This window comes from Pseudomonas sp. NPDC090592 (assembly GCF_044769185.1).
Taxonomy (GTDB): domain Bacteria; phylum Pseudomonadota; class Gammaproteobacteria; order Pseudomonadales; family Pseudomonadaceae; genus Aquipseudomonas.
Window position 1 is genome coordinate 154,982 of sequence record NZ_JBIVXJ010000009.1, and the last position, 54,600, is coordinate 209,581.

General features: G+C 63.1%; 55 protein-coding genes (2 of these 55 only partly in view). 26 read left to right on the forward strand and 29 right to left on the reverse strand.

Features of this window, described 5'->3' with window-relative positions; all coding sequences use genetic code 11:
• Together ACIQUI_RS10550 and ACIQUI_RS10555 are read left to right on the forward strand one after the other, a co-directional pair.
• A protein-coding gene (locus ACIQUI_RS10550) for a TadE/TadG family type IV pilus assembly protein (RefSeq protein ID WP_403197932.1) crosses the window boundary here: on the forward strand, positions 1-154 show its final stretch. 290 nt of this gene lie to the left of the window's left edge; the window shows 154 of its 444 coding nt (coding positions 291-444); its start codon lies beyond the left edge, outside the window; it ends in the stop codon at positions 152-154.
• A complete protein-coding gene (locus ACIQUI_RS10555) occupies positions 151-2,796 on the forward strand; it encodes an ATP-binding protein (protein ID WP_403197935.1) in 2,646 nt (881 codons plus the stop codon). Before ACIQUI_RS10550 ends, ACIQUI_RS10555 begins: the two co-directional genes overlap by 4 nt.
• Here the strand turns inward: ACIQUI_RS10555 and ACIQUI_RS10560 are convergent.
• The gene (locus ACIQUI_RS10560; RefSeq protein WP_403197937.1) at positions 2,781-4,733 is read right to left on the reverse strand and encodes a pilus assembly protein TadG-related protein; all 1,953 of its coding nucleotides are present in this window, start codon (positions 4,731-4,733) and stop codon (positions 2,781-2,783) included. The two genes, ACIQUI_RS10555 and ACIQUI_RS10560, sit on opposite strands and share 16 nt — an antisense overlap.
• Before the next feature lie 143 nt (positions 4,734-4,876).
• On the opposite strand from ACIQUI_RS10560, the gene ACIQUI_RS10565 reads away from it, so the two are divergent.
• Positions 4,877-5,167, forward strand: coding sequence for a DUF3509 domain-containing protein (locus tag ACIQUI_RS10565; protein ID WP_403197940.1), 291 nt, complete (start codon positions 4,877-4,879; stop codon positions 5,165-5,167).
• A 3-nt stretch (positions 5,168-5,170) separates the two neighbouring features.
• Here ACIQUI_RS10565 and ACIQUI_RS10570 read toward each other — a convergent pair whose 3' ends face one another.
• On the reverse strand, positions 5,171-5,641 hold the full coding sequence (locus ACIQUI_RS10570) for a phosphate-starvation-inducible protein PsiE (protein ID WP_403197942.1): 471 nt from the start codon (positions 5,639-5,641) through the stop codon (positions 5,171-5,173).
• Between the two features lie 564 nt (positions 5,642-6,205).
• Here ACIQUI_RS10570 and ACIQUI_RS10575 point away from each other — a divergent pair.
• Both ACIQUI_RS10575 and ACIQUI_RS10580 read left to right on the forward strand, forming a co-directional pair.
• Entirely contained in the window at positions 6,206-6,469 is a 264-nt protein-coding gene (locus tag ACIQUI_RS10575) for a DUF3077 domain-containing protein (protein ID WP_403197945.1), read from the forward strand.
• Positions 6,470-6,927: 458 nt separating this feature from the next.
• On the forward strand, positions 6,928-7,191 hold the full coding sequence (locus ACIQUI_RS10580) for a YebG family protein (RefSeq protein WP_016489064.1): 264 nt from the start codon (positions 6,928-6,930) through the stop codon (positions 7,189-7,191).
• A 97-nt stretch (positions 7,192-7,288) separates the two neighbouring features.
• On the opposite strand, the gene ACIQUI_RS10585 is transcribed toward ACIQUI_RS10580, so the two are convergent.
• Positions 7,289-8,308: a Leu/Phe/Val dehydrogenase gene (locus tag ACIQUI_RS10585; RefSeq protein ID WP_403197948.1), complete on the reverse strand. Its 1,020-nt coding sequence runs from the start codon at positions 8,306-8,308 to the stop codon at positions 7,289-7,291.
• A 124-nt stretch (positions 8,309-8,432) separates the two neighbouring features.
• On the opposite strand from ACIQUI_RS10585, the gene ACIQUI_RS10590 reads away from it, so the two are divergent.
• Positions 8,433-9,239 carry a SirB1 family protein gene (locus ACIQUI_RS10590; RefSeq protein WP_403197949.1) on the forward strand — a complete coding sequence of 269 codons (807 nt, stop codon included), beginning with the start codon at positions 8,433-8,435 and terminating at the stop codon, positions 9,237-9,239.
• Here the strand turns inward: ACIQUI_RS10590 and maiA are convergent.
• Genes maiA through hmgA form a run of 3 tightly spaced genes read right to left on the reverse strand, consistent with a single transcriptional unit; the run spans position 9,233 to position 12,475 of the window.
• Complete coding sequence (maiA, locus tag ACIQUI_RS10595) at positions 9,233-9,865, reverse strand: maleylacetoacetate isomerase (RefSeq protein ID WP_403197952.1); 633 nt, start codon at positions 9,863-9,865, stop codon at positions 9,233-9,235. The genes ACIQUI_RS10590 and maiA overlap by 7 nt on opposite strands.
• Positions 9,866-9,877: 12 nt before the next feature.
• Positions 9,878-11,170: a fumarylacetoacetase gene (fahA, locus tag ACIQUI_RS10600; protein WP_403197955.1), complete on the reverse strand. Its 1,293-nt coding sequence runs from the start codon at positions 11,168-11,170 to the stop codon at positions 9,878-9,880.
• Between the two features lie 3 nt (positions 11,171-11,173).
• Complete coding sequence (gene hmgA, locus ACIQUI_RS10605; RefSeq protein ID WP_403197957.1) at positions 11,174-12,475, reverse strand: homogentisate 1,2-dioxygenase; 1,302 nt, start codon at positions 12,473-12,475, stop codon at positions 11,174-11,176.
• A gap of 174 nt (positions 12,476-12,649) precedes the next feature.
• Here hmgA and ACIQUI_RS10610 point away from each other — a divergent pair, with 174 nt between their 5' ends.
• The gene (locus ACIQUI_RS10610) at positions 12,650-13,432 is read left to right on the forward strand and encodes an IclR family transcriptional regulator (protein WP_403197960.1); all 783 of its coding nucleotides are present in this window, start codon (positions 12,650-12,652) and stop codon (positions 13,430-13,432) included.
• A 351-nt stretch (positions 13,433-13,783) separates the two neighbouring features.
• On the opposite strand, the gene ACIQUI_RS10615 is transcribed toward ACIQUI_RS10610, so the two are convergent.
• The 4 genes from ACIQUI_RS10615 to ACIQUI_RS10630 form a co-directional block, all read right to left on the reverse strand.
• A complete protein-coding gene (locus ACIQUI_RS10615; protein ID WP_403197963.1) occupies positions 13,784-14,698 on the reverse strand; it encodes an SDR family oxidoreductase in 915 nt (304 codons plus the stop codon).
• Between the two features lie 114 nt (positions 14,699-14,812).
• Positions 14,813-15,718, reverse strand: coding sequence for an alpha/beta fold hydrolase (locus ACIQUI_RS10620; protein ID WP_403197966.1), 906 nt, complete (start codon positions 15,716-15,718; stop codon positions 14,813-14,815).
• Positions 15,719-15,894: 176 nt separating this feature from the next.
• On the reverse strand, positions 15,895-16,581 hold the full coding sequence (locus tag ACIQUI_RS10625) for an LrgB family protein (protein WP_391127404.1): 687 nt from the start codon (positions 16,579-16,581) through the stop codon (positions 15,895-15,897).
• A complete protein-coding gene (locus tag ACIQUI_RS10630; protein WP_403197970.1) occupies positions 16,571-16,957 on the reverse strand; it encodes a CidA/LrgA family protein in 387 nt (128 codons plus the stop codon). Before ACIQUI_RS10630 ends, ACIQUI_RS10625 begins: the two co-directional genes overlap by 11 nt.
• A gap of 97 nt (positions 16,958-17,054) precedes the next feature.
• Between ACIQUI_RS10630 and ACIQUI_RS10635 the strand changes: the two genes are divergently transcribed.
• Complete coding sequence (locus ACIQUI_RS10635; RefSeq protein WP_403197971.1) at positions 17,055-17,951, forward strand: LysR family transcriptional regulator; 897 nt, start codon at positions 17,055-17,057, stop codon at positions 17,949-17,951.
• Positions 17,952-18,079: 128 nt separating this feature from the next.
• Here ACIQUI_RS10635 and ACIQUI_RS10640 read toward each other — a convergent pair whose 3' ends face one another.
• The gene (locus ACIQUI_RS10640) at positions 18,080-18,535 is read right to left on the reverse strand and encodes a flavodoxin (RefSeq protein WP_403197973.1); all 456 of its coding nucleotides are present in this window, start codon (positions 18,533-18,535) and stop codon (positions 18,080-18,082) included.
• 116 nt (positions 18,536-18,651) lie between these two features.
• Between ACIQUI_RS10640 and ACIQUI_RS10645 the strand changes: the two genes are divergently transcribed.
• A complete protein-coding gene (locus ACIQUI_RS10645; protein ID WP_403197976.1) occupies positions 18,652-19,080 on the forward strand; it encodes a PAS domain S-box protein in 429 nt (142 codons plus the stop codon).
• Between the two features lie 59 nt (positions 19,081-19,139).
• On the forward strand, positions 19,140-19,757 hold the full coding sequence (locus tag ACIQUI_RS10650) for a hypothetical protein (protein ID WP_403197978.1): 618 nt from the start codon (positions 19,140-19,142) through the stop codon (positions 19,755-19,757).
• On the opposite strand, the gene ACIQUI_RS10655 is transcribed toward ACIQUI_RS10650, so the two are convergent.
• On the reverse strand, positions 19,742-20,677 hold the full coding sequence (locus ACIQUI_RS10655; RefSeq protein ID WP_403197979.1) for a MerR family transcriptional regulator: 936 nt from the start codon (positions 20,675-20,677) through the stop codon (positions 19,742-19,744). The two genes, ACIQUI_RS10650 and ACIQUI_RS10655, sit on opposite strands and share 16 nt — an antisense overlap.
• A 218-nt stretch (positions 20,678-20,895) precedes the next feature.
• Here ACIQUI_RS10655 and ACIQUI_RS10660 point away from each other — a divergent pair, with 218 nt between their 5' ends.
• The 4 genes from ACIQUI_RS10660 to ACIQUI_RS10675 all read left to right on the forward strand — a co-directional run bounded on the left by ACIQUI_RS10660 (position 20,896) and on the right by ACIQUI_RS10675 (position 22,866).
• On the forward strand, positions 20,896-21,456 hold the full coding sequence (locus ACIQUI_RS10660) for an antibiotic biosynthesis monooxygenase (RefSeq protein WP_403197982.1): 561 nt from the start codon (positions 20,896-20,898) through the stop codon (positions 21,454-21,456).
• A 77-nt stretch (positions 21,457-21,533) separates the two neighbouring features.
• Positions 21,534-22,226 (forward strand): dihydromonapterin reductase, encoded by a 693-nt coding sequence (gene folM / locus ACIQUI_RS10665; protein WP_403198102.1) that lies wholly within the window; start codon positions 21,534-21,536, stop codon positions 22,224-22,226.
• Positions 22,227-22,235: 9 nt separating this feature from the next.
• Positions 22,236-22,532 carry a DUF1244 domain-containing protein gene (locus ACIQUI_RS10670; RefSeq protein WP_003260708.1) on the forward strand — a complete coding sequence of 99 codons (297 nt, stop codon included), beginning with the start codon at positions 22,236-22,238 and terminating at the stop codon, positions 22,530-22,532.
• Positions 22,525-22,866 carry a HopJ type III effector protein gene (locus tag ACIQUI_RS10675; protein WP_403197984.1) on the forward strand — a complete coding sequence of 114 codons (342 nt, stop codon included), beginning with the start codon at positions 22,525-22,527 and terminating at the stop codon, positions 22,864-22,866. The genes ACIQUI_RS10670 and ACIQUI_RS10675 overlap by 8 nt, the downstream gene beginning before the upstream one ends.
• Before the next feature lie 127 nt (positions 22,867-22,993).
• Here ACIQUI_RS10675 and ACIQUI_RS10680 read toward each other — a convergent pair whose 3' ends face one another.
• From ACIQUI_RS10680 to ACIQUI_RS10695, 4 genes are all read right to left on the reverse strand, one after another.
• Entirely contained in the window at positions 22,994-23,896 is a 903-nt protein-coding gene (locus ACIQUI_RS10680) for an alpha/beta fold hydrolase (RefSeq protein WP_403197986.1), read from the reverse strand.
• A 167-nt stretch (positions 23,897-24,063) separates the two neighbouring features.
• Positions 24,064-25,275, reverse strand: coding sequence for an enoyl-ACP reductase FabV (fabV, locus tag ACIQUI_RS10685; protein WP_403197987.1), 1,212 nt, complete (start codon positions 25,273-25,275; stop codon positions 24,064-24,066).
• 249 nt (positions 25,276-25,524) lie between these two features.
• Entirely contained in the window at positions 25,525-26,058 is a 534-nt protein-coding gene (locus tag ACIQUI_RS10690; RefSeq protein ID WP_403197990.1) for a cytochrome b/b6 domain-containing protein, read from the reverse strand.
• A complete protein-coding gene (locus tag ACIQUI_RS10695; RefSeq protein WP_105947006.1) occupies positions 26,055-26,321 on the reverse strand; it encodes a PepSY domain-containing protein in 267 nt (88 codons plus the stop codon). The genes ACIQUI_RS10690 and ACIQUI_RS10695 overlap by 4 nt, the downstream gene beginning before the upstream one ends.
• Before the next feature lie 175 nt (positions 26,322-26,496).
• Between ACIQUI_RS10695 and ACIQUI_RS10700 the strand changes: the two genes are divergently transcribed.
• Positions 26,497-27,675 (forward strand): acetyl-CoA C-acetyltransferase, encoded by a 1,179-nt coding sequence (locus ACIQUI_RS10700; protein ID WP_403197992.1) that lies wholly within the window; start codon positions 26,497-26,499, stop codon positions 27,673-27,675.
• Positions 27,676-27,812: 137 nt separating this feature from the next.
• Here the strand turns inward: ACIQUI_RS10700 and ACIQUI_RS10705 are convergent, their stop codons facing one another.
• Together ACIQUI_RS10705 and ACIQUI_RS10710 are read right to left on the reverse strand one after the other, a co-directional pair.
• Positions 27,813-28,532: an SDR family NAD(P)-dependent oxidoreductase gene (locus tag ACIQUI_RS10705; RefSeq protein ID WP_403197994.1), complete on the reverse strand. Its 720-nt coding sequence runs from the start codon at positions 28,530-28,532 to the stop codon at positions 27,813-27,815.
• 131 nt (positions 28,533-28,663) lie between these two features.
• A complete protein-coding gene (locus ACIQUI_RS10710) occupies positions 28,664-29,488 on the reverse strand; it encodes a 5-methyltetrahydropteroyltriglutamate--homocysteine methyltransferase (protein WP_403197997.1) in 825 nt (274 codons plus the stop codon).
• 225 nt (positions 29,489-29,713) lie between these two features.
• On the opposite strand from ACIQUI_RS10710, the gene ACIQUI_RS10715 reads away from it, so the two are divergent.
• Positions 29,714-31,201 (forward strand): methylenetetrahydrofolate reductase C-terminal domain-containing protein, encoded by a 1,488-nt coding sequence (locus ACIQUI_RS10715; RefSeq protein ID WP_403198000.1) that lies wholly within the window; start codon positions 29,714-29,716, stop codon positions 31,199-31,201.
• Here ACIQUI_RS10715 and yjiA read toward each other — a convergent pair.
• From yjiA to ACIQUI_RS10730, 3 genes are all read right to left on the reverse strand, one after another.
• Positions 31,161-32,138 (reverse strand): GTPase, encoded by a 978-nt coding sequence (gene yjiA, locus ACIQUI_RS10720; protein WP_403198003.1) that lies wholly within the window; start codon positions 32,136-32,138, stop codon positions 31,161-31,163. The genes ACIQUI_RS10715 and yjiA overlap by 41 nt on opposite strands.
• 145 nt (positions 32,139-32,283) lie before the next feature.
• Complete coding sequence (locus ACIQUI_RS10725; protein WP_016713459.1) at positions 32,284-32,481, reverse strand: YbdD/YjiX family protein; 198 nt, start codon at positions 32,479-32,481, stop codon at positions 32,284-32,286.
• A gap of 17 nt (positions 32,482-32,498) precedes the next feature.
• Positions 32,499-34,565, reverse strand: coding sequence for a carbon starvation CstA family protein (locus ACIQUI_RS10730; RefSeq protein ID WP_201207211.1), 2,067 nt, complete (start codon positions 34,563-34,565; stop codon positions 32,499-32,501).
• 164 nt (positions 34,566-34,729) lie between these two features.
• Between ACIQUI_RS10730 and ACIQUI_RS10735 the strand changes: the two genes are divergently transcribed.
• Together ACIQUI_RS10735 and ACIQUI_RS10740 are read left to right on the forward strand one after the other, a co-directional pair.
• Positions 34,730-35,095, forward strand: coding sequence for a PilZ domain-containing protein (locus ACIQUI_RS10735; RefSeq protein ID WP_403198006.1), 366 nt, complete (start codon positions 34,730-34,732; stop codon positions 35,093-35,095).
• 260 nt (positions 35,096-35,355) lie between these two features.
• Positions 35,356-36,873, forward strand: a complete 1,518-nt coding sequence (locus ACIQUI_RS10740) for a nucleobase:cation symporter-2 family protein (RefSeq protein ID WP_403198008.1) — start codon at positions 35,356-35,358, stop codon at positions 36,871-36,873.
• Positions 36,874-37,052: 179 nt separating this feature from the next.
• On the opposite strand, the gene radA is transcribed toward ACIQUI_RS10740, so the two are convergent.
• On the reverse strand, positions 37,053-38,423 hold the full coding sequence (gene radA, locus ACIQUI_RS10745; protein ID WP_019472669.1) for a DNA repair protein RadA: 1,371 nt from the start codon (positions 38,421-38,423) through the stop codon (positions 37,053-37,055).
• Positions 38,424-38,599: 176 nt separating this feature from the next.
• On the opposite strand from radA, the gene mscL reads away from it, so the two are divergent.
• Entirely contained in the window at positions 38,600-39,019 is a 420-nt protein-coding gene (mscL, locus tag ACIQUI_RS10750) for a large-conductance mechanosensitive channel protein MscL (RefSeq protein ID WP_403198010.1), read from the forward strand.
• A 115-nt stretch (positions 39,020-39,134) separates the two neighbouring features.
• Here mscL and ACIQUI_RS10755 read toward each other — a convergent pair whose 3' ends face one another.
• On the reverse strand, positions 39,135-39,911 hold the full coding sequence (locus ACIQUI_RS10755) for a ferredoxin--NADP reductase (protein WP_403198013.1): 777 nt from the start codon (positions 39,909-39,911) through the stop codon (positions 39,135-39,137).
• A gap of 214 nt (positions 39,912-40,125) precedes the next feature.
• On the opposite strand from ACIQUI_RS10755, the gene ACIQUI_RS10760 reads away from it, so the two are divergent.
• Positions 40,126-40,833: an autoinducer binding domain-containing protein gene (locus ACIQUI_RS10760; protein ID WP_403198015.1), complete on the forward strand. Its 708-nt coding sequence runs from the start codon at positions 40,126-40,128 to the stop codon at positions 40,831-40,833.
• Positions 40,834-40,929: 96 nt separating this feature from the next.
• Positions 40,930-42,054: a methyltransferase gene (locus tag ACIQUI_RS10765; RefSeq protein ID WP_403198018.1), complete on the forward strand. Its 1,125-nt coding sequence runs from the start codon at positions 40,930-40,932 to the stop codon at positions 42,052-42,054.
• Between the two features lie 117 nt (positions 42,055-42,171).
• Here the strand turns inward: ACIQUI_RS10765 and ACIQUI_RS10770 are convergent, their stop codons facing one another.
• Genes ACIQUI_RS10770 through ACIQUI_RS10780 form a run of 3 tightly spaced genes read right to left on the reverse strand, consistent with a single transcriptional unit; the run spans position 42,172 to position 44,784 of the window.
• Positions 42,172-42,327: a DUF2474 domain-containing protein gene (locus tag ACIQUI_RS10770; protein WP_403198021.1), complete on the reverse strand. Its 156-nt coding sequence runs from the start codon at positions 42,325-42,327 to the stop codon at positions 42,172-42,174.
• Positions 42,328-42,336: 9 nt separating this feature from the next.
• Entirely contained in the window at positions 42,337-43,344 is a 1,008-nt protein-coding gene (gene cydB / locus ACIQUI_RS10775; RefSeq protein ID WP_403198023.1) for a cytochrome d ubiquinol oxidase subunit II, read from the reverse strand.
• A 3-nt stretch (positions 43,345-43,347) separates the two neighbouring features.
• On the reverse strand, positions 43,348-44,784 hold the full coding sequence (locus tag ACIQUI_RS10780) for a cytochrome ubiquinol oxidase subunit I (protein ID WP_403198026.1): 1,437 nt from the start codon (positions 44,782-44,784) through the stop codon (positions 43,348-43,350).
• A gap of 346 nt (positions 44,785-45,130) precedes the next feature.
• Here ACIQUI_RS10780 and ACIQUI_RS10785 point away from each other — a divergent pair, with 346 nt between their 5' ends.
• From ACIQUI_RS10785 to trmA, 3 genes are all read left to right on the forward strand, one after another.
• Complete coding sequence (locus ACIQUI_RS10785; RefSeq protein WP_391127306.1) at positions 45,131-46,351, forward strand: MFS transporter; 1,221 nt, start codon at positions 45,131-45,133, stop codon at positions 46,349-46,351.
• 281 nt (positions 46,352-46,632) lie between these two features.
• Positions 46,633-47,928 carry an NCS2 family permease gene (locus tag ACIQUI_RS10790; RefSeq protein ID WP_403198030.1) on the forward strand — a complete coding sequence of 432 codons (1,296 nt, stop codon included), beginning with the start codon at positions 46,633-46,635 and terminating at the stop codon, positions 47,926-47,928.
• The gene (gene trmA, locus ACIQUI_RS10795; RefSeq protein WP_403198031.1) at positions 47,925-49,010 is read left to right on the forward strand and encodes a tRNA (uridine(54)-C5)-methyltransferase TrmA; all 1,086 of its coding nucleotides are present in this window, start codon (positions 47,925-47,927) and stop codon (positions 49,008-49,010) included. Before ACIQUI_RS10790 ends, trmA begins: the two co-directional genes overlap by 4 nt.
• Before the next feature lie 135 nt (positions 49,011-49,145).
• Here the strand turns inward: trmA and pcaG are convergent, their stop codons facing one another.
• Together pcaG and pcaH are read right to left on the reverse strand one after the other, a co-directional pair.
• Positions 49,146-49,751 (reverse strand): protocatechuate 3,4-dioxygenase subunit alpha, encoded by a 606-nt coding sequence (pcaG, locus tag ACIQUI_RS10800; protein WP_403198034.1) that lies wholly within the window; start codon positions 49,749-49,751, stop codon positions 49,146-49,148.
• Between the two features lie 10 nt (positions 49,752-49,761).
• Complete coding sequence (gene pcaH, locus ACIQUI_RS10805; RefSeq protein ID WP_016489110.1) at positions 49,762-50,481, reverse strand: protocatechuate 3,4-dioxygenase subunit beta; 720 nt, start codon at positions 50,479-50,481, stop codon at positions 49,762-49,764.
• Between the two features lie 200 nt (positions 50,482-50,681).
• Here pcaH and ACIQUI_RS10810 point away from each other — a divergent pair, with 200 nt between their 5' ends.
• Positions 50,682-51,575, forward strand: a complete 894-nt coding sequence (locus ACIQUI_RS10810; RefSeq protein WP_391127293.1) for a neutral zinc metallopeptidase — start codon at positions 50,682-50,684, stop codon at positions 51,573-51,575.
• A gap of 260 nt (positions 51,576-51,835) precedes the next feature.
• On the forward strand, positions 51,836-53,755 hold the full coding sequence (locus tag ACIQUI_RS10815) for a methyl-accepting chemotaxis protein (RefSeq protein ID WP_403198037.1): 1,920 nt from the start codon (positions 51,836-51,838) through the stop codon (positions 53,753-53,755).
• Between the two features lie 134 nt (positions 53,756-53,889).
• On the opposite strand, the gene ggt is transcribed toward ACIQUI_RS10815, so the two are convergent.
• Positions 53,890-54,600, reverse strand: the end of a protein-coding gene (gene ggt / locus ACIQUI_RS10820; RefSeq protein ID WP_403198039.1) for a gamma-glutamyltransferase. 957 nt of this gene lie beyond the right edge of the window; 711 of the gene's 1,668 nt are visible here — the last part of the coding sequence; its start codon lies beyond the right edge, outside the window; it ends in the stop codon at positions 53,890-53,892.

Sequence of the window (54,600 nt, forward strand, 5' to 3'; positions counted from 1 at the left end):
GGTGACCCTGGGCGCCGACAAGTTGCTGACCGTGACCATCAACTACCCCAAGAGCAAATTGACCAACGTGCTGCCGATGCTGGTACTGCCGCTGATCGGTGAAGTGCCGCAACTGCCCGACCGCCTGCGGGCCGAAGCGAGCTTGCAGCTATGAGCGGCATGTTCGATCGTTGGTTGGGCGGCCAGCCTAGCGAACAGACAGCGCCCGCCCCGCCAGCGCTGGGGCTGCAACTGTGGCTGGATGATCAGGGGCAGGTACAGCGCCTGGCCGGGCCTTTGCGCACGGTGCTACCGGCTTGTGCGCACAATGCTCCCCGCGTGCATGACTACCTGCAACGTCACAGCTGGCTAGTGCTTGAAGGGCCACCTGCCGACTGGCAGGGGCAGCCGCTGGACCTGGATTTTGCCACCGTACACGGCGCCGCCCTGCACACCCGGGGCTGGCTGCTGCGGCAGGCCGATGGTTGGCTGCTGCAACTGTTCGACATCGGTGACCTGCTGGGCGAGCGCGAACAACAAGGCCAGCACCTGGCACAGCAACAATTGGCAACGCAGCTTGGCCGTGCCCTGCGTGACTGCGACCTGGAACGCCTTAAGCCGACTGCGGCCGAACAGTTGCAGCAGATGGCGCAGCACTGGCATGCCGGCTCGCTGCGCCTGATGCTGCCGGGCGATGGCGGTTGGTACACCTACGCTTGCAGCAACAGCGAATGGCCCTGGGCAGACGACGACCGCTTGCGCCCTTGGCTGCAAACGCTGTCACCGCGGGCCCGGCAAGTGGCGGCTGACAACCCGCTGCTGCAGCCATCGTGCGCCGGCTTGCCCTTGCTGGTGCTGCCCTACCTGCACGGCCATGCCGTGCAGGCCTGGTTGCTGTGCGCGGGCGCGCAACAGCCACCGGCCAGCGAAACAGTCAGCACCCTGCTGCAAGCATTGATCGAGCCCCTGCTCAGCCGCCTGCGCCAGCACCAGCTGCAGCAACGCTCACATCACCTGGATGAACTGCAACAGCAGTTGGGGGCAGGCTGCTGGTCATGGCCCCTGCAGGGGCCGCTGCAGTTCGACCCGGCCCTGGCCTTGCGCCTGGGGGTCCCTCGTGAAGCCACTGCCGAACAGTGGCTGGACCGCTTGCACCCTGCCGACCGTGAAGCCGCACGCATGGCGCTGGAGCAATTGCGCGAAGGCACCGCCTTGAACCTGAATGTGCGCCTACTGCCGGCCGACAACCCGGCAAGCCCGCGCTGGTTGCAATGGGCAGGCCAGTTGCAAGGCCGTCAGGTACAGGGCTTCATGCTCGACATCACCGCACTGAAGGCCCAGGAACAACAGGCTGCGGCCGCTCGCGCCCGGCTCGAAAACCTGATCGCCAGTTCGCCCGCCGTCATCTACGTCCAGCGCTACAGCGAGGGCGCCCTGCACAGTGAATTTTTCAGCGCCAGCCTGACACCGCTGCTGGGCTGGGCGCCAGACAGCGAACAGGCCCGCCAACCCAGCCAGATGCTGCACCCCGAAGACCGCTGGTTGTGGCTGGAACGCACCCGCACGTTGTTGCGCGACGGCCAGGTGCGCAGCCGCTACCGCCTGCGCGATCACCTTGGCGGCTACCACTGGGTACTGGACGAAGCCCGCCTGTTGCGTGACGACCTTGGCCAGCCTGTGGAGGCCGTGGGCCTGTGGCTGGATGTGAGCGAAGCGACCGAGGCGGCCGAGCGGGTACGTCAAAGCGAGGAGCGCTACCGGGTGCTGGTAGAAGACTCACCCGCCATCATCTGCCGCTATCGCCCAGACCTTGAACTGCTGTTCGGCAACCACCCGCTTGCCCAACAGCTGGAGTGCACAGCGCAACAACTGACGGGTATGAACCTTGGTCAGTGGCTGTCCGACACCCAGCGTACGGCCTTTCTCCAGCGCCTGGCGCGGTTGACGCCGGAGCAGCCGTTGGCCAGCGCCGAAATCTGCCTGCAATTGCCTGGCCGTAGAACAGCCTGGTGGGTGTGGGCCGAGCGTGGCCTGTTCGATGAGCACGGCCAGTTGCAGGAAGTGCAAGCGGTGGGGCGCGACAATAGCGAAGTACGCCACAGCCAGCGGCAACTGCTGCAAGGGGCCAAGATGGCCACGCTGGGCGAACTGGCGACAGGCCTGGTGCATGAAATCAACCAGCCTTTGAGCACCATGCGCCTGGCGCTGGTGAACACCCTCAAGCGCCTGGAAAGCGGCGTGGTCGATGCCGAGTATGTGACAGGCAAGCTGCAACGCATCGATACCCAGGTCGAACGTGTTGCACGCCTGGTCGAGCACCTGCGCAGCTACGGGCGCCGCTCGGAAGTGGAGCAACAGGTTTTTGCGGCCTGGGTAGCGGTGCACGGTGCGCAGGGGTTGCTGGCGGAAGGGTTGAGCGGTAAAGGCGTGGCCTTGCACATCGAAGAACCCGACCTGTACCCGGAAGTGCTGGGCCATGAGGACCAACTCGAACAGGTACTGATCAACCTGATGGTCAACGCCCGGGATGCGTTGCTCGAACGGCAGGTTGACAGGCCGCGGATCCGCGTGAGCCAACGCGTCGAGGCGGGGCAGTTATGCCTGTTGGTGGAGGACAACGGTGGCGGTATCGACCCGCGCCTGCTGGAGCGCATCTTCGAACCCTTCTTCACCACCAAGCCCGCCGGCCTGGGCACCGGCCTCGGTTTGTCGGTCAGCCACAGTATTGTCGGCGCCATGGGCGGCAGGCTGGAGGCGCACAACAGCGACGAAGGTGCGTGCTTGCGGGTGTGGTTGCCGCTTTACAGCGCCAGCTGAGCGCGGCTGGAACAGGTGAGGTTGGCGCCGACTTCGGCGTTGACTAGGTCAATGCCCAGGGCTTTGAGCAAAACGTTGACCAAAGGGTCGAGCAAGGGGCTGAGCAGGTTCTTGATCAAGGGCTCGACGATGCCTTTGACGCCGCTGAGCACGTTGCCGACGATCACCAGCACATCGCCAAGGCCGCTATTGACGGTGGGTTTGTAGGCCTCCACCTGTATGCCTTGCAACGTGTCGGTGAGGCTGCCGACCACATTGTTGTTGGCGGTTTGCATGCTTTGGTAAGCAGGGGCAAGGCCAATGTTTGGCGGTGTGCTGTTGGGCGCCTGGAAGATCAGCGGGCGTTCGACCGCACCGCTGCCCAGTACCTTGCTGTTGACCCGCAGGCCGAGGCCGCCTGCGGCGAAAGGTATACGAGCCTGACAAGTACCGATGCCCAGGATTTGGCTACAACGCTTGGTACCGATATCCACAAGCGGCAAGGCTTTTACCACAGTGCTGCCACTGGTGAAAAACGCATCCGCAGAGTCAAAACGACCGACCGCTATTTTGGCCGCAGAACTCTGGGTCTGGGTGGTCAGACGCTTGGGCGAGCAACTGAACGTGTCGGGCGATAACGGGTTAAGCCTTGTAGTCGCTTCTGCAACCTCAATACCAATGTCCAACGACAACTTGTCCGGGACCAGGATTATATCCGTAACGGTGCACGGCACCCCGACCAGACACAGCACGGATTCCAATGTACTTGCGAGATTCAGGCTGAGCAGATTGTTAAGCACATTGGTAATTGGCCCGACGAGGTTCAACACCGCATTAAGCAAACCGAGAACCGTATTCAGTAGAGGCAAGTCGAGCGAAATCATCGCCCGCACCTGCGCCGTATGCACCCGCAACTCATCCGTACGCGGGTCGCCCACCGCCGAAATCTGCTGCGGCTCGATTACCTTCAGGCGCACCCGCCCATTGACCAGCCCCAACACGCTTATCGGCAAATCCACCGTTGCCGCACTTTCGCTGACCGCCAGCTGTATCACCCCCTGCACCAGTTGCAGCAACTGGATGCTGGCATCCAGCCCGGCCTGCGCGGTGCCGTTCTGGATATCGAGCAAATCCCCCAACTGCAGCAGCGTACTGTTGCTGGCGCCCAATGCCAGCTTGCCCAGGTTGGTCACCACGCTGGCGGCCGCGCCGCTCTGCTGCAGCACTTTCACCGCCGCTTGCAGCAATTGCGTCGCAGTGGCGTTGGCCGTGAGCAGTTGCTGGTAGTCACCGACCTTGAGGTTAAGGTCTACAGCCAACTGGTCGAGGTACTTGAGCAAGTTGAGCTGGGTGCTGGCAATGCCCTGCCAGCCGGCCACATCGAGCTGAACGGCACCGCCCAAGGCACTCAGCAGTGCATTGAGCAACACCGACTGCCGCGAATCCACGGTCGCCAGCGTAGTACGAATACTCAGCATCGCCTGCGGCGGGATCGGCGACGAGGCCACCGCATGCGCCTGCAAGGTCGTGGTCAGCGGCACCCCGCCACCCTGCACCAGGCCATAGACCCCTGCCGCAACACTGGTCGCCACCGTGTTGCTCACATCCACCCGGATGGCTTCATTGCGATTGTTGTCACTGGTGAAGGTACGCAGGCTGTTGGCGCCGGTCTGCAAGTACCCGCAACTGGCGGTCAGCGGGTTGCCAGGGGCATGGCCGTTGCGTGTGGCGGCGGCTCGGGCGATAGCCGTGGCCTGCGGCCCGCTGCCGGTGCACACGGCAAACTGGCCTGCAGCCTCCAGCGCCGACATGTCGGCAATGCGCTGCAGCTTGCGCTGCTCAAGGTAAAGGCGGCCGCTGTCGAGCACCACCAGCATGAACAACAGGGCAAGGCCCAAAGTAACCACCGCCATGAGGCCAATTGCGCCTCGCTGACGGGCAGCAGATGAGGGAACCACGGGCACTCCTTTGCCGGCCATTGGCCATGCATCGCGGCTGCGATTCAAGGAGTGTAGTCGCGATAGTGGCTAATTGCCCGTCAGGAACAAAGCTGGCAGAGGCCGGTCAACTTCTGCACACAAACTTTGCAGGCCCTCCAGGCATGAACAACCCTTTCGACCGAATCAGCGCTGCATTCGCCCCGGAATATCGGGTCAACCTGAGCATTGCCAACCTCGACGGCAGCATCATGCTTACCCTTTCCGACGACGCCGGTGTAGTCGCCAAGCGCCTCATCACCCAGGCCCAGCGCAACGACCCGGTGCGCTTGCAACGGGTGATCGACAGCATTCGCCTGGGGCTTGCCATCGAACTCAGCCAGAACCCCATGCAGGTGCTGGCGGCGCTGACCCGTGACGCCCGTCACGAGCCGCGCCTGTTCCTGGCCAACTAAGGGCTACTTGCCGTCCTCCACTTCCTTGCCGTTGGCATCCAGCACCTTGGTCGACGGGTAGCGGTACGAGGCGTAGCGCACCACCAGGATCGAGAACGCCAGCAGCAGGATGCCCCCGCACAGGTACAACAGCCCTTCGTCCGGCGCCTTGTGGTGCGAGACATCGCCGATCAGCAGGCGGGTCAGCGCGGTGATGGCCACGTACAGCAGGAAGCGGATCGGCATGTGGTTGGTCTTGAAGTAGATGCCGACCATGGCCCCCAGCTCCAGGTAGATGAACAGCAGCAGGATGTCATCGACACTGATCCCGCCCTTGCCAAGCATGTCCAGGAAGGTGACCACCGCTGCATAGGCGGTGATTGCGCCGATGCCGAACAGCGCCAGGTAATGGAAGGCCTCGACGCACAGGTTGCCCAGCGAGTCGGCCGAACCATGCAGGCCCTTGCGTAGCTTGTCTGCCCATTTGATGTTCACGATGTTCCATTCCCCGATACGTCTTTAAGGATGATGCGTCACCGGTGTGACGCTTGTGCCATGCAGTTAAAGGGCCAGGCCCTTGGCTTGGAAGGCGGCCGATTGCCGCAGGGCACTTTGAGGCGGGGTGGAGTGTGTGGAGGCTGCTGGGTGTTCGGCGTGACGGTTTTGGCGCCTGTGAGATCGAGCGCCGCCCGCGCGGCGCATCGCGGGCAAGCCCGCTCCTACATTTGTTTCGGGCCAGTTACTCCTGCTTCCTGCGCACTCGCCGCCTGGGTGCATGGCTGGAGAGTGCAGAAAAGCACGGGCGACACCTTCGATATCGAAGGGAAAAATCAGATTAAACCCCTTTTCTGTAGGGCATTTCCCAAAGACACACCCTGCCATTGTGGTGTTAGGCAATGCCGACTAGTCTTGGGTGGTCGTTGCCAATCAACGATCGGCTTTGACAGGCCGCCCTGAACTAACCACATGGCTTTGCCTTTATGGCAGCTGTCATGGGGCACCTCGTGTGCGCCGGCTTTTTTTAGCCAGACCAGACACCAATTTTCAGGGGAATGAACAATGGCAACAGAAGACACCCAATTCACCGTCGGCAAAACCACTTTCTACCAGGGCGAAAACGGCACCCACCCACTGTTTCGCATCGAACCCGGCATCCCGTGCCGCGACGCCCGCGAGCAATCATCCGAACTGATGGGCTATGTACGCGAACTGACCATCACCGGCCTGATGGACGAGAAACCGATGATGATCTGGGCTGCCCACTACCTGAGTGCGATGGCCAAGGCACTGATGGATGATGCCGAATTGGGGATGACGCAGTGAGGGGTTGGCTTGAGGTTGCATGAAGGCCTCAGTGTGTTCGCCATCACAGTTTCAGCGCCTGTGAGATCGAGCGCCGCCCGCGCGGCGCTTCGCGGGGCAAGCCCGCTCCCACATTTGTTGCAACGTGCCAAACCTGTCAGGCCATGGTTGCCTGCCTTGTGGGGCCGACTCAATTTCCCCACGGCGCTGCTGCCGCCCCACCTGTCTCAAGACATGCACCAAGGCTGACAACGCCCCTCCCACAGGCATGGCCACGTTGCAACAAATGTGGGAGCGGGCTTGCCCCGCGAAGCGCCGCGCGGGCGGCGCTCGATCTCACAGGCGCAAAAAATGTTGCGCCCGACACCCGCCAATCCCCGCTACTACAATTTCTGCTTGCGAACCAACCAACATTGCCATTACTGTACACCCATACAGTAAACCGCAACACAACCAGCAAAAAGGCATAGAGGTGATGAATGGCCGTCGAAGTGGTGTACCGCAGCAGCCGCGACCCGGAGCGCTTGTTCATGGATAAGGCCGAAGCAGACCGTCACGACAAAATGCTCGAACTGGCCGAGCGACTGGCCGAAGTGCTGCACAAGGCAGTGCCATCGCTGACTGAGCAGCAGGTTGAGGAAGCCGGTATCTACATGGCCAAGAACCGCGATGTGTTCGCCCGGGCGTTCAAGAGCCAGCCGGATGCACTGGCCGAATTGCTCGAGGGTGGTGCAGCCGAGTGACATCGGCGCCGCTTGCTTCGCGGGCATGCCCGCTCCCACAGGAGATCGCGATTTCATGTGGGAGCGGGCGAGCCCGCGAAGAGGCCAACATAGAACTTCAACCGTAAAGCAACCGCTCCGCCAACAGCTGCGCCACCCGCGCCGGCGAACGCTTTTCCGCCTGCGCATGGCCAAACACTTCGGTCAGCCGTGAAGGTATCCGCGCCAGGTGCGCGGTGATGGTGCTCGGGTCTGCGCCACGATGTGTCAGCGCCACGTATATCAGCCCTCCGGCATTGATCACGTAGTCGGGCGCATACAATATCCCCCGCGACTCCAGCTGGTCGGCCACCTGCAAGGTGGTCAGCTGGTTGTTTGCCGCGCCTGCCACTGCCGCACAACGCAGTTGCATCACACTCTGCCCGTTCAGCACCGGCCCGACGCCGCAGGGTGCAAAGATGTCGCATGGGGTGCTGATCAACGCATCGTTGGTCACAGGTTTTGCATCGAACTGGTCCACCGCCAGCCGCACCCGCCCAGGGTCCAGGTCGCTGACCAGCAGTTCCGCCCCCGCTGCATGCAGTTGCTCGGCCAGGGCATAGCCCACATTGCCCAGCCCTTGCACCGCCACCCGTAAGCCTTCGAGGTTGTAGCTGCCCAACCGCGCGTAGGATGTGGCGCGAATACCGGCAAATACCCCCATCGCCGCATGCGGCGAGGGATCACCCGAGGCCGTGGTGCTGGTCACATGCGGAGTGCTCTGGGCAATGCAGTCCATGTCCAGGGTCGAGGTGCCGCTGTCGACGGCAATGATGAAACGCCCATCCAGGGTATCGATGAAGCGGCCGAATACCTCGAACAGCGCGGCGCGGTTTTCCACATGCGGGTTGCGCATGATCACCGCCTTGCCGCCACCCAGCGGCAAGCCCGCCAGTGCAGCCTTGTAGCTCATGCCCTGGGCCAGGCGAATGGCGTCGGTCATGGCGCTTTCGTCATCGGCATAGGGCAGGTAGCGGCAACCGCCCATGGCCGGGCCCAGTTGCTCACTGTGAATCGCCACAACCGCTTTCAGGCCCGTAGCCGGGTCGTTGAACAGGTGCAGGGACTGGGTACGGGTGCTTTGCATCAGTGCGAACATCGACAGGCCCCCCATGAGGTGCTTTCTCCAGTATAGGCACGGCCCCGGCGCTGGCGCCGCCGCCGGACCACTGGACGAAACCACGCACCACGGCTAATACTCAAGCGTGTGTGGAGAAGCCCCCATGAAGCCACGTCAAGCCTGCCTGGCCTGCCTGGAACGCGAGCCTGTCGCCCTGCTGGAAGCCGCATTGTGGATTGCCGCCGAGCACGACCGGAGTGTCGACCCCGCGGCCAGCCTTGCCACGTTGCACGCCCTGCAACGGGAAATAAGTACCAACCTGCCGATGCTACCGCTGTGCGAACTGGCCCAGCCGCTGCTGCGCCAGCTCAATGCGCTGGGCTTCCAGCAGGATGAATACCACCCCCTGCGCCCGCAGGCGGCGATGATGGACAAGGTGCTGCAACGCCGCCGTGGCCAACCGCTTACCCTGGCCATCCTTGCCCTGGAGCTGGCCGCGCGCCTGGCCATTCCGCTGGAGGGGGTGGGCTTTCCTGGCCATTTCCTGCTGCGCGTGCCGGGTGCCGACCACCTGCTCGACCCCTGCGGTGGCCGGCGCCTGTACCCCAACGATTGCCGTGAGCTGCTGGCCCGCCAGTTCGGCCCACACGTTGCGCTGACGGCAGAGCACATGCGCACTGCCAGCCCGCTGCAAATGCTGCAACGCCTGTCACGCAACCTGCGCCAGTTGCACATCAGCAACGACGACCACCTGGCCGCCTTGATCGATGCCGAGCGGATCATGCAGTTGGGCCCGGTACAGGTCAGCGACTACGTAACCCGCGCCTCGCTGTACCAGCATCTGGATTGCCCGCAGGCTGAGCGCTTCGACCTGGAGCATGCGTTACTGCTGACCGAAGACCCGGTCCAGCGCCTGAAGCTGTCCGAACGTATCGGCAAGCTTCCGACGGCGAACCGGTCGCTTCACTGAGCCGGGCTGTCCGGCTGCTGTGCAGGGTGTGCCTTGGCGAACGCCGGGTGAGCGGCCGCCAGTGCGGCAACCCGAAGGATACGCGGGAAGCCGCCCAGGTCGATGTTGAAACGTTCGGCGGCATACAGCTGCGGAATCAGGTACACATCCGCCAGCCCCGGTTGCTCACCGAAACAATAGCCATCATCACCAATCAATTGCTCCACCGCCGCCAGACCCTGGCTGATCCAATGGCCGATCCACTGGTTGACCTGGCCCTCGTCCTGCCCCGCCTGGCGCAGCCGGTTGAGCACACTGACGTTGTGCAACGGATGAATGTCGCAACCGATGATTGCTGCCACGCCACGGACCTTGGCGCGGTCCTCTGGCGCGGCCGGCAGCAGTGCCGGCTGTGGATAAACCTCTTCCAGGTACTCGATGATCGCGGGTGACTGCACCAGCAATTCACCGCCGTCGGTGCGCAAGGCCGGTACGCGGCCCTGCGGGTTGACGGCAACATAGCCCGCCCCGCGCTGCTCACCCTGCAACAGGTTGACCGGCAGGGACTGGTAGGCCAGCCCCTTCAGTGCCAGGGCAATGCGCACCCGGTAGGACGAGGTGGAACGGTAGTAGGTGTACAGCTCCATGCCCGCCCCTCCTCAGTTGGCCGCGATGACCGTGCCGCGGCATTCGCCGAAGCCGATGCTGGCCACGCCATCACGCGTGCAGCGGGCACGCAGGATGATTTCGTCGCCGTCTTCAAGGAACTTGCGCACCTCGCCGCTGGCCAGCTCCACCGGCAGCTTGCCGCCTTCGGTTATCTCCAGCAGGCTGCCGAACGAACCCGGCGTGGCGCCCGACAAGGTGCCCGAGCCGAACAGGTCGCCCGATTGCAGCTGGCAGCCGTTGACACTGTGGTGCGCCACCAGCTGGGCCACGGTCCAGTACATGCTGCGGGTGTTGCTCAGGGTCAGGCGGTGCGGGGCAACGCCCTGTTCGCGCATGCGCTGGGTCAGTAGCAGCACTTCAAGTTCGATATCGTAAGCACCGGCGGCCTGGTCGCGCTTGTCCAGCAGGTACGACAGTGGCTGCGGGTCGCCCTCCGGGCGTGCCGGCTGGGCGCAGCGGAACGGCTCCAGCGCTTCGGCGGTAACCACCCAGGGCGAAATGGTGGTGATGAAGCTTTTGGACAGGAACGGCCCCAACGGCTGGTATTCCCACGCCTGGATGTCGCGTGCCGACCAGTCATTGAGCAGGCACAGGCCAGCCACGTGCTCGGCGGCGTCACCTACCGCAATCGCCTGGCCCATGTCATTGCCCTGGCCAATCCAGATGCCCAGCTCCAGTTCGTAGTCCAGCCGGGCGCAAGGGCCGAAGCTTGGCTCGCTGTGGCCGGCCGGCAGGGTCTGGCCCTTGGGGCGGCGCACATCGGTGCCAGACGGGCGAATGGTGGAGGCGCGGCCGTGGTAACCGATCGGCACGTACTTGTAGTTGGGCAGCAGCGGGTTGTCGGGGCGGAACAGCTTGCCCACGTTCTTGGCGTGCTCGATGCCTACGTAGAAGTCGGTGTAGTCACCGATCTGCGCTGGCACATGCAGCTGGCAGGCGCTGGCAGGGTACAGGGCCGCGCTCAAGGCCGGCTGGTGTTCGCTGTGCTCGCCCAGCAGCACCTGCAGGCGCTCGCGAAGCGCCACACGGGCACTGCGGCCCAATGCGAAGAATGCGTTCAGCGCCCCGCCACGGGTGGCCTCGACGGCAGCCTTGGCGGCACCGTCAAACAGGTCGGCGGCCAGCACCGCCTCCAGGTCCAGGATCGCGTCACCGATGGCCACGCCACAGCGCCTGGCTTCACCCGGCCGGCTGAAGATGCCCAACGGCAGGTTCTGCAGCGGGAAGTCGCTGTGCCCGTTGGCGTGCTCGACCCAGCTACGGGCATTGGCAGTGTGGTTCATGGGTTATCTCCGGTTCGGGTTGAAGGTGCTCGGCAAGGTGGCCCAGCAACTATCGTAGTCGGCCTGCAATTGCGGGCATTCGAGGGCTTGCAGGCTCGGGCGCAGCACTTGGCTGGTCTCGAACATGAAGGCCATGGTGTTGTCGATCTTGTGCGGCGCCAGGTCGGCGGCTATGGCTTTTTCGCAGGTTTCGGCATCGGGGCCATGGGCGCTCATCACTCCGTGCAGCGAGGCGCCACCGGGCAGGAAGCCTTCGGCCTTGGCGTCGTAGGCACCGTTGATCAGGCCCATGAACTCGTTCATCAGGTTGCGGTGGAACCATGGCGGACGGAAGGTGTTCTCCGCCACCATCCAGCGCGGCGGGAAGATCACGAAGTCCATGTTGGCCAGGCCATGCACGCTGGTGGGCGACGTCAGCACAGTGAAGATGGACGGGTCAGGGTGGTCGAAGCTGACGGTGCCGATGGTGTTGAAGCGGCGCAGGTCGTATTTGTACGGTACGTTGCTGCCGTGCCACGCAACCACATCCAGCGGCGAGTGCTGCAGTTCGCAGGCCCAATGCTCGCCGAGGAATTTTTGCACCAGTTGCACCGGCCCTTCGGCCTCTTCGTAGTGCGCTACCGGGGTAAGGAAGTCGCGCGGGTTGGCCAGGCCGTTGCTGCCAATCGGGCCCAGGTCCGGAATGCGCAGCGGCGCGCCGTGGTTTTCAGCGATATAGCCGCGGGCCTGGCTGTCGAGCAGTTCAACGCGGAACTTCATGCCGCGTGGGATCACCGCGATTTCCAGCGGCTCGACCTCCATCACGCCCAGTTCCGTGGCAATGCGCAGGCGCCCCTGTTCCGGCACCAGCAGCAGCTCACCATCGGCGTTGAAAAACACCCGCTCCATCGAGCGGTTGGCGCGGTAGATGTAGATGCTCACGCCAGCCGGTTTTTCCGCTGCGGCGTTAGCCACCATCGGCAGCCAGCCTTCGATGAAATCGGTTGGCTCTGCAGGAATCGGCTGGGGGCTCCAGCGCAGGCGGTTCGGGTTGATGCCACCCAGCGGCCCGGTCAGCGGTTGACGCGCCAGGCGCTCGAAGCGCGGGTGCAACGCCGACGGGCGGATGCGGTACAGCCAGGTACGGCGCAGCTCGCTGCGGGCCATGGTGAACGCCGTGCCCGAAAGCAGCTCGGCATACAGCCCATAAGGCGCCTTCTGTGGCGAGTTCTGCCCGACCGGCAGGGCCCCTGGCAGTGCTTCGCTGGCAAATTCGTTGCCAAAGCCGCTGAGGTAGGAAAGGTCGGGTGAGGTGTCGCGATTCATCGATGCCTCCGGGCTCTGGCCGAGCCGTTGCTGGCAGCTGGCTGCTGGCCCGGTGTGGGGTGACAGCGCGTCTGCATTGTTTTTATCGTAATCGGATTACGAATAACGTAATTTGCTACGCGCCTGGCGTCAAGCTATAAAGGCGCGACTCGAAGAATCCGGAAGAAGATGTCCATGGCCAAAGCCAGCTCCCCCGCCGACAACGGCAAGCAGAAAGTTCGCTCGGCGGAGGTCGGCACCGACATCCTCAAGGCCCTTGCCGAACTCTCCCCTTCCACCTCGCTGTCACGCCTGGCCGAGCATGTGCAAATGCCAGCGAGCAAGGTGCACCGTTACTTGCAGGCGCTGATTGCCAGCGGCTTTGCCGAACAGGATGCGGCCACCAACCATTACGGCCTTGGCCGCGAAGCATTGCGGGTGGGGCTGGCGGCGCTGGGCAGCATCGATGTATTGAAGATTGCCGCGCTGCCGTTGTCGCAACTGCGCGACGAGCTCAACGAGAGCTGCTTCATTGCGGTGTGGGGCAACCAGGGTGCGACCGTGGTCAGCATTGAGCCGGCGGTGCGTGCAGTGACCGTGGTTACGCAGATGGGCTCGGTGCTGCCGCTGCTCACCTCCTCCACAGGCCTGGTGTTTGCCGCCTACCTTCCCGAGCGCGAGACCGTGGAATTGCGTGACCGGGAGCTGGCCACCTTGCAGCAAGGTGCCGACGATTACCGGGCGGTACTGGCGGGCATTCGCGAACGTGGCCTGCACCATGTGCACGGGCTGCTGATGCCGGGCGTGGATGCGCTTTCGGCGCCCGTGTTCAATGCCATGGGGCAGATCGCTGCGGTGATGACCGTGGTCGGGCCGACGTCGATTTTTCACGCCGACGAACATGGCCCGGCGGCGCAACGGCTGCTGGCGGCAGCGCGGGAAACCAGCTGGCGCATGGGCTATTCGCCGGCGGCCTGAGCGCCTGCGGCACTATTGCCCGATACGTAAAGGTGAATGTCATAAGCGGCTATTTTTCCTCCGGGATCAAGCGCTTATTCTTACCTCACTGGCACGGCATGAAGGGCTCTTCCCCCCGCTCTTCAGGCCTGCGAGGTTCACCGACGTAGATTTTGAAGCTCCTTGATCTGACGTCTCGATTGGCCGCTGCGGCTTGCAGCGGCCTTTTTTTTGCCCTGAATGATCTTCTGCCTGCGCTGGCCTCTTCGCGGGCTTGCCCGCTCCCACAGGGATATCACCAGGCCTGAGGGCAGTGATATCCCTGTGGGAGCGGGCAAGCCCGCGAAGAGGCCAGCACAGGCAGTACAGGATTCAACCCAGCGGGTACTTCTGCAAGTTGGCCATCATCTGCTGCAACGCCTGCAAACTGTCCTGCGGGTGCACCGCCCCCTCAAAATCACCAATCCGCGCCAAGTTCTGCGCCACCTGCTCGGGGGTAAACCCTTCACGCGGATCAAAGCCCACCCCCAGGCTACGCTCCCAGCGCACCTTGCCCACCCAGCCGCCACCCACCTCGAACAGCTCACCCGTGCCCTGGCACTGCTCACTGCCCAGATACACCACCAGCGGGCTGACCAACTCGGGCTTGAGCCGCTCGAAGACTTGGGGAGGGATCAGCCCTTCGGTCATGCGTGTGCCTCCCGTGGGGGCAATGGCGTTGACCAGGATGCCGTGCTTGCGCCCTTCGATCGCCAGGGTGCGGGTCAAGCCGTACAGGCCCAGCTTGGCCATGCCGTAGTTGGCCTGGCCGAAGTTGCCGTAGATGCCCGAGGTCGAAGCGGTAAAGATCACCCTCCCCCAATTCTGCTCGCGCAGGTGGGGCCAGGCGGCGCGGGTGACTTTGAAGGCCCCTTCGACATGCACCTGGTACACCTGCTCCCAGTCGCTGTCGTCCATCTTGTGGAAGGTCTTGTCACGCAGGATGCCGGCATTGTTCACCAGCACATCCACACGGCCAAAAGTGTCCAGCGCCTGCTCGACAATACGCGCGCCCTGGCTTACCGAGTCATGGTTGGCGATGGCAATGCCACCGGCTGCACGGATCTCTGCCACCACCCGGTCGGCAGCCGAAGCACTGGCACCTTCACCGTGGGTAGACCCGCCGAGATCGTTGACCACGACTTTGGCCCCACGCGCGGCAAACAGCAGCGCATGGGCACGGCCCAGGCCACCGCCGGCTCCGGTAACGATCACCACGCGATCTTGCAGACGGACAGGCTCGCTCATGCTCATGGCTCCAGGCAGGTTCAGGTCAGCCGAGTGTCCGCCGCCAGCGGCAGGCGGACAATCAAGCTCACGCAGGCTGAATGCCTGGCAATAACGCAGGGCGATGAGGCCCGGTCAGGACCACGCGACCTTCTGCGGGTAATAGTTCAGCGGTTGTTCACGAAAGGCCAGGTAGTGGCGCAGCACCTGTACCGGCGCCTCGGTGTGCGGGTAGTGGCCAATACCCTGCAACTGCACGGTGTCCGGCTCGGGCACCAGTTGCCGGTAACGCTCCAGCATGTGCGCACCGGAAAGCGGGTCGACCACACCATTGATGAAGCGCAGCGGCACGCCCTTGCGCTGCATCGCCCCGACCCAGCGCTCGCGGTGCAACCTGCGCTCGGGCATGTAGCCCACCAGTTTGTGCAGGATACGCGTGCCCCGGTTGGTGGCGATCAGGCTCCAGAAATCATCCAGGGCACTTTCACTGGGGTGGGTGCAAGGGCCGTACACCTGGGTCACGTTGCGCACCAGGTCGTCACGCCCGAACGAGCGCCCCACCAGCCAGCCGAACCGGCTGAGCAGCAGCTTCTGGATCAGCAGCATGCGGCAGCTTTCCGGGAACAACCCACTGTTGAGGAACACGCAACTGGCAATGTCGGCGGACTGTTCATGGTGCCGCGCCAACAGTTCTTGCGCCACGCTGCCGCCGTAATCGTGGGCCAGCAGGTGCACCGGCTGGTCGACCTGCAAATGGCCAAGCAGGGCCTGCTGCAAGTCAGCTTGCTCCATGATGCTGTAGGCGTGATCGACGGGTTTGGCCGAGTCACCAAAGCCGAGCATGTCGCACGCGATCACCCGGAAGCGTTGGCTCAAGGGCCCCCACAGGTAGTGCCAGTCCCAACTGGCCGTGGGGAAGCCGTGTAACAGAAGCAGGGGCTCTCCTTGCCCTGCGGTCCAGTAGCGGATGCTCTGGCCCCGGAAGTCGAAACTTTGGCCCCGGGTACGCCAGACGCACAATGGAATTTCGGCCATAGGCATCAGAAGTAACCCGGTGAAGTAAAAGGGACGGAATAGGGCAAGGCTGCGGTCATTGCATGTCACCTCGGCACATACATGTGCTCTCTATGTCGAGGCAAATTCTAGCCAGCAGCCCGAAGGCTGGAACTTGCGTTGCCAGCCAGCTTGATGACTGTGCGAGTCAGTGGCAAGAACGGTCAGAGCAGCATGGCCAGCAGCGGTGCCGCGAACAGGTTCAACAACCCGGTCAGGACCATGACCAGGCCGGCCACCGAACCTTCTTCACGGCCGACCTCTTGTGCCCGGCTCACCCCTGCGCCATGCGCACCAACGCCAAACAGCGCGCCCCGTGCCAACGGGGTGCGCAGCGGCAACCAACGCAGCAGCACACCACCGAACATGGCGCCGAGCACGCCGGTGAACATCACGAACACCGCCGTCAGTTCCGGTATCCCGCCCAGGTCATGGGCCAATGGCATGGCAAACGGCGTAGTGATCGAACGCGGCACCAGCGACAAACTTGTCGCGCTGTCCAGCGCCAGCAGGTGCGCCAGCCCCCATGAGCTGGCGATTGAAGCACTGCTGCCGGCCACCATGCCCACCATCAGTGCCGGCCAGTGGCGCGCCAGCATCGCCCGCTGCTGCCAGATCGGCACCGCAAAGGCCACGGTTACCGGGCCGAGCACGCTCATCAACCAGTGGGTGTTGCGCGCATATTCGGCATAGGCGGTGTGCAGCGGCACCGCCACCGCCAGCAACAGCACCGGTACCAGAATCAGCGGTGACAGCAGGTAACGCCCGCTGCGCCGGTACAGCCAGCGGCTGCCAAGGTAAGCCAGCAAGGTCAGGGCCAGCCAGAACAACGGCATGGGCTCAAGGCTCATGGCGCAACCCCCAGCGGCACACCAGTTCCACGGTGAGTGCGGTTACGACCATGACCATCAGCGTGCTCACGGCAATCACCAGCAAGATGCGCCAGCCCTCATCGCGAATCAGCGCGCCGTAGTCGAGCAAGCTCATCAGTGCCGGAATGAAGAACAGCAGCATTTCGGCCATCAGCCAGCCGGCGCCCAGTTGCAGCATGGCCGGTTTGAGCGCACCCGAGGCAAACAGTATCAGCAACAGCGCCAGGCCCATCACCCCACCGGGGATTGGCCAGCCAAGCCACGTGGCAAGTTTGCCGCCAAGCAGGAACAAGGCACAAAGAATCGCCAGTTCGACGAGCAGCCGCAGGGCTTTTTTCAGTAACGCGGGTTTCATGGGGGGGTTCCTCGACAGGCCCTCATTTTAAGATTCGGCTGCCTAGGCCAGAAGCGAATTGTTAGACTGATCACTATTCCAGAATGGAATTCAGGCTATGGAATTCAAACAGCTGCGCAGCTTTATCGAAGTGGTTTACCGCGGTGGTTTTACCCAGGCGGCGCAGACGCTGCACATCAGCCAGTCAGCCGTCAGCAAACAGGTGGCCCAGCTGGAGCAAGATGTGGGCCAGCCGCTGCTGGAGCGCCAAGCCTCGCAGCTGCACCTGACGGCTGCCGGGCGCATCGTGCTGGAGCGCGGTGAAGCCCTGCTGCGCCAGCGCCAGGCGCTGCTGAACGAACTGGATGACCTCAGCCAGATGGAGCGCGGTGAACTGCGCCTGGGCCTGCCGATGCTGGGCAGTGACGCCCTGTTCGCCGGGTTGTTCGCCGAGTATCGACGGCGTCACCCGAACATTGCGATCCAGTTGCTCGAAGGCGGCAGCCGTAGCGTCGAGCAAGCGGTCAGAAGTGGCGAACTGGAACTGGGTGGCAGCCTGACGCCCAGCGACGATGGGTTCGACTACCAGCCATTCTGCAACGAACCGCTGGACGCCCTGCTGCCGGCTGGCCATGCCTTGGCGGATCTGGACGGGGTGAACCTGGGGCAACTGGCCGATACGCCGTTCCTGCTGTATCAGCGCAGCTTCGTGCTCAATGACCGGCTGCTGAAGGCGTGCCAGCTGCAAGGGTTTACCCCGAAGGAAGGCGGGCGCAGTGGCCAGGCGGATTTCTTGGCGGCGCTGGTGGCGGCCGGCCAAGGGGTGGTGCTGCTGCCGCGGGTGGTGGCAAAAGCGCTGGAGCGCCCTGGGGTGGTGCGTTTACCGCTGCGCTCGCCGCAAGACCTGCGCTGGGATATTGCATTCATCTGGCGGCGCGGGGCCTACCTGTCGCGGGCGGCGCAGGCGTGGTTGGCGTTGTTGCGCGAGTGGCCGGTTTCTGACAGCAAGGAATGAACTGGCCTTGCTGGCCTCTTCGCGGGCACGCCCGCTCCCACAGGGACATCCACTGCCCTCAGGTTTGGTGATTTTCCTGTGGGAGCGGGCGTGCCCGCGAAGAGGCCGGGTCAGGCTGGGGACATGGATCAGGCTTTCAACGCTTGCGCCAACTCAGCCAACCAAGGCTCTGCATCGGCCTCCGGGGTCACCGTCTCGCTCGCATCCAGGCGCAGCATCGGCTGCACTTCGCGCACACCCAACTCGGCAAACAACTCGCGCATCTGCTCGCCACCCCCGCAATAGGTGTCGCCATAACTGGAATCACCCAGCGCAATCACCGCACCCGGCAGGCCACGCCAGGCGGCTGGCAGGGTGTCGCGAATGGCGCAGAACAGCGGCATCAGGTTGTCCGGCAATTCGCCCATGCCAGTGGTCGAGGTCACGGCCAGCAAGGCGTCAGGGGCAAAACCTTCAAGGTCCTGCAGGGTGGCACGTGCAGCATGCCAGGCCTGCAGGCCCGCCGCCTTGAGCAGCGATTCGGCGTGGCGGGCGACTTCTTCGGCGGTGCCATAGACCGATCCGGAAATAATGGCGACTTTCATCAGGTAGAGGATTCCGAAACTGAGTGAAAACGTAGGATACTAGCATCCAGCGCTGGCAAAAGGCCGCCTCTACCAAAGTCGCCGTCTTCAGCCCCTCTTTGCCCAATGGCCCGAACATGATCAACGCGCAATTGCTGCAATCGATGGTCGATGCGTCCAATGACGGGATCGTCGTCACCGAACAGGAAGGCGACGACACCATCCTGATCTACGTGAACGCCGCCTTCGAACGCCTGACCGGCTACAGCCGTGACGAAATCCTCTACCAGGACTGCCGCTTCCTGCAGGCCGAAGACCGTGACCAGCTTGGCCGTGCCCGCATCCGCAAGGCGCTGACCGAAGGCCGCCCCTGTCGCGAAGTGCTGCGCAACTACCGCAAGGATGGCAGCGCGTTCTGGAACGAGCTATCGATTACCCCAGTCAGGCTCGACGCTGAACAGCGCACCTACTTCATCGGCATTCAGAAGGACGTCAGCCGCATGGTCGCACTGGAGCGGGAACTGGCCGAACTGCGCGCCGGTCTGAAACCCGACGAACGCGCCTGAACCAAGTACGCCACGCATGGTCAATTCCGTTGAAGAAATCGCCACCACCGAGTTCGATCATGCAAGCAGACGCGCTCCTGACCCAGGACGAACTGGATTTCATCCAGAGCATGCAGCATTCGCCGCAGCTGAACCTGGCCGACTCCATGTCGAGCCTGCTGGTCAATGGCGACCGTCGCATCCAAAGCATGCTGACCCGCCTGGTGGCCAACGAACAGGTGACCTTGCAGGCCCAGTTCAACAACCAGCAGATCAGCTTCCCGCTGCAACTGGTGGAAGACGAGTTCCACGCCCTGCACCTGCAACTGGGCTCACCGGAAATCTACGAAGATGGCCCCATGCTGCGCGCCTGGCGCCTGTCGATGGAAACGCCCAGCCCGCTGCTCGATAGCCATGATCAGCAAAGCGGCCTGTGGGTTCGCGACATTTCCTTTAAAGGTGTACTGCTGGAGATACGCGATTTGCCAGCGGCGCCTTCGCGCTTCGAGTTGCGCTTCGCCCCGGACGGCATCAGCCCGATCGAACTGCATGGCGTATTGGGCCGGCGCATCGGCCCGGACCTGGCCGCCTACGACCTCAGCCAAAGCCCGGCCGAAGAAATCGAGCGTCTGCGCGACTATATCCTCCAGGCCCATCGCCAGGCCCACCCCGACCTGCACACTCAGGTGTCGAGCTGACCGGCCAGAAACTGCCGCAACCGCTGACGCATCACACTGCCCTGCGCCCCCAGGCAGGCAATCGGGCTGCCTGCCAGGCTTTCCTGTGCCACTTCCGACGCCTCACCGGCCAGCAACAGCGGGCAATGCAACCCTGCCACCAGACGCACCAGGCGCCGGCAGACCTCAGCCGTTGGCGGCTGGTGCGATAACAGCACCAAGGCGTCCGGCCTCAGGCGCTCACAGGCCAGTGCCAGCTCCTGCAGCGGCTGCCCGGCCGCCAGGGTGGTCACGCCAACGTCATCGCTACCCAGGGTCAGGCTGGCCACCAGTAACTCCAGTTCATGACGCAATCCCGGCAGCGCTGCCAACAGCACGGTGCGGCTACGGGGCGTATGGGCCAGTTGCATGCGGGCAAACACCCGGCCGCGCAGGAACTGGTCGAGGAACAGCCACTCGCTGGTCTGCCCGTACTCGCCCTGCCCGGCCGCCAGATCGTGCCACACAGGCATGAACACCTCGGCGAACACCTGGTCCAGGGTATTGGCCGCAAATACTTCGTCGTACAGCCTGTCCAGGCCGGCCACATCGAAGCGTTGCAGCGCCTGGCGAATCTGCTGCTGCCAGCGCAGCCAAGCGCCGGTTGTGTCACCCGCCTGCCCGGCCAGGGCATGGCCGCGAGCGAGGATGCTGCCGACTTTACTGACTGCCACACCACGCTCCAGCCAGCCGAGGATGCGCCGGATGTCGTCGATATCAGCCTGGGAATACAGGCGGTGGCCACTGTCGGTGCGGGTTGGCCGGATCAGCCCGTAGCGGCGCTCCCAGGCGCGCAGGGTCACGGCATTGACACCCGTCAGGCGGGAGACCTCACGGATCGGAAACAGCTCCAGCTGATCAAGTGCTTGCTCGATCAGCCGATTACGTCCCTGTTCGTTCATCTGCACGGTTTACCCTGGGTGCGCAAGTTGAACGCGTATTCTACTACGACGACACCGATCGCAGGAGGCAACCGTTTGCCGCCTGATTTTTGCCGAACATTGCACATGCGCGATAATGCGCGCCCGATTCTTGCATGCACGCCTGCGTTGCCCACCACCCCGGGCCACGCAGCCAAAGGGGCCAGCTACCCGCCAGCCCCGTTGCCAGGAGATACACGATGTCTACCCCACCCGTCACCCTGATGGTGTCGCGCCGCGCCGCCCATGGCCGCTACCAGGACCTGCTGGCCTGGCTGCATGAAGGCGAACAGCTGGCCACCGACTTCCCCGGCTACCTCGGCTCGGGCATCCTCGCCCCGCCCAGCGATGGCGACGAATTCCAGATCATCTTCCGCTTCAGCGACGAACCCACCCTGCATGCCTGGGAGCATTCCGCCTCGCGCCGCGCCTGGTTGCAACGTGGCAATGGCCTGTTCGAACGCCCCAAAGAGGCGCGCGTCAGCGGTATCGACGACTGGTTTGGCACCAATACGGTGCAAAAACCACCACGCTGGAAGCAGGCTGTGGCTATCTGGCTGGCCTTTTTTCCGGTTTCGCTGGCGTTCAACCTGCTGTTCAGCCACTGGCTGGCGCCACTGGACATGGTGCCACGGGTACTGCTCAGCACCCTGGCCCTGACGCCAGTGATGGTGTACCTGTTCATCCCGCTGTCCACGCGGCTGCTGGCCAGTTGGCTGCATGCCTCACCGGCCACCGCTGGCGCCTTGCGCAGCCGCTGAGGCCAGGCCATACAACAGGGAAACAGTTCGGGTATGCTGGGCGGCAATCAAAGGACAGACAGTTGACCGCCCCGAACATGAACAGCCCCATTCTCGTTACCGGAGCCAGCCAGCGCGTCGGGCTGGCCCTGGCCCTTGAACTGGCACAGGCCGGCCATACGGTGGTCAGTGCCAGCCGCAGCGTCCAACCACACACGGCCCACCCGAACATCGTGCAGTTCCAGGCCGACCTGTGCCAGGCGGCCGACCGCCAGGCCCTGATCGACCACCTGCACAACCATTACGACGGCCTGCGCGCCATCATCCACAATGCCTCGCTGTGGCTGGACGACGGCCTCGACAACCTCGAGACCATGTTCCGCCTGCACGTCGAAGCGCCCTACCACCTCAACCTGGCCCTGGGCGACCTGCTGGCCAAGGTGGATAAAGCCGACATCATCCACATCTGCGACGAAACCTCATCGCGCGGCAGCAAAAGCCACATCGGCTACGCCGCCACCAAGGCCGCGTTGCAGAACATGGTGCTGTCGTTTGCCGAAAAATATGCGCCCAAGGTGCATGTGAACGGTATCCTGCCCGGGCTGCTGATCCTCAAGGAAGGGGGCGATGAAGCCTACCGCCAGCAAACCCTGAAAAAGGCCTTGCTGGAATTCGAACCCGGCGCCGGCCCACTGATCGAGACCGTCAAGTACCTGCTTGCCAGCCAGTACAGCACTGGCAGCCAGGTGGTCATCAACGGTGGCCGCCACCTGAAGAACCGCATGACCTGAGAGACGCCCATGACCCCACAGCAACAGCTCGAACTCGAGGCCGCCGCGTTCCGGCGCCTGGTCGAACACCTGCAAAAACGCACCGACGTACAGAACATCGACCTGATGAACCTGTCCGGTTTCTGCCGCAACTGCCTGTCCAAGTGGTACAAGGCCGCGGCCGACGAGCGCCAGCTCGACCTGAGCCTGGATGACGCCCGCGAAGCGGTGTACGGCATGCCCTACGCCGAGTGGAAAGCCCAATACCAGAAAGAAGCCAGCGCCGATCAACAAGCGGCGTTCGAAAAAGGAAAACCTCGTGACTGATCTGAATACCCTGCGCGCCAGCCTGGCCGGCGGCCAACATGTATTTGCCGACACCCTGGCGTTCATTGCCGACAATTACAGCTACCAGCCTCAGGCGTTCAACAATGGTGGCGTGGAGAATGCTGCAGGGCAGAACGAAGGTTCGTGCAAGACCCTGGGCCTGGCACTGCTGGAAGGGCTGAGCGATCAGGAAGCGCTGCTGGCCTTTGGCGAGCATTACCGTGATGTGGTGGCCACGCCTGAGGGCAGTGACCATGGCAATATCCGTGCGCTGATCAAGCATGGGCTGGCTGGGGTGAAGTTTGCCGGGCAGCCTCTGGCGCGCAAGGCTTGAGACTGTCGGGGCTGCTTTGCAGCCCATCGCGACACAAGGCCGCTCCTACAGGTGATCGCGTTCCCTTGTAGGAGCGGCCTTGCGTCGCGATGGGCTGCAGCGCGGCCCCAGGATATCAATGCCGACATCAATGCAAGACAGTACCCGGCTCCCCGCCCTGCAGGCCGCCCCGCTGCAACCACTGCATGGCAACCGGCCACAGGGTTTCGCGAAAGCGGTCATGAAAAAACGCGAAATGGCCAATCTCCTCCACCGAGATATCCACAGGTGCGATACGCAGGTGCCGGGCACCCTGTAGATAACTCAACAACCGCTCGGTTGCTGCCACCGTGCCAAACGGGTCGTCAGTCAGGCTGATCGCCAGCGTCGCCGCCCGCACCTGGGCGAACGGTAATGCCGTCAACGCCCGCCCGCTGGGCCGGTGTTCATAACGCGGGGTTCGGGTGATCCAGTCATGCACCACGCCCGCTGGGGTGTCCTCCAGCCAACCCAGTCGCTTGCCGGGGAAGTAGCCGAAAACCCGGGTCAGCAGCGGCATTACCACATGCCATTTGCCGAACAGCTGCCAACGCTGGCCGGCCGCGTAGTCGCGCCAGTAGGCGAACTGCGCGCCCACCATCACAACCCGACGTACCTGGCCTGCGGAGGGCGCCAGCCCCACTGCACAGCCGCCGAAACTGTGCCCTACAACGTCCACCGGCTGGCCGGGGAAATGTTCGACCGCATGCGCCAGCATGGCTTCGAAATCCAGCCGGCCCCAATCGCTCCAGGTGGCCTGAAAACCACGCAGCGAAGCCGGGCGGGATTCGCCGATGCCACGGTAGTCGTAGGTCAGCACATCAAAGCCGTGGGCGAACAGGTAGTCGGCAAAACGCGAGTAGTAGCGGCAGCGTACCGAGGTGGCAGCGTTGATGATCACCAGCGGGCGCTGGGAGTCAGGTTGGGCGTGGCGCCAGATGAAGCCGCCGAGGCTGTAACCGTCGGCTGCGGGGTGGCGAAAGGCAGTGGCGGGCTGGGTGAGGCTGCTCATGGCACATTCCCTGTTGTTGTGCGCCAAAGCTAGCAAAGAATTTGTGGCCTGTACCGGCCTCTTCGCGGGCTTGCCCGCTCCCACAGGTATTTCACTGCCTTCAGGCCCTGTGAAAATCCTTGTGGGAGCGGGCAAGCCCGCGAAGAGGCCGGTACAGGCTTACCCGATTACAGCTCGACGCAGTCGAACTTCACATCGGTAGCCACGTCTTCGTCGTAGTTGACGTCAGCGCGCTCGAAGCCGAACAGGTTGAGGAACTGCTTCTTGTAACCGGCATAGTCGGTCAGGTCGAACAGGTTCTCGGTGGTCACGGTTGGCCACAGGGCCTTGCATGCGTCCTGTACGTCGTCGCGCAGTTCCCAGTCGTCCAGGCGCAGGCGGCCCTTCTCGTCGACTTCGGCCGGCGCACCGTCAGCGCGGTACATGCGGTCGCGGTACATACGGTCCAGCTGGTCCTGGGTGCCTTCGTGAACGCCCTTCTCCTGCATGATCTTGAAGACCATCGACAGGTACAGCGGCATCACCGGAATGGCCGAGCTGGCCTGGGTGACCACCGACTTCAGCACCGCCACGTTGGCGCCGCCTTTCACTTCACCAGCCAGTTTCTGGTTCAGGCGCAGGGCAGTTTCGTCCAGGTCCTGCTTGGCCTGGCCCAGTGCACCGTGCCAGTAGATTGGCCAGGTGATGTCACTGCCGATGTAGCTGAAGGCCACGGTACGGGCGCCTTCGGCCAGCACGTTGGCGCCAGCCAGGGCGTCGATCCACAGCTGCCAGTCCTGGCCACCCATGACGGTAACGGTGTCGGCGATTTCCTGCTCGGTAGCCGGCTCGATGCTGGCCTCGATGATGGTGTCCTTGTTGGTGTCGATGGCGGTCGACTTGTACGGCTGGCCGATGGGCTTGAGTGCCGAACGAATCACTTCGCCGGTCTGCGGCAGCTTGCGCACAGGCGATGCCAGCGAGTAGATCACCAGGTCGACCTTGCCACCCATTTCGTTCTTGATCAGCTCGATGACCTTGGCACGGGCTTCATCAGAGAAGGCGTCACCGTTGATCGACTTGCTGTACAGGCCCTCGGCCTTGGCAAACTTGTCGAACGCCGCAGCGTTGTACCAGCCAGCAGTGCCGGCCTTGGTCTCGGTGCCTGGTTTTTCGAAGAACACGCCCAGGGTGTCGGCCTTGAAGCCGAACGCCGCGGTGATGCGGGCCGCCAGGCCGTAGCCGCTGGAAGCGCCGATGACCAGGACCTTCTTCGGGCCATCCTCGCGCACGCCCAGCTTGCGGGTGGCTTCGATCTGGTCACGGACGTTGAGCTCGCAGCCCTTCGGGTGAGTCGTGGTGCAGATGAAACCGCGAACCTTAGGATGAATGATGGCCAATGTCTGTACCTCGTCAGGTTTATGCCGGGGAAGCGCCGCTTGGGGCGATTCCGATTGATCAGAGGGTGAGACTACCCCCGCAGGTTATCCGACACATATTACGGGGTGATCATGGGGATGCAAAACCGGGTTTGCCTGAACCGTCCTCTTCGCGGGCACGCCCGCTCCCACAGGTACTTCACCCGCCCCGGGACTTGTGCGGTCACTGTGGGAGCGGGCAAGCCCGCGAAGAGGCCGGTGCAGGTTTACCTAATCGCGGCGCCGACGACGCCCGGTAATCATCGACCACGGCAGGTTCTCGCGCAGGCGCACGCTCTCGACGATGGCCGCCAACACATGCACACACACCAACACCAGCACCGCATCGGCCAACCAACTGTGTACATCGGTCGGCCAGTCCTCGCCCCACAAGGCATCCACCTCTTGCGATGCCCACCCGGTCAGGACCATGCCTGCGATGCCGGTCAGCATCAACAGCATTACCAGGGCGCCTATCGGCGAATGACCGAGGCGGTGATACGGCTCGCCGCGCACCAGCGCACGGGCATGTGCCGCCAGCCGCGCCGGGGTAGGCCAGAAGTCGGCCCAGCGCGCACTGCGTGGCCCGACAAAGCCCCAGACCAGGCGCACCACTACACAGGCCAGTGCGTAATACCCCAGCCACTGGTGCCAGTCGTCACCTTCTTCATTGAAAAAGTAATCAGCGAAGAACACACCGGCAATGGACAGATGGCACAGCCGCAGGAGCGGGTCCCACAACTGTACCGTGCCGTCGTTGTTCAATCGTGGTACTCGGACTTGACCGCCTTGCCAGTCACCGGGTCATGGTAGATCTCGACCTTGCGGCCATCCTTGTCGAAACCGTAGATCTCGTAACAGTTGCCCTTGGTGACCTTGAACTTGTTGATCTTGTAGCCCTGTTCCTTGAGCTGCGCCTGGAATTTTTCCTGGTCTTGCCAGGTGCTTTTGTCGGCGGTGGTGCATTGGGTGGCGGCGAATGCTGTGCTGCTGCCGATCAGGATAAACAGGGCTATCAGGATGCGCATGGGAATGAGCTCCATTCGGTTGAATGAAAACAGCACGAGAATCAGCTTAGTCGGATAGAGCACCCGGCGCTCATTGATTGGCTTTTCACATCAATCTGAAAGAAAAACAAACTTAACAAATGAGCCAAAGCCACCGATGCTTGGGCACTACGCCCATCGCACGGAGAACAACAACATGAACGACGTGGTCATCGTCGCCGCAACCCGTACCGCCATCGGCAGCTTCCAGGGCGCCCTGGCCACTGTGCCTGCGGTCGACCTCGGCGCCGCCGTGATCAAGCGCCTGCTGGAGCAGACCGGGCTGGACCCGGCGCAGGTTGACGAAGTCATCCTCGGCCAGGTGCTCACCGCCGGCGCCGGGCAGAACCCGGCCCGCCAGGCCGCGATCAAGGCCGGCCTGCCCTTCAGCGTACCGGCGCTGACCCTGAACAAAGTCTGCGGCTCGGGCCTGAAGGCTTTGCACCTGGCCGCCCAGGCCATTCGCTGTGGCGACGCCGAGGTGGTGATTGCCGGTGGCCAGGAGAACATGAGCCTTGCACCGTACGTGATGCCCTCGGCCCGTACCGGCCAGCGCATGGGCCATGGCCATCTGATCGACAGCATGATCAGCGACGGCCTGTGGGATGCCTTCAACGACTACCACATGGGCATCACCGCCGAGAACCTTGTGGACAAGTACAGCCTCAGCCGTGAACAGCAGGACGCTTTTGCCGCCGAATCGCAACGCAAAGCTGTCGCAGCGATCGAGGCCGGCCGCTTCGACGCGGAAATCACCCCGATCGTGCTGCCGCAGAAAAAGGGCGAGCCGAAAGTGTTCGCCCGTGACGAGCAGCCGCGCCCGGACACCACCGCCGAATCACTGGGCAAGCTGCGCCCGGCCTTCAAGAAGGACGGTAGCGTCACCGCTGGCAATGCCTCCAGCCTGAATGACGGTGCAGCCGCCGTGCTACTGATGAGCGCCGACAAGGCCAAGGCTTTGGGCCTGCCAGTGCTGGCGAAGATTGCGGCCTATGCCAGTGCCGGGGTAGACCCGGCGATCATGGGTATTGGCCCGGTTTCGGCGACCCAGCGATGCCTGGACAAGGCCGGCTGGCAGTTGGCTGACCTGGACCTGATCGAAGCCAACGAAGCCTTTGCCGCCCAGGCCCTGGCGGTGGGCAAGGCGCTGGAGTGGGATGCGGCACGGGTCAACGTGAATGGCGGGGCGATTGCCCTGGGGCACCCGATTGGGGCTTCCGGGTGCCGGGTGCTGGTGACCTTGCTGCACGAGATGATCAAGCGGGATGTGAAGAAGGGCTTGGCCACCTTGTGCATTGGTGGCGGGCAAGGGGTGGCGCTGGCGATCGAGCGTTGATCCTGGGTTGATATGAGCAGGCCCGGCCTCTTCGCGGGCTTGCCCGCTCCCACAAGTACTGCACAAACCCCGAAACTTGTGCGATCACCTGTGGGAGCGGGCAAGCCCGCGAAGAGGCCGGGCCTGCTTACAACGCTTTAGAACCGCTCATCGGCAATAGCCGGCAAGGTCAGCTCCCGCACATAGCTCGCCGCCGACAGCTCCAGTAGCGTTCTCACCATCAGCACCACATCGTGCAGCGGTATCAGCCCGCCTTCCCCACGCGCCACGGCTTCAGCCAACGGCACATCCAGGCTGTCCTCGGTATTCAGGTACCCAAGGTTCAGGCATGTCACCCCAAGCCCCTGCCCGCGATAGCCCTCTCGCAACGCCTCGGCAATGCCGCGCAGGGCGAACTTGGACGCAGCAAAGGTCACTTCCGGGCGACCACTCTGCGGCAGGCCCGAGGTGGAACCAGTAAGAATGATGCGTGGTTTTTCGCTTGCGAGCAGCAGCGGCAGCAGACGCTTGATCAGCAGGATGGTCGCGGTGATGTTGCAGTCGACCATGCGCTGCAATTCCACATCGCGGTCTTCGAGGAAGCTGTAGTGCGCCTCGAAGGCCTCGGCCTCCCACAGGCCGAGGTTGTAGATCAGCGTATCCACGCCACCCTCTGCCACTGCTGCGACAATGGCCTCTACTGCGGCGGCCGGTTGACCGAGATCGGCTTCGATCCACTGGGCCTGGATGTCCTGGCCGGTGTTTACGGCCGCAGGCTCCTGGCGCGACACACCGATCAATGTATCGCCGGGTTTGCCCAGCCCCTCCATGAATGCCTTGCCCAGCCCTTTGCTGGCGCCGACTACCAGAATGCGCATCGCATCACTTCCCTGTGGATTTGATCGGAGTCGGCATTCTAGGAGGTTTGGATTGCCTGTGCCGGCCTCTTCGCGGGCAAGCCCGCTCCCAGGCAGCGCAAATGTTTCAAGGTTTGTTTAAGCGCAAATGATCAGGCAGCGATTCGGGCCTGCTCCAGCGCAGCGGCCAGCGCAGCCACTTCCTGGCACTTCTGCACAGCCACTTCCACCGGGCTTTGCGCCAGCGAGCGGGCCGGCGCCAGCCACAGCCGTTCACCCAGACGCTCATGGGCATCGTGCAGCAGGTCAAGCGTGCGTCCCAGGTCGCACGGCGCGGCATCGCCGCCATCGACCACGCCCAGCGACAGCACCTTGTAGGCCGGCAGGCGGTCGAGAATGGCCTGATACTGCTCAGGCGCCTGCACCAGGTCGATATGCAGGCCATCGACCGGCAGGTTGGCGGCCAGGCCGAGGTTGCCATCGAGGCCACCGGCGTAGGTGGCAATCAGCTTCTTCAGCGGTGCACGCTGAAGGATGTTGTAGACGCGCTCGTAGGCGTTTTTCCAGTCCTGCGGCAGCTCCTGGGCGAGGATCGGTTCGTCGATCTGCACCCATTCAACGCCCAGCGCCGCCAAGCGGTTGAGGACGTGGTCATACAGGGGCAGCAGGCGGTCGAGCAGTTCCAGCTTGTCGAAGTCGGCGCTACAGGCCTGGCCTTGCCACAGGTAGGTCAATGGGCCGATCACGACTGGCTTGACTGCATGGCCCAGCGCGCTGGCATGCTGCACTTCTTCGAACAGGGGTTCCCAGTTGAGGGCAAACGGCTGGTCATCGGTGCTCAGCGCGTACCCATGCTGGGCACAGTCGCCGACTGGCAGCAGTTCGATACCCGCGTCTTTCTGCACTTGCCAGTGGCGGGCCCGCAGTTCGCGGTCGCCGCCAATGTGTGGAAAGCCCAGGTTGTGTGCCAGTGCCATGTCTCGTCCCTTCAGCGTGCTCAAATTGATGAAGGGATTTTCCGGTGGGTGGGGGTATTGAGACAAACTCATAAAATTTGAGATGAACCCAAGAAATTCTCATGATCATGGTTTTGCATGGGTTGCCCCGTGTCTCATTCAGAGCACCACCCTGCGCATCCGGACATGACCTCGCGCGCCTTCTGCCGCACAATGCCACCCTGACCACACCAGGTACCCGGCCACATGAGCCTGCTGAAAACCGCGCTGCGTGAACAGAACTTTGTCTGTGTCATGGAGTTCGTCCCCAAAGCTTCTGCAGAACGCTTCGCCGCCATGCAGGGGATCATGGCCCGTGGGCAGCTGTGTGGCTGGCCGATGACCGTAGCCATCGGCGACCGCGTCGGCAGCCCGCTGGACATGTCGCCACTGGACGCCCTCGCCTCGTTCGACAACCCCGTGCCTGCCCTGCCGCATTTCTCTGGCAAGGACCGCGAGCGCCATCACCTGCTCGAGCAACTGCAACGCATGGACGCCGCCGGCCTCGACCAGCTGTTGCTGCTGACCGGCGACCGCCTGCCCGGCCATGAACCTGGCCAGCGCCCGGTGCGCTACCTGGAGTCGGTCGCCGCCCTGCAGATCGCCCGCCAGGCTTGCCCGCACTGGCTGCTGGGCGCGGCGCTGAACCCGTTCAAGTACCACGAGGAGGAAGGCGGCGCGCAGTACTTCAAGGCCGAGAAAAAGTTGGCGGCCGGGGCCGACTTCCTCACCCTGCAACTGGGCTTCGATGCTGCCAAGCATCAGGAAGCCATGCACTGGATGCGCCGCCAGCCCACGCCCAAGCCCATGCTGGCGTGCCTGATGAGCCTTACCCACGGGCGCGCGGCAATGCTCGATCACGTGGCCGGGGTTACCGTTACACCGTCCATGCGCGACATGCTCGAAGCAGAAACGGCGCAGTCCAAGGCATTCGCCCAGGTGCGCAGCGTTGACCGCCTGGCCTTGCAGATCATCGGTGTGAAGCTGATGGGCTATGCCGGTGTGCACCTGTCGGGGGTTCACGAGCTCAAGCAGTTGCTGGCTCTGGAAGCCCGTATCGAGCACTGGCAAACCCTGGTCCATACCTTGGAGCAGTGGGCGCCCGCCTGGCAGGCCAGTTGGCAGATGCCCGGCCTGCCGGCAGTGATCTTCCATCCGCCACAGGCAGGCTGGCGCCAGGGCGAGTCACGGGTCGATGCTTCGCTCAATGAGAAAGCCCGCTATCACCTGATGCATGGCATGCACTCACTGCTGTTCAGCCGCCGCAACGGCCTGAGCAAGGCATTTGGCTGGGCGGTGCGCCAGCCGCTGTGGGCGACGCGTATTGGCGCACAAGTGCTGCACACGCTGGAGCGCAGTGTGAAGCGCCCGCTGGTGGGTTGCGATACTTGCGGCCGTTGCCGACTGGATGACACCCTCTACATCTGCCCTGAAACCTGCCCCAAGGGCCTGGCCAACGGCCCCTGCGGCGGTACCGCGCTGAACCGCTGCGAGTTCGGCGACCGCGAGTGCATCCACAGCGTCAAGTACCGCACCGCCAAGGCAGTGCGGCAAACCGCTGTGCTGACTGAACGCCTGATCCCGTGCATCGAGGTTGAAACCCGCCACCGCAGCTCATGGCCGCAGTGGTTCCAGGCCGCCACACCTCGCCGGCTCAGCCCGCAGCCAACGCCTCGAAGCCAGCCCGAATCGTAGCCTCGGGCAGTTCATCGGCGATGAACACCATCACGCTCTCGCGGGTTTCACCGTCGGCCCACTCGGCGTCCCAGTCAAAGCCGTACAGCTTGAGCACGCCCTGGAACACCAGCTTGCGGTCTTCACCGGCAATGTTCAGCACACCTTTGTAGCGCAGCAGCTGCTTGCCGTGGGTTTCCAGCAGTTCGTTCATGAAGTCACTGAGGCGGTCGATATCCAGCGCAGTTTCCGTGCGCAGCACCATCGTGCCGATGCGATCCGGTGTGGCGGGCTTGAGCACCGGGCGCAGCGATGGTTTCAGGTTCGCGCCCAGGTCGGGGTTGAGGTTGAAACCGCGCACATCCAGCAGCTCAGCCAGGTCGATGCGACCGTGTTCGACGACACGGATGGCGGCCCGGCCATTAATGCGGGCCAGGCGTTCGCGCAGGGCCTCTACCGCAGCCGGCTCGACCAGGTCGGTCTTGCTCAGCAGCAGGCGATCGGCAAATCCGACCTGGGCCTGGGCGATGGTCTGGGTGAGGTGCAGGTCGGCGTGGGCAGCATCGACCAAGGTAATGATACCGTCGAGGATGTAGCGCTCACGCAGCTCCTCGTCGATGAAGAAGGTTTGCGCAACGGGCGCCGGGTCGGCCAGGCCGGTGCATTCGATCACCAGGCGGTCGAAGGCAATTTCACCGGCGTCCAGGCGTTCAAGCAACAGGTACAGGGCGCGGGTGAGGTCACCGTGGATGCTGCAGCATACGCAGCCATTGGCCAGGGTCATCACCTGCACCGGCTCGTCGCCCAGCAGTTGGCTGTCGATGCCGGCTTCGCTGAATTCGTTTTCGATCACGGCCAGTTTCAGGCCGTGCTCGGCCTTGAGCATGTGCTTGAGCAAGGTGGTCTTGCCAGCACCGAGGAAGCCTGTGAGTACGGTTACGGGAATAGGCGTCTGCACGCAGAACATCTCCTGTGCGGAAAAAACAGGGGCCTCATCGCCGGCAAGCCAGCTCCCACAGGTACTGCACAGGCTTTGAGGCCTGTGGGTACCTGTGGGAGCCGGCTTGCCGGCGATGAGGCCGTGACAGGTTAACGCGTAAGGCTCAACAGCACTTGGGCCCGGACTTGCCACCGTAACGGGCTTCCTGACGTTCGCGGAAAAACTCCTCGTACGTCATGACCGGCTTGTCCGGGTGCGTCTTCTGCATATGCTCGACATAGTTGTCGTAGTCGGGCATGCCGACCATCAGGCGGGCTGCCTGCCCCAGGTATTTACCCAGTCGACCCAGGTCGTTGAACATGGCTGCAGTCCTCTCGATTACGCGTCAGGCAGGGCCTGGAACGGGGTTTCCTTGTCGCTGCGCTCTTTGCGACCGAGGGCGGCGTAGCCGACCTTGAGGGCAAAGAACAGCACGCTGAACACCACCAGCAGGAACAGGATGGTCAGGCCGGCGTTGGTGTAGGCGTTGAAGATCACGTGCTGCATCTGCCCGATGTCCTTGGCCGGGGCCAGTACCTGGCCGGCGTCCAGCGCGGTGCTGTACTTCTTGGCCAGGGCCAGGAAGCCGACCGCCGGGTTCGGGTCGAACAGCTTGATCAGGCCTGCGGCAGTGGTGCAGATCAGCAGCCAGGCCGCCGGCAGCAGGGTGACCCAGATATAGCGCTCGCGCTTCATCTTGATCAGCACCACGGTACCGAGCATCAGGGCGATACCGGCCAGCATCTGGTTGGAGATACCGAACAGCGGCCACAGCGTGTTGATGCCGCCCAGCGGGTCGATCACGCCCTGGTACAGCAGGTAGCCCCACAGCGCCACGCAACCGCCAGTGGCGAGCAGGTTCGCACCCCACGACTCGGTACGCTTCAGGGCCGGCACGAAGCTGCCCAGCAGGTCCTGCAGCATGAAGCGCCCGGCACGGGTACCGGCATCTACTGCGGTCAGGATGAACAGCGCCTCGAACAGGATCGCGAAGTGGTACCAGAAGGCCATGGTGTTCTCACCCGGCAGTACATGGTGCAGGATCTGCGCGATACCGACCGCCAGGGTCGGCGCACCACCGGCACGGGCCAGGATGGTGTGCTCGCCGATGTCGCGGGCGACCGCCTCCAGTTGCTCCGGTGTGATCAAGAAGCCCCAGCTGCTGACCGTCTGCGCCACCGATGCAACGTCGGCGCCGACCACTGCGGCCGGGCTGTTCATGGCGAAGTACACGCCTGGCTCGATCACCGATGCAGCCACCATGGCCATGATGGCCACGAACGACTCCATCAGCATGCCGCCGTAGCCGATGTAGCGGGCGTTGGTTTCGTTATCCAGCAGCTTGGGCGTGGTGCCCGAGGAGATCAGCGCATGGAAGCCGGACACCGCACCACAGGCAATGGTGATGAACAGGAACGGGAACAGGGTGCCCTTCCACACCGGGCCTGTGCCGTCGGTGAACTGGGTCAGTGCCGGCATCTTCAGCTCGGGCATGGTGATCAGGATGCCGATGGCCAGGGCGATGATGGTGCCGATCTTGAGGAAGGTCGACAGGTAGTCGCGCGGCGCCAGCACCAGCCACACCGGCAACACGGCAGCGACAAAGCCATAGCCCACCAGCATCCAGGTGATCTGTACGCCGGTGAAGGTGAACGCCGGGCCCCATACCGGATCAGCAGCAATCTGGCCCCCCAGCCAGATCGATCCCAGCAACAGCACCACGCCGATGATCGAGATTTCCCCGATGTGGCCCGGGCGGATGTAGCGCATGTAGATACCCATGAACATCGCGATCGGGATGGTCGCCATCACCGTGAACATGCCCCACGGGCTTTCGGCCAGGGCCTTGACCACGATCAGCGCCAGCACGGCGAGGATGATGATCATGATCAGGAAACAGCCAAACAAGGCAATGGTGCCCGGAATGCGCCCCATCTCCTCGCGCACCATGTCGCCCAGCGAGCGGCCATTGCGGCGGGTGGACAGGAACAGGACCATGAAGTCCTGCACCGCACCGGCCAGCACCACGCCGGCGATCAGCCACAGCGTGCCGGGCAGGTAGCCCATTTGCGCGGCGAGCACCGGACCCACGAGTGGGCCTGCACCGGCGATGGCGGCAAAGTGGTGACCGAAAAGAATGTGTTTGTTGGTCGGGACGTAGTCCAGGCCGTCGTTGTTGAGCACCGCCGGGGTGGCACGGCGCGGGTCGAGTTGCATCACCTTGGTGGCGATGAACAGGCTGTAGTAGCGATAGGCAACCAGGTAGATGGCCACCGACGCGACCACGATCCACAAGGCGTTGATTGCCTCGCCGCGACGCAGGGCAACCACACCCAGCGCGCAGGCCCCTATGACTGCCAGCGCCAGCCACGGAATATGGCGTAGCAGGCTATTATTGTTGTTCATGGTTAGCTTCCAGCTGGTGGATTGGAAAGACCGCCCACCGAGTCTAGGGCCAGTCATCGCGCATTGCCATACTTGCTTTGGTCTAGAGCCTCTGCGGCCAGATTGCGGTACCTGATGCACATACCCTTCTAACTATAGTCAGGATGTCACCCGAGGGCCTGCCCATGAGCGATCACGACGAACGCCGCCGCTTCCAGCGTATCGATTTCGATGCCCCCACCGAGCTGCGCCAGGGCGACCGCCGCTGGCCGGTAAAACTGTTGGATATATCGCTCAAGGGCATGCTGGTCAAATGCCCCGAACCCTGGGACGCCGACCTGACCCAGGACTTCGATGCGGTCATCCACCTGAACCCTGATGAGCGGATAGAGATGCAGGTGGAACTGCGCCATGAGGAGCCCACCCGCCTGGGCTTCATCTGCCTGTATATCGACGTCGACTCGATGACCCATTTGCACCGTCTTGTGGAATTGAACCTCGCCGATAGCACCGAAATGATGCGCGAGCTGCGCGAACTCATCGAAGAATAGAATCTGTTAGTCGGCTAACAGCCTTCCCACCTTGTGTTTCTTGTCTACCCAGACAGCTTTCTGCCTGGGTAGCAGCACTTTGTACACACCCCTCTAGTACAGCTTCTGACGAGTTGGTACGCGTTCTGCATTGGGTTTTATCACCCCCTGCAGCCGTAACTGTGCGCGCTCCGATCAAAATATTGTATACAATTCTTGTGGCAATCATTTGTAGGAAATGTCTACAGTAGCGACACAACAATAAACAGAGAGCCTGCTCCATGACTACGTCCCCTAGCACGTCTCCCACCAAGCGCCCCGAGGATGAAAACCTCGGCCTTGGTGCCAACCTGGCCTATGGTCTGCAGCATGTGTTGACCATGTACGGGGGGATCGTCGCGGTACCCCTGATCCTGGGGCAGGCCGCTGGCCTGAACGGTGCCGAGATCGGCATGCTGATTGCCGCCTCGCTGTTTGCCGGTGGCCTGGCCACCCTGCTGCAAACCCTTGGCCTGCCGTTCTTCGGCTGTCAGTTGCCGCTGGTGCAGGGTGTGTCGTTTGCCGGCGTGGCAACCATGGGTGCCATCCTCAGCAGCGAGGGTGGCGGTGGCCTGCCCGGGGTGCTCGGCGCAGTCATGGCAGCATCGCTGATCGGCTTCCTGATCACCCCGGTGTTCTCACGCATTACCAAGTTCTTCCCGCCGCTGGTGACCGGCATCGTCATCACCACCATCGGCCTGACCCTGATGCCGGTGGCCGCACGCTGGGTGATGGGCGGCAACAGCGCCTCGCCAGAGTTCGGCAGCATGGCCAACATCGGCCTGGCCGGGCTGACCTTCGCCATCGTGCTGCTGCTCAGCAAGCTGGGGAACGCGACCATCTCGCGCCTGTCGATCCTGCTGGCCATGGTGGTCGGCACCCTGATCGCCTGGGCGCTGGGCATGACCGACTTCAGCAAGGTCACCGAAGGCCCGATGTTCGCCTTCCCCACGCCGTTCCACTTTGGCATGCCGGAATTCCACATCGCCGCCATCCTGTCGATGTGCATCGTGATCATGGTGACCCTGGTGGAAACCTCGGCCGATATCCTTGCCGTGGGTGAGATCATCGACACCAAGGTCGACTCCAAGCGCTTGGGCAACGGCCTGCGTGCCGACATGGCATCGAGCATCCTGGCACCGATCTTCGGTTCGTTCACCCAAAGCGCGTTTGCCCAGAACGTTGGCCTGGTGGCCGTGACCGGGGTGAAAAGCCGTTACGTCGTGGCTACCGGTGGCGTGATCCTGGTGGTGCTCGGACTGCTGCCAGTGATGGGCCGGGTGATTGCCGCCGTGCCTACCCCGGTACTGGGCGGCGCAGGCATCGTGCTGTTCGGCACCGTGGCGGCAAGCGGTATCCGCACCCTGTCCAAGGTCAGCTACAAGAACAACGTCAACCTGATCATCGTCGCGGCCTCGCTGGGCTTTGGCATGATCCCGATTGCCGCGCCAACCTTCTACCACCACTTCCCGAACTGGTTCGAGACCATCTTCCACTCGGGCATCAGCTCGGCGGCGATCATGGCCATCCTGCTGAACCTGATCTTCAACCACTTCACCACCGGCAACTCGGAAAACCAGTCGGTGTTTGCTGCAGCGTATGAGCGCACCATCCAGTATTCGGATATTTCGGCGCTGCGTGATGGGGACTACTTCAAGGATGGCAAGCTGTTCGATTCCGAAGGCAACGAAGTGCCGATGCTGGAACTGGATGAGCATGGCAATGAAACGGTCAGGCGCACGCCGGTGGCCGAGCATTGACCGCTGACTGAACGGTGAGGTGGGTTGGGGGCTGACGCGCATCGTCGGCCCCTTTTCTTTTGCCTGTACTGGCCCTTTCGCGGGCTTGCCCGCTCCCACAGGTAAAGCGCCACATTCACGGCTGGCGCTGTACCTGTGGGAGCGGGCAAGCCCGCGAAAAGGCCAGCACAGGCTACGAATTATTCAAACAGTGCATCCAGTGCCTGCTCCAGCCTGGTCACGGCAATCACCTGCAACCCCGCCGGCGACTCTTTCGGCGCATTGCCCTTGGGCACGATGGCCCGCTTGAAGCCGTGCTTGGCCGCCTCCTTCAAGCGCTCCTGCCCGCTAGGCACCGGGCGTACCTCACCCGACAGGCCGATCTCGCCAAACACCAACAGGCCATGGGCCAGCGGCCGGTTGCGTAAGCTGGACATCACCGCCGCCAGCAGCGCCAGGTCCGAAGCGGTTTCCAGCACCTTGACCCCGCCCACCACGTTGAGGAACACGTCCTGATCGTGGGTCGGAATACCGCCATGGCGATGCAGCACCGCCAGCAACATGGCCAGGCGGTTCTGGTCCAGGCCCAGGGTTACCCGGCGCGGGTTGGCCAGGTGGCTGTCGTCGACCAGCGCCTGCACCTCCACCAGCATCGGTCGGGTGCCCTCCCAGGTCGCCATCACCACACTGCCTGGCACTTCTTCCTGGGTACGGTTGAGGAAGATTGCCGACGGGTTGGACACCTCTTTCAGGCCACGGTCGGTCATGCCGAACACGCCCAGTTCGTTGACTGCGCCAAAACGGTTTTTCACTGCCCGCAGCAAACGCAGGCGGCCGTCGGACTCACCTTCGAAATACAACACGGTATCGACCATGTGCTCCAGTACCCGCGGGCCGGCCAGCGAGCCTTCCTTGGTCACATGGCCGACCAGGAAGATGGCCGTACCGCTCTGCTTGGCATAGCGCACCAGCAGTGCCGTACTTTCGCGCACCTGGGCCACGCCGCCGGGTGCCGACTGCAACTGCTCGGTGAAAATGGTCTGGATCGAGTCGATCACCATGACCCGCGGTTTCTCGACACGAGCGGTGGCAATGATGGTTTCGATGCAGGTTTCGGTCATCACCTTGAGCTGGTCCTGGGGCAGGCCCAGGCGCCGGGAACGCATGGCCACCTGCTGCTGCGATTCCTCGCCGGTGACATACAGCGCCGGCATGCCCACGGCGATGTTGCACAACGTCTGCAGCAGGATGGTCGACTTGCCGATCCCGGGGTCGCCACCAATCAGCACCACCGAGCCATCCACCAGGCCGCCGCCCAGCACGCGGTCCAGTTCGGTGCTGCTGGTGGTGAAACGCGGGATCTCTTCGACGCTGACTTCGGCCAGGGTCTTGATTTGCGCCTGTTGCCCGGTCCAGCCGGCACGGCCGCTGCTGGGGGCAGCCGCACCACCGCTTTCGATCATGGTTTCGACCAGGGTGTTCCAGGCCCCGCATTCGCCGCACTGGCCGGCCCATTTGGGGAAGGTCGCGCCGCACTCGGTGCAGCCATACAAGCGCTTGGCCTTGGCCATGGGTGGGGTCTCCTGGAAAAAACCGCCATGATAGCCGAGCGGGACGTGTCTCGAACGCCTCGGGATGCGACAAAACTATTCGTTCTAACCGCAGTCACTACCCCTGAACACCACGCATGAAGCGTTTTAGTGGCTTACACTGCGTTAACCTTACCTTTTGTTACAAGGAACCAGACATGGGCATGATCAGTGAATTCAAGGCCTTCGCGGTCAAAGGCAATGTTGTCGACATGGCGGTGGGTATCATCATCGGTGCAGCCTTCGGCAAGATCGTCTCGTCCTTCGTTGGAGACGTGGTCATGCCGCCACTGGGCCTGTTGATCGGGGGAGTGGACTTCAGCGACCTGGCAATTACCCTGAAGGCTGCCGAAGGGGATGTACCGGCGGTGGTGCTGGCGTATGGCAAGTTCATCCAGACCGTGATCGACTTCCTGATCGTGGCCTTCGCCATCTTCATGGGGGTGAAGGTAATCAACCGGCTGAAGCGTGAAGAAGCCGTGGCGCCGACTGCGCCGCCTGTGCCGACAGCCGAAGAAACGCTGCTGACCGAGATTCGCGATTTGCTCAAGACGCAGAACCAGAACCGGTTGCCTTGACGCTGTAGAGGGCAGAGTGGGAGCGGGCATGCCCGCGAAGAATCCAGCGCGGTGGATGGCACCGGCTCCGCCGTTGTTCGCGGGCATGCCCGCTCCCACAACGGCCCCGATGGGCTTACCAGTAGTTTTCCACAGCCACCTGCCCTGGTCGCTTGCTCAGGCTCAATTGCAGGTCACGCGCCTTCAGCACCTTGCGTGTCTCGTCGATCATTTCCGGGTTGCCGCACAGCATTACCCGCGAATGCTCCGGCGACAGCTCCAGCCCTGCGGCCTTCTCCAGTTCGCCATTCTCGATCAGCGTGGTAATACGCTGGTTCAACGCGCCCGGGTGCTGCTCGCGGGTCACCACTGGAATGAACTGCAACTTGCCAGCAAACTCGACCAAGTAATCGCGCTGCTCCAGCCCGGCGATTTCATCTACATAAGCCAGCTCTTTCGCTTCGCGTACCGAGTACACCAGCTTGATGCTGTCAAAACGCTCCCATGCCTCGAAGTCTTGCAGAATCGACATAAATGGCGCGATGCCAGTACCGGTAGCCAGCAGCCACAAGTCACGCCCACCAACGAAGCGGTCGAGGGTGAGAAAGCCAAACGCCTGGCGGTCGATCAACAGGGTGTCCCCTGCACCCAGCCGGCTCAGCTCACTGGTGAATTCGCCACCCGGCACCACGATGGAGAAGAAGTCGAGGTGTTCGTCATGGGGTGCACTGACCATGGAATAGGCGCGCCATACCACGCTGCCATCGGCCTTGGTCACGCCAAGGCGGGCGAACTGGCCGGAACGGAAGCGGAACCCTGCATCGCGCGTAACCCGCAGGCTGAAGAGGTTCGGCGTGAGCGGCTGAACATCGAGCAGGGTCTGGCGGGTGAACTTTTCGGCGCTAGCGGTCATATCGGGCTCCAGGTTTGACGTGCGCACAGTGTCGCGCAAAGTGGCCCGGATAAAAACCACTGCTTTGTAGGGCCTCATCAAGGGTGATCGTGCCGAAGTCGCAGAAAAAACCTGATCGCTATAACAAAAAAATCCCAACGCTATGGTAGGTCTTTTCCTACAATGACCCGGGTACTCGAATGGATTGGATCCTGTGGCCTGAGGAGTGTTTCAAATGCTTCATTGGAGACCCGAACATCTTCATGCGTTCGTCAGCGAGCGCAGCCCACGGAAGCTGTTCGATATCGCCGTACACCTGGCACAAGACCTGGGCATGGATTACCTCGGGCTGAAAATACGCATCCAGATCGCCACCCAGACACCTCGGGTGTACCTCTACAGCAACTACCCGGATGAGTGGATCGAGCGCTACCAGCGTGACGAGTTCTACAAGCAAGACCCGGCTGCCAACGTCAGCCACAGCTCGACCATGCCGGTGCTGTGGACAGACGAACTGTATCGTGAAGCCCCGCAGTTTCGTGAAGCGGCCTGCCAGCACGGTTTGCGTCACGGCTGGACGCAATCGCTGCACGACTTGCAGCACAACGAAAGCCAGGTCAGCGTGGCCAGGCCAGCCGGAAAAATCGACATCATCGAGCTTTACGACAAGGCCGGTAGCGTTCAGTGGTTGTGCCATACCCTGCATGCGGTACTCGGCGAACACCACCTGAATGCACTGTGCCCACCGCAACCGAAAATGAGCGAGCGCGAACTGGAAGTGCTGAAGTGGTCGGCCGCCGGCAAGACCGCCGCCGACGTGGCCTGCATTCTCTCGCTGTCGCAAAGCACGGTAAACTTCCATATCCGCAGCGTGATCACCAAGACCAACGCCGCCAACAAGGCCGGCGCCATCGCTATCGCCGCCCTGCGCGGCTGGATCTGACCGGCAAACCTGCGACCTTGGGCAAAGCCCTGTAGAATCGCCCGGCAAAGCCCGGGGCGAACCGCAACGGGCAGTTTCGAACCCGAGCCAGACGCCATGCCCCTGTTGACCACCCCCTTCGCCGAACTCGAACTGATCCGCCAGCCGGAGCAGGCCAACGACCCGCTGCAGGCATTCGATGCCGCCGACGAGTACCTGCTTGCGCAGTTGCACGAACAGGCGCCCGCCAGCCACTGCCGGGTGCTGGTGCTCAATGACAGCTTCGGCGCCCTGGCCGCCAGCCTGGCGGGCCAGTTGCAGGTGGTCAGCAGCGGCGATTCGCACCTGGCGCACCTGGCCCTGGAAAAAAACCTGGCACGCAATGGCTTGCCGTTCGACAGCGTGCCCTTCGTGCCGGCAAGCGAACCCTGGCAGGGCCCGTTCGACCGGGTGCTGGTGCGCGTGCCAAAAACCCTGGCGCTGCTCGAAGAGCAGCTGATCCGTTTGCAGGGCCAGCTGGCGCCGGGTGCACAGGTGATTGCCGGGGCAATGATCAAGCACTTGCCGCGCGCGGCCGGCGACCTGATGGAAAAGTACATCGGCCCGGTACAGGCCTCGCTGGCGCAGAAAAAGGCCCGCCTGCTGACGGCAACGGTGGCGCAACGGCCAGCCGCCCGCTCGCCCTACCCTAGCCGCTACCAGCTGGACGCACCGGCGCTGGAGCTGGTCAACCACGCCAACGTGTTCTGCCGTGAAGGCCTGGATATCGGTACGCGTGCGTTCCTGCCGCACCTGCCACGTGACCTGGGCCGCGCGCGGGTCGCAGACCTGGGTTGTGGTAACGGCGTGCTGGCGATTGCCAGTGCATTGGCCAACCCCGATGCCGAATACACGCTGGTCGACGAGTCGTACATGGCGGTGCAATCGGCGCGGGAGAACTGGCAGGCCGCACTGGGCGAGCGCCCGGCAATCTTCAGCGCAGCCGACGGGCTGGCTGGTGTGGAGAAGCAGTCGCTGGATGTGGTGCTGTGCAACCCACCGTTCCACCAGCAGCAGGTGGTGGGGGACTTCCTGGCCTGGCGCATGTTCCAGCAGGCGCGCGAGGCGCTGGTGGTGGGTGGGGCGCTGTATATCGTGGGGAACCGGCACCTGGGCTATCACAGCAAGCTGGCGCGGTTGTTCCGGGGTGTGGAGCAGGTGGCGGCGACGCCCAAATTCGTCATCCTGAAAGCCCGCAAGTAAGCCTGTACCGGCCCTATCGCTGGCAAGCCAGCTCCCACAGGTACTGCATAGGGCTTGAAGCTGATGCTATCCCTGTGGGAGCTGGCTTGCCAGCGATAGGGCCAGAGCAGGCTTACCTTAATGGGTGGTCAGGCCCGCTGCCCCCATGAACAGCCGCATCACCCAGGCCGCCACACCCAGCGCCGCCACGCTCATCGCCCAGATCAGCACCAGCCAACCCAGCCGCTGCCACAGCGGTTTCTTCTCTTCAAAACCATGCTTGCCGGTCATCATGCGGCCCTCCTAGTGATAGCCGTCTTCATGGGTCACCTTGCCGCGGAACACGTAGTAGCTCCAGAAGGTGTACATGAGGATGAACGGCAGGATGAACAGTGTGCCCACCAGCATGAAGCCCTGGCTTTGCGGTGGCGCGGCGGCATCCCAGATCGAGATCGACGGCGGGATGATGTTCGGCCACAAGCTGATACCCAGGCCGCTGTAGCCGAGGAAGATCAGCACCAGGGTCAGCAGGAACGGCGTGTAGTGCGCATTGCGCGCCACCGCCTTGAGCAGCCCGTAGAAAGTCACCAACACCAGCAGCGGTACCGGCATGAACCAGATCAGGTTAGGCATGCTGAACCAGCGGTCGGCGATCTGTGGGTAAGCGATCGGTGTCCACAGGCTGACGATACCGATCACCACCAGCAGCACCAGCGCCAGCGGGCGCGCCATGTCGTGCATCTTCTGTTGCAGCGGCCCTTCGGTCTTCATGATCAGCCAGGTGCAGCCCAACAGGGTGTAGGCAACGATCAGGCCCAGGCCGCAGAACAGGCTGAACGGGGTAAGCCAGTCGAGCGTGCCACCGGCAAAATGGCGGTCGACCACCTTGAACCCTTCGAGGAAGGCGCCCAACGCCACGCCCTGGAAGAAGGTGGCAACCAGTGAGCCCCAGATGAACGCCTTGTCCCAGATATGCCGCTTGTCGGCGGTGGCCTTGAAGCGGAACTCGAACGCCACGCCACGGAAGATCAGGCCGATCAGCATCAGGATCAATGGCAGGTACAAGGCTTCGAGCACCACGGCATAGGCCATCGGGAACGCCCCGAACAACCCGGCACCGCCCAGGATCAGCCAGGTTTCGTTGCCGTCCCACACCGGGGCGACGGTGTTCATCATTACATCCCGGTCCTGCTCGCCCTTGACGAAGGGGAAGAGCATGCCGATACCCAGGTCGAAACCGTCCATTACCACGTACATCATGACGCCGAAGATGATGATCACCGCCCAGATCAGCGGAAGGTCGATACCCATGGCTCAGTCCTCCTTGCTCAGGCTGGCAGTCTTGGCCTGATGGCCATCATCGGCGGCAGACAACGGCCGCGCCGGCGTACGTTTCTGGCCAGGGCCGCCCGGTGTGTGCTCGTCGCCTTCGCCGGTCTGCGGCCCTTTGCGCACCAGGCGCATCATGTAGCCCAAGCCGGTGCCGAACAGGGCGAAGTACACCACCACGAACGCCACCAGGGTGAAGCCAAGCTGTGCATAACTGTGGTTGGACACACCGTCCGCCGTGCGCATCAGGCCATACACCACCCAAGGCTGGCGGCCGATCTCGGTGGTGAACCAGCCGGCCAGCAAGGCGATCAGCCCTGAAGGCCCCATCCATAGCGCCAGGTACAGGAACGGGCGCGAGGTGTAGAGCGTGCCGCGCTTGCGCAGCCACAGGCTCCACAGGCCCACGAAGATCATCAGCAAGCCGAGCCCGACCATGATGCGGAACGACCAGAAGACGATGGTCGAGTTGGGTCGGTCTTCGGGCGGGAACTCCTTCATCGCCGGCACCTGCTTGTCCAGGCTATGGGTCAGGATCAGGCTGCCCAGCGCCGGGATCTCAAGCTTGAAGTGCGTCGTTTCGGCCTTCATGTCGGGGATGCCGAACAGGATCAGCGGCGTCGGTTCGCCGGGCACGTTCTCCCAGTGGCCTTCAATTGCAGCGATTTTCACCGGCTGGTGCTTGAGGGTGTTGAGGCCGTGGAAGTCACCGATCACCGCCTGGATCGGGGCCACGATCAATGCCATCCACATGGCCATCGACAGCATCTTGCGCACCGCCGGGTTATCGCGCCCGCGCAGCAAGTGCCAGGCAGCCGAAGCACCGACGAAGAACGCCGTGGAAACGAACGCGGCCGTGGCCATGTGCATCAGCCGATAGGGGAACGAGGGGTTGAACACCACCGCGAACCAGTCCACTGGTATCACGCGACCATCGATGATCTCATGGCCCTGGGGCGTCTGCATCCAACTGTTGGACGCGAGAATCCAGAAGGTCGAGACCAGGGTGCCCAGCGCCACCATGCAGGTGGAAAAGAAATGCAAGCCACGGCCCACACGGTTCCAGCCGAACAGCATGACGCCGAGAAAGCCCGCTTCGAGGAAGAAGGCGGTCAGCACCTCGTAGGTCAGCAACGGCCCGGTTACCGAGCCCGCGAACTCGGAGAAGCGGCTCCAGTTGGTCCCGAACTGATAGGCCATGACCAGGCCCGAGACCACGCCCATGCCGAAGTTGACGGCGAAGATTTTCGACCAGAAATGATAGAGATCACGGTAGACCTGGTTGTGGGTCCGCAGCCAGAGGCCTTCGAGGACTGCCAGGTAGCTCGCCAGGCCAATGGTGATGGCCGGGAACAGGATGTGGAACGACACGGTAAAGGCAAACTGCATTCGGGCGAGCTCTAGGGCCTCTATTCCGAACATGGTGCTTCCTCTTCAGATAATCCGGCGTCCGGGCTTGTGGCCCCGTCGCCCACTGCCCCCACATTGGTCGAGTACGGCGCGTTGGAATTGTTCTGTTCGATCGCAGGGATTCCGGCCCAGAGGGCCAATTCGTTGAATCTGGAACGATTGATCCAAGTCAACGGATGCTAGGAAGCATAGTCCCGAATGGCCCGGCAGGCCGTGTGGTTGATTGCCGCGTGACCGGTTGCCCCACCCTCTTTCACAATGCGTGGAAAAGTGCCGACATGGGCAAACAGTAACCGTTTGTTACAAACAGATGATACGCTGCGCACCCCCTCTACTGCGCCGAGGCCCCTGGTTTCCGATGTCTGATTCCGCACCGCAGTTGTTGCGTCACCACCGCCCTTTCCTGGCTTTCTGGCTGGCCCGTGTGTTCACCGCCAGCGGCTTCCAGATGCTCACCGTGGCCATTGGCTGGCACCTCTACCAGTTGACCGGCAATGTGCTGGACCTGGGCCTGGTCGGCCTGGTCGAGTTCGCCCCGCGTGTGCTGTTCATGCTGCACACCGGGCATGTGGCCGACCGCTATGACCGGCGCAAGGTCGCTGCCTTGTGCCAGAGCCTGCAAGGGTTGATTGCCCTGGCGCTGGCAGTGGGCAGCGCGACCGACAACGTCACCCGCGAATTGATTTTCGCCCTGGCGTTCCTGCTGGGCGCCACGCGCTCGTTCGAAATGCCGGCAACCCAGGCGCTATTGCCCAACGTAGTACCACCTGGCCTGTTCCCAAGGGCAGTGGCGGCTTCGGCATCGGCTACCCAGTCGGCAACCATCGTGGCGCCAGCCGTGGGCGGCTTCCTGTATGCCTTCGGCAGCATCTGGGTGTACGGCCCCACCGTGGCCCTGTACGCCATCGCCTGCGTGCTCACCCTGAGCCTGCAGGCGCGCGGCCAGGTGGTGCAGCGCGGTCGGGCCAGCATCGAATCACTGCTGGCCGGCATTCGCTTCATCCGCAGCCGGCCTGACATTCTCGGCGCCATTTCGCTGGACCTGTTCGCCGTACTGCTGGGCGGGGCTACCGCGCTGCTGCCGGTGTTCGCCAAGGACATCCTGCTGACCGGCCCGATGGGCCTGGGCCTGCTGCGCTCGGCGCCAGCGGTGGGGGCGTTGCTGATGTCGTTGTGGCTGGCGCGCTTCCCGTTCGAGCGGAACGTGGGGCGCACCATGTTCACCGCGGTCGGCGTGTTCGGCGTGGCGACCATTGCCTTTGGCCTGTCGACCTCGTTCTGGTTCTCGCTGGCGGTGCTGGTGGTGCTGGGCGCGGCGGACATGATCAGCATGGTGATTCGCAGTTCGTTCGTGCAGCTGGAAACCCCGGATGAAATGCGCGGGCGGGTGAGCGCGGTGAACGGGTTGTTCATTGGTGCCTCGAACCAGCTTGGCGAGTTTGAATCGGGGGTGACGGCGCACTGGTTTGGCACAGTGCCGGCGGTGGTGATGGGTGGCGTGGGCACGCTGGTGGTGACCGGGGTGTGGATAAAAATGTTCCCGACGCTGGCCAGGCGGGATCGGTTGCACAATGGTTGATCGTTAGCCTGTACTGGCCTCTTCGCGGGCACGCCCGCTCCCACAGGTGAAGCGCAGGGCCTCAATGTGGCGCGGTCCCTGTGGGAGCGGGCGTGCCCGCGAAGAGGCCAGTACAGGCTACAGAGAACCCATTCCCCAACGGCCATAGGCCCCCGCCATGCATGCTGGTATGATGCGCGGCTTTTTTCCTCCCCACACAAAACCACGGCAACCGGTACGGTCTGTGCTTTGCTGATGGGGTCGATACATTCATGGCGCCGGGGGCGCCTTGGGGAGCGGGCATGCTGGAAAGGCTGTTTCAACTAAAAGCACACAACACCAATGTGCGCACCGAGATTCTCGCGGGCGTCACCACCTTCCTGGCCATGGCCTACATCCTGTTCGTCAACCCGAGCATTCTCGGCGAGACCGGCATGGACAAAGGGGCGATCTTCGTCGCCACCTGCCTGGCGGCAGCCATCGGCTCCACCACCATGGGCCTGATCGCCAACTACCCGATCGCCCTGGCGCCGGGCATGGGCCTGAACGCGTTCTTCACCTACACCGTGGTGCTGCACATGGGCCACACCTGGCAAGTGGCGCTGGGTGCGGTGTTCCTGTCGGCGGTGATGTTCTTCCTGCTGTCGATCTTCCGCATCCGCGAATGGATCGTGAACAGCATTCCACTGCCACTGCGTTCGGCGATTGCTGCGGGTATCGGCCTGTTCCTGGCGCTGATCGCCCTGCACAACGCCGGCATCGTCGTCGATAACCCGGCTACCCTGGTGGGCCTGGGCGACCTCAAGCAGCCAGCCCCCATCCTTGCCACGCTGGGCTTCTTCCTGATCGTCGGCCTGGAGTCGCTGAAAGTGCGCGGCGCCGTGCTGATCGGCATCCTGGCTGTGACCATTGCCTCGATCGTGATGGGCGTGACGCCGTTCGGCGGCATCGTCTCCATGCCGCCGTCGCTGGCGCCGACCTTCCTGCAACTGGACATTGCCGGCGCACTGGACGTAGGCCTGGTCAGCGTGATCTTCGCCTTCCTGTTCGTCGACCTGTTCGACAACTCCGGCACCCTGATCGGCGTTGCCAAGCGCGCCGGCCTGATGGGCAAGGACGGCCACATGCCGAAGATGGGCCGTGCCCTGATCGCCGACAGTACCGCCGCCATGGCCGGTTCGCTGCTGGGTACGTCCACCACCACCAGCTACATCGAATCCGCTGCGGGCGTGAGCGCCGGTGGCCGCACCGGCCTGACCGCCATCGTGGTTGCCGTATTGTTCCTGCTGGCGCTGTTCTTCGCCCCGCTGGCCGGTAGCGTGCCGGCGTTCGCCACCGCGCCGGCACTGCTGTTCGTCGCCGTGCTGATGGCCTCGGGCCTGGCAGAAATAAACTGGGACGACGTCACCGAAGCCGCGCCGGTGGTAGTGACCGCCCTGGCCATGCCGCTGACCTACTCGATCGCCAACGGTATCGCCTTCGGCTTCATTTCCTGGACCGCCGTCAAGCTGATCTCCGGTCGCCGCCGCGACCTGAACCCGGCCCTGGTGATCCTTTCCATCCTGTTCGTCATCAAGCTGGGCTGGTTCAACGCATGAGTGCTGCTTTCGACCCCTCCTCCTACGCCACCCAGCTGGATGCCAAGGTGGCGCGGCTGCGCGAGCTGCTGGCGCCCTTCGGCGCGCCGGAGCCGGCTGTTTTCGACTCGCCGCGCGAGCACTACCGCCTGCGCGCGGAGTTCCGCCTGTGGCGCGAAGACGGCCAGCGCCACTACGCCATGTTTGCCCCGGGCGAGAAGCACAAGGCAATCCTGATTGAGGATTTCCCCATTGCCAGCCAGCGCATCAATGCGCTGATGCCGCGCCTGAAGGCGGCCTGGCAGGCCAGCGAGGAACTGGGCAACCGCCTGTTCCAGGTAGAGTTCCTGACCACCCTGGCCGGCGATGCCATGATCACCATGTGCTACCACCGCCCGCTTGACGAGGCGTGGGAAGTGGCTGCACGGCAACTGGCCGAAGAACTGGGCGTGAGCGTGATTGGCCGCTCCAAAGGCAAGCGCCTGGTGATCGGCCGTGACTATGCGCTGGAAAAACTCGACGTGGCGGGCCGCGTGTTCAGCTATCGCCAGCCGGAAGGCGCGTTCACCCAACCTAACGGTGCGGTGAACCAGAAGATGCTGAGCTGGGCGTTCGATGCCATTGGCGAGCGTGAGGATGATTTGCTGGAGCTGTACTGCGGCAACGGCAACTTCACCCTGCCGCTGGCCACCCGCGTGCGCCAGGTGCTGGCGACCGAAATCAGCAAGACCTCGGTCAATGCCGCGCTGAGCAACCTCGACGAGAACGCTGTGGATAACGTGCGGCTGGTGCGGTTGTCGGCTGAAGAACTGACGCAGGCGCTGAACGAGGTGCGGCCGTTCCGTCGGCTGGAAGGCATCGACCTGAAGAGCTATGAGTTCGGTACGGTGTTTGTCGACCCGCCACGTGCGGGGATGGACCCGGACACCTGCGAACTGACCCGGCGCTTCGAACGTATTCTGTATATTTCGTGCAACCCGGAAACGCTGGCGGCGAACATTGCCCAGTTGCAGGACACCCACCGCATCGAGCGTTGTGCGTTGTTTGACCAGTTCCCGTATACCCACCATATGGAGAGTGGGGTGTTGCTGGTTCGGCGCTGACCTTCAAGATCGCCGGGGCTGCTTTGCAGCCCTTTCGCGACACAAGGCCGCTCCCACAAAGGCCTGCGTACGCCGGTCAATGTGGGAGCGGCCTTGTGTCGCGAAAGGGCCGCAGAGCGGCCCCAAAGGCATCACTCAGAAGTCGAAGAACACCGTCTCCCCTTCCCCCTGAATACGGATATCAAAGCGATATGCCGTCTTCCCATCCACTTCGCAACGCCTGGCAATCAGCGTCTCGCGGCGCTGCGGCTGCTCGATCAGGTTGAGCACCGGGCACTTGGCGTTGGCCTGGGCTTCGTCATCGAAGTACAGGCGCGTGTGCAGATGAATGTTGATGCCACGGGCAAACAGGCTGATGTTGATGTGCGGCGCCATCGGCACGCCAGCGGCGTTGTTCACCACACCCGGCTTGACCGTGTGCAGCGTCCACTCGCCCGCGTCGAAGGTGGTTGCGGTACGGCCAAAGCTGTTGAAGGCGTTTTCCAGGTTGTAGGCATCCTGGTACTCGCCATTGGCGTCGGCCTGCCACACTTCCAGGAACGAGTCGCGCACCAGGTGGCCATTACCGTCATATACCTGGCCGATCAGCAGAATGTGCTCGCCCGGCGCATCAGGCTTGGCCAGGCGGTTCCAGATTTCCTGATCACGGGTCGGGTTGCCGGCCGCTTCCAGGGCCAGGCCGATGTGCACGTAGGGGCCGGCGGTCTGCGAAGGGGTTTCCGGCAGCAGTTCGATTGGCATGGCGGTGTCCTCAGCAGTTTTCGAAGTGGGTCTTGCGCTGGCCGCGCAGCACGATGTCGAAGCGGTAGGCCAGGCAGTCCATCGGGTTGGCGTTGCTCATGTCGAGCTTGGCGATCAACTGCTGTACAGCTTCCGGGTTGGCGATCGACTTGACGATCGGGCACATCGGGATCAGCGGGTCACCTTCGAAGTACAGCTGAGTGATCAGCTTGGTGGCGATCGACGGGCCGCTGATGCCGAAGTGGATGTGCGCCGGGCGCCAGTCGTTCGGGCCGTTGCGCCATGGGTACGGGCCCGGCTTGATGGTGCGGAAGCTGTAGTAGCCATCACTGTCAGTCAGGCAGCGGCCGACACCACCAAAGTTCGGGTCCAGCGGTGCCAGGTAGCGGTCGTTCTTGTGGCGGTAGCGGCCGCCGGCGTTGGCTTGCCACATCTCCACCAGTGTGTTCGGCACAGGCTTGCCGTACTGGTCGACGACGCGGCCGGCAACGATGATGCGCTCGCCGATCGGCAGGCCACCATTGTTGAAGTTCAGCAGCAGGTCATGGTCATGGGCACCGAAGCCCAGGTGGGAAAAGTTCGGACCAGTGGTCTCGCTGATCGACTGTGGAATGCTGACCAGTGCCTGGCGCGGCGAGCGGGCAATGGACGTTTTGTAGTCAGGCGTAAGGGCTTTGGGGTGCCAGTTGCGATCACGGATCACGAAGCGGCTGTTGTCCTGTGCGGGCATGCCGGTTTCCTCTCTTGGAATTATGTGAACGCCTGGGCGTGGCAGGCGGACTTGCAGTTTCTGATAACTCGCACGCGATGAATATTGAAATCAGGCACCTTGAACATAACCATATGGTTATGGATTAACACCTTGGCCTGACACCTGTCGCTGTCGTGAACTAATCTTTGTCTTCTTGTTTCACGCTCGGGAGAGCATTCATGGAATGGCGAAAAGGCCGACGCAGCGACAACGTGGTCGATGCCCGAGGCGAAGGTGGCGGTGGCGGCGGCATGCGTTTTGGCGGCGGGAAGGGGCTGGGGCTTGGGGCGATCCTGCTGATTGTCGGCATCGGCTGGCTCACCGGGCAGGACCCGTTGCAGATTCTTGGCCAGCTCACCGGCCAGATGGAGCAGCAGCAACAGCAAACGGCGCCCAGTGGTGCGGGTGGCAAGGCACCGCCGGCCAATGACCAACAGGCCGAGTTTGTCGCGTCGATCCTGGGCGACACTGAAGACACCTGGAAGGCCCTGTTCGCCGAGGCCGGCAAGCAATACCGCGACCCCAAGCTGGTGCTGTTCAGTGGCCAGGTCAACTCGGCCTGCGGCTTTGCCTCGGCGGCAGTGGGGCCGTTCTATTGCCCGGCGGACCAGCGGGTTTACCTGGACATGTCGTTCTTCCGCGAAATGGAAACCCGCTTTGCCGCGGCGGGCGACTTTGCCCAGGCCTACGTGATCGCTCACGAAATCGGCCATCACGTGCAAACCCTGCTGGGCGTTTCGGCCAAGGTCGATGCAGCACGCCGCAATGGCCAGCGCATGGAGGGCGACAACGGCCTGCTGGTACGCCAGGAACTGCAAGCCGACTGCCTGGCCGGCGTATGGGCCTACCAGGCACAGAAGCGCCTGAACTGGCTGGAGCCGGGTGATGTCGAGGAGGCCCTGAACGCGGCCAATGCCATTGGTGATGACCGCTTGCAGCAGCAAGGTCGCGGGCGCGTGGTGCCGGACTCGTTCACCCACGGCACTTCGGCGCAGCGGGTGCGCTGGTTCAAGGCCGGGTTTGCCCAGGGCGAGGTCAACAGCTGCGATACCTTCAGTGCGCGTAACCTCTGATATGGATTGGGGCCGCTTTGCGGCCCTTCGCGGGCACGCCCGCTCCCACAGGAATGGCGCGAACCTCGTACCTGTGGGAGCGGGCGTGCCCGCGAAGGGCTGCAAAGCAGCCCCAATCATCCAGTTACAAATCTGCTGAAAAAGCGTTTCAGCTTCCCCCATCATTGCCGATAACCCCTGCACGAGTCAGCGGGCATCCAGAACAACAACGCCTTGCGATCGAAGATCAAGCGAGCGAAAACTACTTCTGGAGAGCGTGCATGAACAGCTGGTTCGCCAACATCAGCGTCAACCTCAAACTCGGCCTGGGCTTCGGCCTGGTGCTGGTCCTCACCGGCCTGCTGGCCCTCACCGGCTGGACCAGCCTGGGCAGCCTGATCGACCGCAGCAACTGGATGGGCGACATCGGCCAGTTGAACAAGGACCTCACCGACCTGCGTATTGCGCGCCTGCAATACATGATCGCCAACGGCGATGATACCGCTGCCGCCAACACCCAGGCGAAGCTGGACGCCTTCAGCAAGCAGCAAACCTACCTGGCCAGCACCTTCAAGAGCCCGGAGAACATCAAGCTGTTGAATGAACTGGGCGAGACCATCAGCGCCTACAAGCTGTCGCTGAGCAAGATGCGCCAAGGCTACGACGCCACCCGCAGTGCACGAGCGGCAATGGACAGTTCGGCCACCCGCGCCGACCAGGCCATGGATGTGCTCAGCCAGGACGTCATGGCACGCCCCGAGGCCGACAGCGTACGCCTGGCCCAGTACCAGCTGATCAGCAAGGCCCGCCAGCAACTGCTGCAGGTGCGCATCGACGTGCGCGGCTACATTGCCGACAACACCGCCGCCAACGAACAGGCCGCCCTGCGCCAGCTGGACGCGGCGCTGGCCGACATCGACAACCTCAAGCGCCAGCTGCCCGCCGAAGACGCCCGCCTGCAACAGTTCGAGCACTCGGTGCTGGCCTACCGTGACGCCGTACGCCAATTCCGCGACGCAGTCGCAGACATCACCACCTCACGTGCCGAAATGACCGTGCAGGGTGCCGACATCGTCAAGCGCAGCGATGCGCTGTACCAGATCCAGCTGCAACGCCGTGACATCGAAAGCACCCAGGCCCGCAGCCTGCAGGCCATCGCTACGCTGTTGGCACTGCTGGTTGGCGTACTGGCAGCGGTGCTGATTACCCGCCAGATCACCGGGCCACTGCGTGAAACCCTGGCAGCGGTGGAAAAGATCGCCAGCGGCGACCTGACCCAGCACCTGCGCGTCACCCGCCGCGACGAACTGGGCGTACTGCAGCAAGGTATTGCCCGCATGGGCACCACCCTGCGCGAGCTGATCACCGGCATCCGTGATGGCGTCACCCAGATCGCCAGCGCCGCCGAAGAGCTGTCGGCAGTCACCGAACAGACCAGCGCGGGCGCCAACAGCCAGAAGGTCGAGACCGACCAGGTGGCCACCGCCATGCACGAAATGGCCGCCACCGTTCAGGAGGTGGCACGCAATGCCGAGCAGGCCTCGCATGCTGCCACCGGTGCCGACGACGAAGCCCGTGCCGGCGACCGCGTGGTCGGTGAGGCAATTGGCCAGATCGAGCGCCTGGCCGAAGACATGCACCGCTCCACCGAAGCCATGAACCTGCTGCAGCAGGAAAGCCAGAAGATCGGCAGCGTGATGGATGTGATCAAGTCGGTGGCCGAACAAACCAACCTGCTGGCGCTGAACGCGGCAATCGAGGCAGCGCGTGCCGGCGAAGCCGGGCGTGGTTTTGCCGTGGTCGCCGACGAAGTGCGCGGTCTGGCCCAGCGGACGCAGAAGTCCACCGAAGAGATCGAAGAGCTGATTGCCAGCCTGCAGCATGGTACCCAGCAAGTGGCTAACGCCATGCAGGGCAGCCGCACCCTGACCGACAGCAGTGTCGATCTGGCGCGCAAGGCTGGGGCGTCGCTGGAGAGCATCACCAGCACGGTGTCGAGCATTCAGTCGATGAACCAGCAGATTGCGGCGGCGGCCGAGCAGCAGAGCGCCGTGGCTGAAGAGATCAGCCGCAGTATCCTGAATGTGCGTGATGTGTCGGAGCAGACGGCGGCTGCCAGTGATGAGACGGCGGCGTCCAGTGTTGAGCTGGCGCGCCTTGGTGGGCAGTTGCAGACATTGGTCAGTCAGTTCCGCGTCTGACCTTGAGAACCTGGGGCCGCTTTGCGGCCCATCGCCGGCAAGCCAGGCTCCCACAGGAACGGTGCAGGATCTGAAAACAGCGCCGTACCTGTGGGAGCTGGCTTGCCGGCGATGAGGCCGGCACAGGCGACCGCTTACTTGACGATCATCCCCACGCCACGCCCACGCGGATCAGACGCGGTTTCCAGCTTCGCCCCATCCACCCGGATCGCCTGGATATCGCCCATCTCCCAGCCCTGGTCTTCCAGCACATAACCCATCTTCTTCAACTTGTCGGCCTCCGGCCCGGTCAACGGCGCATAGGCGTCAAAGTAGATGGTGTCCTTGGGCAGCAACTGATGGTGCACCCGCTGCGCCGCCACCGCCTTGTCCAGCGGCATGCCGTAGTCGTACAGGTTGTTCATCACCTGGAAGATCGAGGTAAAGATCCGCGAGCCACCCGGGGTACCGATCACCAGCTCAACCTTGCCATCGCGGGTCATCAGGCTAGGGCTCATCGACGACAACATGCGCTTGCCCGGTTCGATGGCGTTGGCATCGCCACCCACTACACCAAAGGCATTCGCCGCCCCCGGCTTGGCGCTGAAGTCGTCCATCTCGTCGTTGAGCAGGAAACCGGCGCCCTTCACCACCACGCCACTGCCGTAGTCGAGGTTGAGGGTGTAGGTGTTGCTGACCGCGTTGCCCTGCTTGTCGACGATGGAGAAGTGCGTGGTCTGGTGCGGTTCAAGGCCCGGCTTGACCTTGTCGGTGTCGGAAATGGCCTTCGGGTTGACCTGCGCGGCACGCTTGGCCAGGTAATCCTTGGCCACCAGTTTATCCACAGGCACTTTGGTGAACGCAGG

What these genes read in the sequence shown, in the direction of transcription:
- ACIQUI_RS10640 (WP_403197973.1), bottom strand. Translation starts at nt 18,535, where the DNA reads ATGAAAGTCGCCATTATTTCCGGATCGGTCTATGGCACCGCCGAAGAA.
- ACIQUI_RS10620 (WP_403197966.1), bottom strand. Translation starts at nt 15,718, where the DNA reads ATGCCTATGGCCGAAATTCCATTGTGCGTCTGGCGTACCCGGGGCCAA.
- ACIQUI_RS10575 (WP_403197945.1), top strand. Translation starts at nt 6,206, where the DNA reads ATGGCAACAGAAGACACCCAATTCACCGTCGGCAAAACCACTTTCTAC.
- ACIQUI_RS10810 (WP_391127293.1), top strand. Translation starts at nt 50,682, where the DNA reads ATGGAATGGCGAAAAGGCCGACGCAGCGACAACGTGGTCGATGCCCGA.
- ACIQUI_RS10555 (WP_403197935.1), top strand. Translation starts at nt 151, where the DNA reads ATGAGCGGCATGTTCGATCGTTGGTTGGGCGGCCAGCCTAGCGAACAG.
- mscL (WP_403198010.1), top strand. Translation starts at nt 38,600, where the DNA reads ATGGGCATGATCAGTGAATTCAAGGCCTTCGCGGTCAAAGGCAATGTT.
- ACIQUI_RS10755 (WP_403198013.1), bottom strand. Translation starts at nt 39,911, where the DNA reads ATGACCGCTAGCGCCGAAAAGTTCACCCGCCAGACCCTGCTCGATGTT.
- ACIQUI_RS10815 (WP_403198037.1), top strand. Translation starts at nt 51,836, where the DNA reads ATGAACAGCTGGTTCGCCAACATCAGCGTCAACCTCAAACTCGGCCTG.
- ACIQUI_RS10610 (WP_403197960.1), top strand. Translation starts at nt 12,650, where the DNA reads ATGGCCAAAGCCAGCTCCCCCGCCGACAACGGCAAGCAGAAAGTTCGC.
- ACIQUI_RS10730 (WP_201207211.1), bottom strand. Translation starts at nt 34,565, where the DNA reads ATGAACAACAATAATAGCCTGCTACGCCATATTCCGTGGCTGGCGCTG.
- ACIQUI_RS10790 (WP_403198030.1), top strand. Translation starts at nt 46,633, where the DNA reads ATGCTGGAAAGGCTGTTTCAACTAAAAGCACACAACACCAATGTGCGC.
- radA (WP_019472669.1), bottom strand. Translation starts at nt 38,423, where the DNA reads ATGGCCAAGGCCAAGCGCTTGTATGGCTGCACCGAGTGCGGCGCGACC.
- ACIQUI_RS10765 (WP_403198018.1), top strand. Translation starts at nt 40,930, where the DNA reads ATGCCCCTGTTGACCACCCCCTTCGCCGAACTCGAACTGATCCGCCAG.
- ACIQUI_RS10760 (WP_403198015.1), top strand. Translation starts at nt 40,126, where the DNA reads ATGCTTCATTGGAGACCCGAACATCTTCATGCGTTCGTCAGCGAGCGC.
- ACIQUI_RS10660 (WP_403197982.1), top strand. Translation starts at nt 20,896, where the DNA reads ATGTCTACCCCACCCGTCACCCTGATGGTGTCGCGCCGCGCCGCCCAT.
- ACIQUI_RS10780 (WP_403198026.1), bottom strand. Translation starts at nt 44,784, where the DNA reads ATGTTCGGAATAGAGGCCCTAGAGCTCGCCCGAATGCAGTTTGCCTTT.
- ACIQUI_RS10670 (WP_003260708.1), top strand. Translation starts at nt 22,236, where the DNA reads ATGACCCCACAGCAACAGCTCGAACTCGAGGCCGCCGCGTTCCGGCGC.
- ACIQUI_RS10615 (WP_403197963.1), bottom strand. Translation starts at nt 14,698, where the DNA reads ATGAGCGAGCCTGTCCGTCTGCAAGATCGCGTGGTGATCGTTACCGGA.
- maiA (WP_403197952.1), bottom strand. Translation starts at nt 9,865, where the DNA reads ATGGAGCTGTACACCTACTACCGTTCCACCTCGTCCTACCGGGTGCGC.
- ACIQUI_RS10680 (WP_403197986.1), bottom strand. Translation starts at nt 23,896, where the DNA reads ATGAGCAGCCTCACCCAGCCCGCCACTGCCTTTCGCCACCCCGCAGCC.
- ACIQUI_RS10695 (WP_105947006.1), bottom strand. Translation starts at nt 26,321, where the DNA reads ATGCGCATCCTGATAGCCCTGTTTATCCTGATCGGCAGCAGCACAGCA.
- ACIQUI_RS10590 (WP_403197949.1), top strand. Translation starts at nt 8,433, where the DNA reads ATGAAGCCACGTCAAGCCTGCCTGGCCTGCCTGGAACGCGAGCCTGTC.
- pcaG (WP_403198034.1), bottom strand. Translation starts at nt 49,751, where the DNA reads ATGCCAATCGAACTGCTGCCGGAAACCCCTTCGCAGACCGCCGGCCCC.
- ACIQUI_RS10770 (WP_403198021.1), bottom strand. Translation starts at nt 42,327, where the DNA reads ATGATGACCGGCAAGCATGGTTTTGAAGAGAAGAAACCGCTGTGGCAG.
- pcaH (WP_016489110.1), bottom strand. Translation starts at nt 50,481, where the DNA reads ATGCCCGCACAGGACAACAGCCGCTTCGTGATCCGTGATCGCAACTGG.
- ACIQUI_RS10625 (WP_391127404.1), bottom strand. Translation starts at nt 16,581, where the DNA reads ATGAGCCTTGAGCCCATGCCGTTGTTCTGGCTGGCCCTGACCTTGCTG.
- trmA (WP_403198031.1), top strand. Translation starts at nt 47,925, where the DNA reads ATGAGTGCTGCTTTCGACCCCTCCTCCTACGCCACCCAGCTGGATGCC.
- cydB (WP_403198023.1), bottom strand. Translation starts at nt 43,344, where the DNA reads ATGGGTATCGACCTTCCGCTGATCTGGGCGGTGATCATCATCTTCGGC.
- ACIQUI_RS10785 (WP_391127306.1), top strand. Translation starts at nt 45,131, where the DNA reads ATGTCTGATTCCGCACCGCAGTTGTTGCGTCACCACCGCCCTTTCCTG.
- ACIQUI_RS10710 (WP_403197997.1), bottom strand. Translation starts at nt 29,488, where the DNA reads ATGGCACTGGCACACAACCTGGGCTTTCCACACATTGGCGGCGACCGC.
- hmgA (WP_403197957.1), bottom strand. Translation starts at nt 12,475, where the DNA reads ATGAATCGCGACACCTCACCCGACCTTTCCTACCTCAGCGGCTTTGGC.
- ACIQUI_RS10630 (WP_403197970.1), bottom strand. Translation starts at nt 16,957, where the DNA reads ATGAAACCCGCGTTACTGAAAAAAGCCCTGCGGCTGCTCGTCGAACTG.
- ACIQUI_RS10655 (WP_403197979.1), bottom strand. Translation starts at nt 20,677, where the DNA reads ATGAACGAACAGGGACGTAATCGGCTGATCGAGCAAGCACTTGATCAG.
- ACIQUI_RS10740 (WP_403198008.1), top strand. Translation starts at nt 35,356, where the DNA reads ATGACTACGTCCCCTAGCACGTCTCCCACCAAGCGCCCCGAGGATGAA.
- ACIQUI_RS10585 (WP_403197948.1), bottom strand. Translation starts at nt 8,308, where the DNA reads ATGTTCGCACTGATGCAAAGCACCCGTACCCAGTCCCTGCACCTGTTC.
- ACIQUI_RS10700 (WP_403197992.1), top strand. Translation starts at nt 26,497, where the DNA reads ATGAACGACGTGGTCATCGTCGCCGCAACCCGTACCGCCATCGGCAGC.
- ACIQUI_RS10650 (WP_403197978.1), top strand. Translation starts at nt 19,140, where the DNA reads ATGCAAGCAGACGCGCTCCTGACCCAGGACGAACTGGATTTCATCCAG.
- fahA (WP_403197955.1), bottom strand. Translation starts at nt 11,170, where the DNA reads ATGAACCACACTGCCAATGCCCGTAGCTGGGTCGAGCACGCCAACGGG.
- ACIQUI_RS10645 (WP_403197976.1), top strand. Translation starts at nt 18,652, where the DNA reads ATGATCAACGCGCAATTGCTGCAATCGATGGTCGATGCGTCCAATGAC.
- ACIQUI_RS10735 (WP_403198006.1), top strand. Translation starts at nt 34,730, where the DNA reads ATGAGCGATCACGACGAACGCCGCCGCTTCCAGCGTATCGATTTCGAT.
- folM (WP_403198102.1), top strand. Translation starts at nt 21,534, where the DNA reads ATGAACAGCCCCATTCTCGTTACCGGAGCCAGCCAGCGCGTCGGGCTG.
- ACIQUI_RS10705 (WP_403197994.1), bottom strand. Translation starts at nt 28,532, where the DNA reads ATGCGCATTCTGGTAGTCGGCGCCAGCAAAGGGCTGGGCAAGGCATTC.
- ACIQUI_RS10725 (WP_016713459.1), bottom strand. Translation starts at nt 32,481, where the DNA reads ATGTTCAACGACCTGGGTCGACTGGGTAAATACCTGGGGCAGGCAGCC.
- ACIQUI_RS10715 (WP_403198000.1), top strand. Translation starts at nt 29,714, where the DNA reads ATGAGCCTGCTGAAAACCGCGCTGCGTGAACAGAACTTTGTCTGTGTC.
- ACIQUI_RS10580 (WP_016489064.1), top strand. Translation starts at nt 6,928, where the DNA reads ATGGCCGTCGAAGTGGTGTACCGCAGCAGCCGCGACCCGGAGCGCTTG.
- ACIQUI_RS10635 (WP_403197971.1), top strand. Translation starts at nt 17,055, where the DNA reads ATGGAATTCAAACAGCTGCGCAGCTTTATCGAAGTGGTTTACCGCGGT.
- ACIQUI_RS10565 (WP_403197940.1), top strand. Translation starts at nt 4,877, where the DNA reads ATGAACAACCCTTTCGACCGAATCAGCGCTGCATTCGCCCCGGAATAT.